Annotated in this window: 42 protein-coding genes and 1 pseudogene (1 of these 43 running past the window's edge); 34 read left to right on the forward strand and 9 right to left on the reverse strand. The window is 55.1% G+C overall.

The features are described 5' to 3' along the window. Positions 1-120 precede the first annotated feature (120 nt). From C173_RS07535 to C173_RS34895, 11 genes are all read left to right on the forward strand, one after another. Positions 121-1158: a LacI family DNA-binding transcriptional regulator gene (locus tag C173_RS07535; protein ID WP_036723765.1), complete on the forward strand. Its 1038-nt coding sequence runs from the start codon at positions 121-123 to the stop codon at positions 1156-1158. Positions 1159-2039: 881 nt separating this feature from the next. Further along, on the forward strand, positions 2040-3458 hold the full coding sequence (locus C173_RS07540; protein ID WP_036723766.1) for an extracellular solute-binding protein: 1419 nt from the start codon (positions 2040-2042) through the stop codon (positions 3456-3458). A 265-nt stretch (positions 3459-3723) separates the two neighbouring features. Next, entirely contained in the window at positions 3724-6582 is a 2859-nt protein-coding gene (locus tag C173_RS07545; protein WP_442792620.1) for an extracellular solute-binding protein, read from the forward strand. Between the two features lie 72 nt (positions 6583-6654). Further along, entirely contained in the window at positions 6655-7560 is a 906-nt protein-coding gene (locus C173_RS07550; protein ID WP_425355130.1) for a carbohydrate ABC transporter permease, read from the forward strand. Between the two features lie 5 nt (positions 7561-7565). Continuing rightward, the gene (locus C173_RS07555; RefSeq protein WP_036723770.1) at positions 7566-8429 is read left to right on the forward strand and encodes a carbohydrate ABC transporter permease; all 864 of its coding nucleotides are present in this window, start codon (positions 7566-7568) and stop codon (positions 8427-8429) included. Between the two features lie 19 nt (positions 8430-8448). Further along, a complete protein-coding gene (locus tag C173_RS07560; RefSeq protein WP_162174676.1) occupies positions 8449-9891 on the forward strand; it encodes a tetratricopeptide repeat protein in 1443 nt (480 codons plus the stop codon). Further along, positions 9878-10501 carry a Yip1 family protein gene (locus C173_RS07565; protein WP_036723772.1) on the forward strand — a complete coding sequence of 208 codons (624 nt, stop codon included), beginning with the start codon at positions 9878-9880 and terminating at the stop codon, positions 10499-10501. The genes C173_RS07560 and C173_RS07565 overlap by 14 nt, the downstream gene beginning before the upstream one ends. Positions 10502-10519: 18 nt before the next feature. Further along, positions 10520-13090 (forward strand): DUF5696 domain-containing protein, encoded by a 2571-nt coding sequence (locus tag C173_RS07570; protein WP_051477896.1) that lies wholly within the window; start codon positions 10520-10522, stop codon positions 13088-13090. Beyond that, complete coding sequence (locus C173_RS07575) at positions 13090-13989, forward strand: carbohydrate ABC transporter permease (protein ID WP_036723773.1); 900 nt, start codon at positions 13090-13092, stop codon at positions 13987-13989. Before C173_RS07570 ends, C173_RS07575 begins: the two co-directional genes overlap by 1 nt. 22 nt (positions 13990-14011) lie before the next feature. Beyond that, positions 14012-15025 carry a carbohydrate ABC transporter permease gene (locus C173_RS07580; RefSeq protein ID WP_081751074.1) on the forward strand — a complete coding sequence of 338 codons (1014 nt, stop codon included), beginning with the start codon at positions 14012-14014 and terminating at the stop codon, positions 15023-15025. A gap of 15 nt (positions 15026-15040) precedes the next feature. Further along, on the forward strand, positions 15041-17707 hold the full coding sequence (locus C173_RS34895) for a glycoside hydrolase (protein ID WP_235191813.1): 2667 nt from the start codon (positions 15041-15043) through the stop codon (positions 17705-17707). Positions 17708-17907: 200 nt separating this feature from the next. Here C173_RS34895 and C173_RS07595 read toward each other — a convergent pair whose 3' ends face one another. Continuing rightward, a complete protein-coding gene (locus C173_RS07595; RefSeq protein ID WP_036723775.1) occupies positions 17908-18516 on the reverse strand; it encodes a superoxide dismutase in 609 nt (202 codons plus the stop codon). Between the two features lie 417 nt (positions 18517-18933). Between C173_RS07595 and C173_RS07600 the strand changes: the two genes are divergently transcribed. From C173_RS07600 to folE, 5 genes and pseudogenes are all read left to right on the forward strand, one after another. Beyond that, positions 18934-19353, forward strand: a complete 420-nt coding sequence (locus C173_RS07600; protein WP_036723776.1) for a GNAT family N-acetyltransferase — start codon at positions 18934-18936, stop codon at positions 19351-19353. A gap of 204 nt (positions 19354-19557) precedes the next feature. After that, complete coding sequence (gene lepB / locus C173_RS07605; RefSeq protein WP_081751075.1) at positions 19558-20175, forward strand: signal peptidase I; 618 nt, start codon at positions 19558-19560, stop codon at positions 20173-20175. A gap of 35 nt (positions 20176-20210) precedes the next feature. Further along, positions 20211-21398 (forward strand): annotated as a pseudogene (gene queG / locus C173_RS07610) (tRNA epoxyqueuosine(34) reductase QueG); the annotation flags it as partial. Positions 21399-21520: 122 nt separating this feature from the next. Beyond that, complete coding sequence (locus C173_RS07615) at positions 21521-21766, forward strand: YneF family protein (RefSeq protein WP_036723780.1); 246 nt, start codon at positions 21521-21523, stop codon at positions 21764-21766. Between the two features lie 60 nt (positions 21767-21826). Further along, positions 21827-22420 (forward strand): GTP cyclohydrolase I FolE, encoded by a 594-nt coding sequence (gene folE, locus C173_RS07620; protein WP_036723782.1) that lies wholly within the window; start codon positions 21827-21829, stop codon positions 22418-22420. Positions 22421-23334: 914 nt separating this feature from the next. Here folE and C173_RS07625 read toward each other — a convergent pair. Continuing rightward, a complete protein-coding gene (locus tag C173_RS07625) occupies positions 23335-24522 on the reverse strand; it encodes a Fe-Mn family superoxide dismutase (RefSeq protein ID WP_036723783.1) in 1188 nt (395 codons plus the stop codon). Between the two features lie 184 nt (positions 24523-24706). Continuing rightward, positions 24707-25705 carry an alpha/beta hydrolase gene (locus C173_RS07630; RefSeq protein WP_051477903.1) on the reverse strand — a complete coding sequence of 333 codons (999 nt, stop codon included), beginning with the start codon at positions 25703-25705 and terminating at the stop codon, positions 24707-24709. Positions 25706-25990: 285 nt separating this feature from the next. Between C173_RS07630 and C173_RS07635 the strand changes: the two genes are divergently transcribed. The 3 genes from C173_RS07635 to C173_RS07650 all read left to right on the forward strand — a co-directional run bounded on the left by C173_RS07635 (position 25991) and on the right by C173_RS07650 (position 30927). Then, positions 25991-26743 carry an IclR family transcriptional regulator gene (locus tag C173_RS07635; protein WP_036723784.1) on the forward strand — a complete coding sequence of 251 codons (753 nt, stop codon included), beginning with the start codon at positions 25991-25993 and terminating at the stop codon, positions 26741-26743. A 192-nt stretch (positions 26744-26935) separates the two neighbouring features. Continuing rightward, positions 26936-29128 carry a response regulator transcription factor gene (locus C173_RS35625; RefSeq protein WP_442792619.1) on the forward strand — a complete coding sequence of 731 codons (2193 nt, stop codon included), beginning with the start codon at positions 26936-26938 and terminating at the stop codon, positions 29126-29128. A 779-nt stretch (positions 29129-29907) separates the two neighbouring features. Beyond that, the gene (locus C173_RS07650) at positions 29908-30927 is read left to right on the forward strand and encodes an ABC transporter substrate-binding protein (RefSeq protein ID WP_036723789.1); all 1020 of its coding nucleotides are present in this window, start codon (positions 29908-29910) and stop codon (positions 30925-30927) included. Positions 30928-31021: 94 nt separating this feature from the next. Here C173_RS07650 and acnA read toward each other — a convergent pair whose 3' ends face one another. Beyond that, positions 31022-33766 carry an aconitate hydratase AcnA gene (acnA, locus tag C173_RS07655; RefSeq protein WP_036723790.1) on the reverse strand — a complete coding sequence of 915 codons (2745 nt, stop codon included), beginning with the start codon at positions 33764-33766 and terminating at the stop codon, positions 31022-31024. A gap of 309 nt (positions 33767-34075) precedes the next feature. Between acnA and C173_RS07660 the strand changes: the two genes are divergently transcribed. From C173_RS07660 to def, 8 genes are all read left to right on the forward strand, one after another. Beyond that, positions 34076-35104: an amidase domain-containing protein gene (locus C173_RS07660; RefSeq protein WP_036723791.1), complete on the forward strand. Its 1029-nt coding sequence runs from the start codon at positions 34076-34078 to the stop codon at positions 35102-35104. 19 nt (positions 35105-35123) lie between these two features. Further along, entirely contained in the window at positions 35124-36215 is a 1092-nt protein-coding gene (locus C173_RS07665) for a D-alanine--D-alanine ligase (RefSeq protein WP_036723792.1), read from the forward strand. Positions 36216-36262: 47 nt separating this feature from the next. Further along, on the forward strand, positions 36263-36580 hold the full coding sequence (locus C173_RS07670; protein ID WP_036723794.1) for a hypothetical protein: 318 nt from the start codon (positions 36263-36265) through the stop codon (positions 36578-36580). After that, a complete protein-coding gene (gene uvsE, locus C173_RS07675; protein WP_036723795.1) occupies positions 36577-37584 on the forward strand; it encodes a UV DNA damage repair endonuclease UvsE in 1008 nt (335 codons plus the stop codon). The genes C173_RS07670 and uvsE overlap by 4 nt, the downstream gene beginning before the upstream one ends. A gap of 180 nt (positions 37585-37764) precedes the next feature. Beyond that, positions 37765-38652 carry an inositol monophosphatase family protein gene (locus C173_RS07680; RefSeq protein ID WP_036723796.1) on the forward strand — a complete coding sequence of 296 codons (888 nt, stop codon included), beginning with the start codon at positions 37765-37767 and terminating at the stop codon, positions 38650-38652. Positions 38653-38668: 16 nt separating this feature from the next. Beyond that, on the forward strand, positions 38669-38959 hold the full coding sequence (locus tag C173_RS07685; RefSeq protein ID WP_036723798.1) for a hypothetical protein: 291 nt from the start codon (positions 38669-38671) through the stop codon (positions 38957-38959). A 165-nt stretch (positions 38960-39124) separates the two neighbouring features. Further along, the gene (locus tag C173_RS07690) at positions 39125-40417 is read left to right on the forward strand and encodes a stalk domain-containing protein (protein WP_036723800.1); all 1293 of its coding nucleotides are present in this window, start codon (positions 39125-39127) and stop codon (positions 40415-40417) included. 104 nt (positions 40418-40521) lie between these two features. Further along, the gene (gene def / locus C173_RS07695) at positions 40522-41085 is read left to right on the forward strand and encodes a peptide deformylase (RefSeq protein WP_036723841.1); all 564 of its coding nucleotides are present in this window, start codon (positions 40522-40524) and stop codon (positions 41083-41085) included. A 171-nt stretch (positions 41086-41256) separates the two neighbouring features. On the opposite strand, the gene C173_RS07700 is transcribed toward def, so the two are convergent. Beyond that, a complete protein-coding gene (locus C173_RS07700) occupies positions 41257-42573 on the reverse strand; it encodes a glutamate-1-semialdehyde 2,1-aminomutase (protein ID WP_036723801.1) in 1317 nt (438 codons plus the stop codon). 105 nt (positions 42574-42678) lie between these two features. Then, positions 42679-43737, reverse strand: a complete 1059-nt coding sequence (locus tag C173_RS07705; protein ID WP_051477898.1) for an LCP family protein — start codon at positions 43735-43737, stop codon at positions 42679-42681. A gap of 102 nt (positions 43738-43839) precedes the next feature. Between C173_RS07705 and bcp the strand changes: the two genes are divergently transcribed. Further along, on the forward strand, positions 43840-44301 hold the full coding sequence (bcp, locus tag C173_RS07710) for a thioredoxin-dependent thiol peroxidase (protein WP_036723803.1): 462 nt from the start codon (positions 43840-43842) through the stop codon (positions 44299-44301). 120 nt (positions 44302-44421) lie between these two features. After that, positions 44422-48708 carry a 2-hydroxyacyl-CoA dehydratase gene (locus C173_RS07715; RefSeq protein WP_036723843.1) on the forward strand — a complete coding sequence of 1429 codons (4287 nt, stop codon included), beginning with the start codon at positions 44422-44424 and terminating at the stop codon, positions 48706-48708. A 324-nt stretch (positions 48709-49032) separates the two neighbouring features. Here the strand turns inward: C173_RS07715 and C173_RS07720 are convergent, their stop codons facing one another. Then, on the reverse strand, positions 49033-49719 hold the full coding sequence (locus C173_RS07720) for a hypothetical protein (RefSeq protein ID WP_036723805.1): 687 nt from the start codon (positions 49717-49719) through the stop codon (positions 49033-49035). A gap of 129 nt (positions 49720-49848) precedes the next feature. Here C173_RS07720 and C173_RS07725 point away from each other — a divergent pair, with 129 nt between their 5' ends. After that, positions 49849-50301: a MarR family winged helix-turn-helix transcriptional regulator gene (locus C173_RS07725; RefSeq protein ID WP_036723807.1), complete on the forward strand. Its 453-nt coding sequence runs from the start codon at positions 49849-49851 to the stop codon at positions 50299-50301. Next, entirely contained in the window at positions 50298-51830 is a 1533-nt protein-coding gene (locus C173_RS07730; protein ID WP_036723809.1) for a DHA2 family efflux MFS transporter permease subunit, read from the forward strand. The genes C173_RS07725 and C173_RS07730 overlap by 4 nt, the downstream gene beginning before the upstream one ends. A gap of 272 nt (positions 51831-52102) precedes the next feature. Here the strand turns inward: C173_RS07730 and C173_RS07735 are convergent, their stop codons facing one another. Beyond that, complete coding sequence (locus tag C173_RS07735) at positions 52103-53056, reverse strand: helix-turn-helix transcriptional regulator (protein ID WP_036723810.1); 954 nt, start codon at positions 53054-53056, stop codon at positions 52103-52105. A 37-nt stretch (positions 53057-53093) separates the two neighbouring features. After that, complete coding sequence (locus C173_RS07740; protein ID WP_036723812.1) at positions 53094-53774, reverse strand: DedA family protein; 681 nt, start codon at positions 53772-53774, stop codon at positions 53094-53096. Between the two features lie 108 nt (positions 53775-53882). Between C173_RS07740 and C173_RS07745 the strand changes: the two genes are divergently transcribed. From C173_RS07745 to C173_RS07755, 3 genes are all read left to right on the forward strand, one after another. Next, positions 53883-55310, forward strand: a complete 1428-nt coding sequence (locus tag C173_RS07745; RefSeq protein ID WP_036723813.1) for a polysaccharide deacetylase — start codon at positions 53883-53885, stop codon at positions 55308-55310. A gap of 245 nt (positions 55311-55555) precedes the next feature. After that, positions 55556-57031, forward strand: a complete 1476-nt coding sequence (locus C173_RS07750) for a DUF58 domain-containing protein (RefSeq protein WP_235191814.1) — start codon at positions 55556-55558, stop codon at positions 57029-57031. Continuing rightward, positions 57000-57671: the beginning of a transglutaminase-like domain-containing protein gene (locus C173_RS07755; RefSeq protein ID WP_036723815.1), read on the forward strand. Its footprint extends 1881 nt past the window's final position; only the first 672 of its 2553 coding nucleotides appear in the window; its start codon is at positions 57000-57002; its stop codon lies off the right edge, out of view. Before C173_RS07750 ends, C173_RS07755 begins: the two co-directional genes overlap by 32 nt.

Consider the following 57671-nt stretch of genomic DNA (forward strand, 5'->3'; position numbering starts at 1 on the left):
CCCACGCCCTGCCCCCCTGCCAACTCCCGCTCCACCCCAATCCCCACCCCAACCCCCGCACCCATCCGCCCCGGATGTAAGTTGCTATAAGCCAGGAACGCGAGACCAAGGAGGTAAAGGATGAAGACGATTACCATATATGATATCGCCAAGGAGGCCCAGGTGTCCGTAGCCACAGTCTCCCGTGTCCTCAACAATACAGCTCCGGTCAAGGAGAGCACCCGGGAGATCATCATGGCTGTGATTGAGAAGCATCAGTTTCAGCCGAACGCGCTGGCCCGCAGTCTGCTCAAGAAGGAGACTGGCACCATCGCCATGATTCTGCCTGACATCACCAACCCCTTTTTCCCGGAGGTCTTCTGGGGAGCCGAGAATGTAGCCAGAGAGAAGCATTATACCTTCTTCCTCTGCGATACGGCGGGGGAGCATAGCCGCGAGTCGGAGTACCTTAGCATCCTTCGGGAGAAAAGAGTGGACGGGATTATTTTCCTGGGCGGCAGAATTAACCTGAACCAGTGCCCGCCAGCGTTGTCGCAGGAGGTCGTGGAGCTGTCGAAGCATGTGCCGATCGTGCTGGTCAACGGCAATCTGCCCCGGAGCGGCCTGCACCGCATTTACACCGATGAAGAAGAAGGGGCGGCGCTGGCTACCCAGCATCTGCTGGACCTGGGGCACCGGAGAATCGGATTCCTTGGGGGAATGGAGGAGACCTCCACGACCCAGGTGAAGCTGAAGTCCGTGAGGATGAAGCTGAAGGAGCGGGGGCTTACGCTGCGCAAGGATTGGGTCATGTTCCATGACTTCTCGATCGAGGGCGGGCGGACGCTGATGGACCGGATGCTGGAGCAAGAGGAACGGCCGACAGCGGTGCTGTGTGTGAATGATTTTACGGCCATCGGGGCGTTGAAGTCGGCTACCCAGCATGGGCTGAAGATACCGGAGGATCTGTCGATCGTCGGATTCGACGATTCGCCCTTATCCAGAGCGGTTATTCCGGAGCTGACCACCGTGTCGCAGAACACCAACCAGCTGGGGGAACTGTCTGTAGAGATGCTTCATGAGCTGATTAGCGGCGGAAATCCCAGGAAACGTACGGTGCTCCAGCCAAAGCTGGTGGTACGGGACAGCACGGCACGCCCGAAGAGTTCCGCAGAATAATCTTAGAGTAGCCAGTAATATCACCCGCCGGAAGCTGCTTACCAGACAAGTCTGCTGTGCACGCATTCAAGTATGTTCATCCAGGGCCGGTCAAGAACTTTCCAGGCGTATGTGGAGTGCGTCAGCACGAGGGGGCCTGTATTCTGGAAAGTTTTTGGATTGAAGCATGAAATTTGTGTAAAGTAGGATTGACCAGGGGATAACCAGAAGTTATAATGAAATGGATTTCATGAAACCCATTTCATTATTTTTTAGAGTTTGAGTAAGCGGTTACTCTGGCGGTACATATGGGACAAGGAGATTTTGCGAATTTACTGATAATTTGAAAAGTATAAGAATTCGCAGCCGTAACCCACCAGTCATCTTGATATTTCCCACGAGAGAGGTGCCGACCTCAGAGGGACGGCAAGGGCCGTACACAGTTGCTCCTGATACTCCCTCTGAAGCAGTATCGCTCTTAATGGGACGGCAAGGGCCGTACAACAATCCTGATCCTTCCCTCTGAAGCAGTATCGCTCTTAATGGGACGGCAGGGGCCGTACAACAATCCTGATCCTTCCCTCTGGAGCAGCACCGCCCTTAAAGGGACGATTCGGCCATGCAATGCTCCTTATCTTTCTCGCTTATACGGCACCGCCCTTAGGGGGCGGCAATAACCGTATCCAAGTTGATTTATTTCCAAGTTTTCTTTTCATCATCTCAAGGGTAGTCTTAAGGGCTTATATGCTGGCATACGCCACTATATAAATATGACATCGGAAGGGAGCGGGGGACGGACGCAGACATGCTTGAATCAGTTTAATCTTGAATCAGTTTAATCTTGAATCAGTTCAATCTTGGATTAGCTTAACATCACTGAAATTAGGGGAGCGTGGCGAACAGTGAAAAAGTTGAAGAAGAAAAGCTCGGCGTGGTTCATGCTGCTGACAGCCGTAGTTACACTTGTAACCGGTTGCAGCGGAGGGAATAACGCGTCTGAACCGGCAACAACACCGGCGGCGGAGGCGACTCAGGCTCCGGCAGCCAGTGAAACGCCAGCAGCGGCAACGGAAGCGCCTTCGGCAACGCCGGCTGCTAATCTGAACGGGCGGGAGATCCGCATCTCCCACTGGTGGGATGCCACTCCTGTCGGGGATTCAGAGGCAGATGAGCTTGCCCGCGAACGGATCAAAGCGGTGGAAGAGAAATACAACGTCAAGATTAAATACCTGAATACAGAGTATTGGTCCACCGCCGAGAAGCTGTCCTCTTCCGTTATGGCGAGCGATCCGTTTGCCGAGATTGTCCGGCTGCCTGACGGCTTCATCTGGGGCCTGATGCATGGCGGCTTCCTGACACCGCTGGATGATTATCTGAAGGATTCACTCATCGATCAGAGTGTGATTGATTCCATGCGCTTCGGCGGCGACAAGGTCTATGGCCTGGAGAGCTGGTATAGCCCGAACGACAGCGGCGTGTTCTACAACAAGCGTATTTTCAAGGAAGCGGGCCTGAAGGACCCGCAGCAGCTGATGGATGAGGATAACTGGAACTGGAATACGATGCTTGATGCGGCGAAGAAGCTGACGATTGACAAGAACGGGGACGGGAAGATGGACCAGTACGGTCTGGCCGGAGCCCATTATGTGATCTCGGAGCTGCTGATCGCCAGCAACGGCGGCAAAATCTACGATGAAGCTACTCAGAAGGCGGTCTTTGATTCACCGGCATCAATGGAAGCGCTTAACTTCCTTCATAAGCTGTACACGCAGGATAAGGTATTCAAGCCTAACGAGGGCAATGACTGGGAAGACCCGGCTAAGTATTTTGGAGAAGGCACCGTGGCTATGTATCCGGGCGGTCTCTGGGAAATCGAGGGGCGTATTCTTGGCAAGATGAAGGATGAATGGGGATATGTCTATATTCCAAAAGGCCCGCAGGCCGATAAGTACTACGATCCGCTGGGCCAGACAGCAGCCTATGCCATTCCCAAAGGGGTTAAGGATGCGGATACCATCGTAAAGATCTGGGAGGATCTGCAGCCGTTCGACAGCTGGCAGGAGAACCGCAGATTGTCGATGGAGAATATTTTGCCGGATGAAGCCTCTATCGCCAATGCGATGAATGATGAAGGTAAGGTGGAGCGGGTCTTCGGCGGGCGTTACGGCGGTCTTGGCGTCAAGGATCAGCTGGATAAGGTGACTGAGAAATTCCTGAAGGGCGAGATTACACCGTCCACCGGGGTGGCCCAAGTGATTGGAACGGCGCAGGCCGCAGCCAAGAAAGTACTGAGCGGTGAGCAGGATAAAGAGAAGAAATAGGTAGCTGGACAGCTCATAACAAGGGTAATAACTGCTTGTCTTGCGCAATACCTGCTGTGTTTGTCTGCAAAATCGGCAGCCGCCCTTATAGGGCGGCGTAGCCGTGGGCGCTTGAATTATAAGGATTTATATGTTTCACACAATTATTTATCCTTCTATTCTGCACCACCTGTATCACTCTTAATATGCAAGTCTGCTAGAGGAGGGAACCCGAGTGAGAATATCATTATCCCGGCGGATGATGAACCGGACACTTGTAACCGTCATGCTGATCTCCATGATGGCGCTGCCAGCGGCAAGCGCAGAGCTGCCTGCTGCCCAGGCGCAAGGTGTAACGGGGAACGGGCAGGAGGTGCGGCAGCTGCCTGAGGGCAGCTATGAGCATTATCTGCAGCAATACGAGGGCGAGGAGCAGCCCCGCGAAGAAATTATGCTGAAGGGAGCCGATTATACAGGGGCCGAGGGGATGAGCCCGGAGGTGCTGACGGAGCTTGGCGGGGAGACGGGAAGATACGTCAGAACGGAGGAGAGCGGTTCGGTGGAGTGGCAGCTGGATGTGCCGAAGTCCGGGCTGTACCACATCTCTGTCCGGTATTATCCGGTGAAGGGCAAAAGCTCGGCGATTGAACGTGAGCTGCTGATCGACGGCAAGCTGCCGTTCACCAGCGCCCGCAATCTGTCCTTCGGGCGGATCTGGGTCAATGAGAACCCGGAGATCCAGCAGGATAACCGGGACAATGATCTCCGGCCGCGCCAGATTGAGGCCCCGGCCTGGCAGGAGACCCTGCTTAGAGATACAGAAGGTTACTATGAGGAGCCATACCAATTCTATCTGTCGGCCGGGCGGCACACCTTGACGATGGTGTCCAGCAGAGAGCCGATGGTCATCGACTATATTAAGCTGCACAGCTACGATGCACCCGCTGCCTACGCAGAGGTGAAGCAGAGCTACGAAGCTAAGGGGTATAAGGCCACCAGCGGCCACGCGGTTAAGGTGCAGGGGGAAGACGCTGCTTACAAATCCTCCCCGACCTTGTATCCGATTACAGACCGCTCAAGCCCTTCAACAGAGCCGTACGATGTGTCCAAGATCAGAATGAACACGATTGGCGGCAACAACTGGCGGGTACCGGGACAATGGATCGCCTGGGAGGTGGAAGCGCCGGAGGACGGTCTGTACAACATCACCATCAAAGGCCGGCAGGAGCTGCTAAGAGGGATCTATTCCACACGCTCTATGCGGATTGACGGAGAGATTCCGTTCCGGGAAATGCTGCAGATTCCGTTCTACTATGATTCGGATTGGCAGATGAACCGGCTGGGGAACGATGAGGAGCCCTATTTATTCTATTTAAGCAAAGGAAAACACGAATTACAGCTGGAGGTCAGCCTTGGAGCCATTGCGCCGCTCTTGCGCCAGGTGGAGTCCAGTGTGCTGGACATTAATGCAATGTACCGGAAAATTCTGATGATTACAGGCAATGTGCCAGATCCGTACCGCGATTACAGGCTAGAAGAACAAATCCCGGATATGACGGCGGTCTTCCGTGAGCAGAGCAAGATTCTATATGGCGTATCGGAAGAGCTGGTCCGGCTTACAGGGGAAAAGAGTGATAAAACCGCAACCTTGAATAAAACTGCCTATCAGCTGGCGGACATGGCCGACAAGCCGGAAACGGTGCAGAAGCGGCTGTCGCAGTTCAAAATCAATGTCGGCAGCGTAGGCTCCTGGATTCTGGAGGTACGGGAGCAGCCGCTGGAGATTGATTATCTGCTGCTGTCTTCGCCGGATGTGAAGCTGCCGAAGGCGAATGCTTCCGGGTTCAGCAAGCTTGTGCACGAGGTGTCGTCCTTCACCCATTCGTTCTTCGAGGATTACAACACGATTGGCAATACCACGGAGAACGGCGAGACCATTGATGTATGGATCGGAACCGGCCGCGACCAGGCGCAGGTGCTGAAGGCAATGATTGATGATACATTTACCCCGCTTACCGGCATCGGTGTCAATCTGAAGCTGGTGAGTCCGAATGTGCTGCTGCGCGCCTCGCTGGCCGGGGAAGGCCCGGATGTGGCTATGCAGGTCGGCAATGATATGCCGGTGAACTTCGGGATGCGCCAAGCGGCAGAGGATCTGTCGAAGTATCCCGGCTATGAGGAAGTGGTGAAGCAGTTCAGAGACAGTGCGCTTGTGCCGTACCGGTACGAGAATCAGGTCTTTGCCCTGCCGGAGCAGCAGATCTTCAACATGCTGTTCTACCGCAAGGATATTCTGCAGGAGCTGAATCTTGAGCCGCCTCAGACCTGGGATGAGGTCTACGCGATGATTCCGGTGCTGCAGAAGCACCGGATGGATATGGCGCTGCCGCTCGCACAGACGACAGGCGTGCCGGTGCTGGAGGTCAACCGCGCCTATGCCATGCTGCTCTATCAGATGGGCGGATCATTTTATCTGAATAACGGAGCCAAGAGCGGACTTGATACAGAGACCGGGCTGGCTGCCTTCAAGAACTGGACCAATTTCTATACCAGCTACAAGCTGCCGCTGATCTTCGACTTCCCGATGCGGTTCCGCACCGGAGAGATGCCGGTCGGCATTCAGGACTATACCTTCTATAACTATCTGAGCGTATCTGCGCCGGAGATTAAGGGACTGTGGGAATTCATTCCGGTTCCGGGCACGAAGCAGCCGGACGGCAGTATCCGCCGGGATGTTGCCAGCGGGGGCACCGCCGCCCTGATGCTCAAGCAGGCGGGGAACAAGGATGCTGCCTGGGAATTCATGAAGTGGTGGGTAGACAAGGATTCGCAGGTCCGCTTCGGCCGGGAGATGGAGGGCCTCATGGGCGCGGCTGCGCGGTATCCGACCGCCAACGTTGAAGCGCTTAAGGAGCTGCCGTGGCCGACAAGCGATTACCGCCATCTGGAGGAGCAGTGGCAATGGGTGCAGGGTGTGCCTGAGGTGCCGGGCGGTTACTTCACAGGCCGCCATCTGGACAATGCGCTGCGCGAGGTCATCAACAATGGAACGAACACCGCTGATGCCCTGTACGATTATGTGCAGGAGATCGACTATGAGATTGATCAGAAGAGAGCAGAGTTCGATTTGAAACGAAGGGAATAGGGAGGGACTCTTGTGCAGAAAGTGAAAAATACGGCCGAACCCTTGATTCAGCCCCGGCTGTCCCCTTCCGGGCTGCGTAATTACTGGGCATTGTTCGGCAAGGATGTGCGGCGGGATAAGCACCTGTACGTCCTGCTGGCTCCATATATGGTGCTGTTTCTGTTGTTTACCGTACTGCCGGTGGCGATTTCGATCATCTTCAGCTTCACGCACTTCAATATGCTGGAGATGCCGCGCTGGATCGGCTGGGAGAATTATTCAAAGCTGCTCTGGAACGATGATGTGTTCCTGATCGGGGTCAAGAATACACTGATTTTCTCGGTCGTTACCGGACCGGTCAGCTATATCGCCTGTTTTCTGTTTGCCTGGCTGATCAATGAGCTGAATCCCAAGCTGCGGGCGTTTATGACCCTGATCTTTTTTGCGCCGTCGATCTCGGGGAATGTATTCTTCATCTGGCAGATCATCTTCTCCAGTGACTCCTACGGGATCATCAACGGACTTCTCATGCAGCTTGGCGTAATTTATGAGCCGATCCAATGGCTGCAGGACCCCAAGTATATGCTGGGGATCATCATGCTGGTACAGCTCTGGCTAAGCCTCGGGACCAGCTTCCTGGCCTTCATCGCCGGACTGCAGACCGTTGACAAGACGCTGTATGAAGCAGGGGCTGTGGACGGTGTCAAAAACCGCTGGCAGGAGCTGTGGTTCATTACGCTCCCTTCCATGCGCCCGCAGCTGATGTTCGGCGCGGTTATTCAGATCACTGCGTCGCTGGCAGTTGCCGATGTAGCTATGGCGCTGGCAGGCTTCCCGAGTGTACAGTACGGGGCGCATACGATTGTAACCCATCTGGTGGACTACGGTACGATCCGCTTCGAGATGGGCTATGCCTCGGCGATTGCCACCGTGCTGTTCGTGATGATGCTGGGCAGCAATCTGATTGTTCAAAAGCTGCTGAAGAGGGTGGGTGAATAAGCGGGATGAAGCTGGCGATACGTCTGAACAAAAAAGTAAACCGTTCCTGGCAGGTCGACGCCCTGCTGTTCCTGGCCCTGGCCGGATTCGGATCATTCATGGCGATTCCGTTAATTTATGTCATTAACAATGCGTTCAAGCCGCTGGATGAGCTGTTTATTTTCCCGCCAACGCTGTTTGTACGCAATGCTACATTTGAGAACTTCGCCAATCTGTTTCAGGTGATGAAGAATTCCTGGGTGCCGTTCTCCAGATATATATTCAACACGGTATTCATTACCGCCGCCGGAACGGCCGGGCATATCCTGCTGGCCTCGGCCGCGGCTTACCCGCTGGCGAAGCATAAATTCCGCGGCTCTAAGCTGCTGTTCACCGTGGTTGTCCTGTCGCTGATGTTCTCGCCGCATGTCACCGCGATACCGAACTATATGATTATGTCCGCGCTGGGCTGGATGGACTCCTACCAGGCGGTTATCGTTCCTGCCTTTGCCTATCCGCTTGGACTCTATCTCATGAAGCAGTTCATGGAGCAGATCCCGGATGCGCTGCTGGAGGCGGCGAAGATAGACGGGGCAAGTGAATACCGCATCTTCTGGCAGGTTGTCATGCCGCTGGTGAAGCCGGCCTGGCTGACGCTGCTCATTCTGATGATGCAGATGCTATGGGGCACGGACGGGGGCAGCTTCATCTACAGCGAGCAGCTCAAGACGCTGCATTACGCGATGGGCCAGATTATTCAGGGCGGGATCGCCCGTGCAGGAGTCGGAGCCGCGGTAGCGGTGATTATGATGACCGTGCCGATTGTGACGTTCATTCTGTCACAGAGCAATGTGATTCAGACGATGGCTTCGTCCGGCATGAAGGACTGAAGCGATGGAGGCGTTAGGGTTGAGAATAAAGTCATCGATACTGGTGCTTGTATCCGTGCTGCTGCTTGTGAGCCTGTGTCCTAGGCCGGCCGGGGCTGCGCCGTATGAAGGATATACCTACTCCTACTGGGGAGACGCTGTTCAGTCGCCGATTGCTTATCTTCCTTCGAGGGCCATCAGCGGGCTGGAGGCAGGGACGGGAGCCTGGACCGCTCCGGGAGACCTGTTTGTCTCAGCGGAAGGGCTGCTCTATGTGCTCGATTCCGGGAACGGGCGGATTGTGGTGCTGGATAAGGATTGGAATACACTCCGTGTCATCGAAGGCTTCCGGAACGGGGAGAAGAAGGACAGCTTCAATAACCCGGAAGGTCTCTTCGTGACGGACGCCGGCCGGATCTACGTGGCGGATACGGAGAACAGACGGCTGGTCGAGCTGGACGGCACGGGGACCTTCGTGCGGGAGATCGGGGCGCCGAAGGCGGATGTGATCGGAGCGGGTTTTGAGTATTTTCCGCGGAAAGTGATTGTTGATAAGGCAGGCCGCATCTATGTGGTCGGCAGAGGGGTCTATGAAGGGCTGATCGAGTTCGACAGCGACGGGCAGTTCACAGGCTTCATGGGCACGAACAAGGTGCAGTTTGATCCTGTGGATCTGTTCTGGAAGTCGGTATCGACCAAGGAGCAGCGCGAGAAGATGGTGCAGTTCATTCCGCTGGAATTCAATAATGTCGATGTCGATGAGGATGGCTTCATCTATACCACTACGGTGGATAAGAAGACCTTCTCTCCGGTAAAAAGACTGAATCCCTCCGGCATCGATGTCCTGCGGGTTGGCGGGGAGATTCCACCGATCGGAGATCTGAGTAAGGACCGCTCCGCCTTCATTGACATTGATGTGACGGGAAACGGGGTCTACCGGGCACTGGACGCCACGCGCGGGCGGATCTTCACCTACAATGAGGACGGCAAGCTGCTATATGTAATCGGCCAATTGGGCAGCCAGCTCGGCACATTCAAGAACCCGGCGGCGGTGGAGAGCTATGAGAATGCGATTTATGTGCTGGACCGTGATCTGGGGAGAATTACCGAGTTCACGGTGACCCGGTTCGGCAGCATGGTGAATGAAGCCAACACCCTGTACAGCTCCGGCAAGCATGATGAAGCCGCGAAGCTGTGGCGGGAGGTGCTGAAGCTGGATGCCAACTATGAGATGGCGTATGTCGGCATCGGCAAATCTCTGCTCCGCCAAGGCGAATACAAGGAGGCTATGACCTATCTGAAGCTGGGCAATGACCGCGAATATTACTCTAAGGCACTGGGGAAATACCGCAGGGAGTATATGCGCGATCACTTCAGCCTCTATATGACCGGAATGATAGCCGTGCTGCTGGGCGGCTATGTGATCGTCCGCCTGGTGAAGCGGCCGAGAAAGGGAGGGAGGGTCCAGGATGCTATTTCTTAAGGACATTAAATATTCACTGCATTTAGCAGTACACCCCTTCGACGGATTCTGGGATCTGAAATACGAGAATAAGGGTAAGCTGCGAATGGCACTGGGCATTCTTATATTCCTTACCCTGACTATGATTGTGAAGCGCCAATATGTAGGCTATGTGGTCAATTATAATCACCCGCTTGAACTGAACAGTATCAATGAGCTCAAGTATATTATTTTCCCGTTCCTGCTCTGGTGCCTGGCGAACTGGTCGCTGACGACGCTGATGGACGGGGAGGGCAAGTTCGCGGAGATCGTCATTACGACCGGGTACGCCCTGCTTCCGCTGATTCTGATCAACATTCCCAATATCCTGCTCAGCAACGTGATTACGCTGCGGGAGGCTTCCTTCTATCATTTGCTGGATGCTCTGGCCACGCTGTGGTTCGTGTGGCTCTTGTTCATCGGGACCATGACGGTTCATCAGTACACGGTGCTCAAAACGATTACAACCATGCTGCTGACGCTGGCCGTGGTGGGCATTATCATCTTCCTGGGCCTGCTGTTCTTCAATCTGATCCAGCAAATTGTCAGTTTTGTCTACACCGTCTACCAGGAGCTTTCACTTCGCGGATAAGAAAGGAGGAGCCAGGCTTTGAAGAAGAAGCTAACCATCATTGCAATTGTGCTTATGCTCAGCGGCGCAGCCGTCCTGCCGTACGCGGACTTGGCCGAATCCGCACCTGAAGCTGAATCGGCGGTACAGTCTGAAGCAGCGAGACCATCCGAAGCAGCGATACAATCCTCAGCGCCGAGCGTGCAGGACACCCCGAAATCGCCGGAGCTATCCGCAGACATGAAGGAGGCACTGGACAACGAATATCTGACCCTGTATCTGAATCAGATGACCACGGAGATCGCCGTTAAGGATAAGAAGAGCGGAGCGCTCTGGTATTCTAACCCGCAGGACCGCGAACAGGATGCTGTCGCCACCGGATATAACAAATCCAAGCTGAATGTGCAGGTGGAGCTGACCTATTATGACAGCAAGGGCAATCTGATGAACTACGACAACTACACCCACAGTGTGCAGAGCAGCCAGTTCACCATCGAGGAATCGGGCGACAGCCTGAATATCGTGTATACGCTGGGGGAGGTCAAGAGCAATATCGACGGCATTCCCAAATACATCAGTGAAGAACGCTTCCGTACCCTGATCATCGGGCGCCTTGAGAAGGACAGTGACAAGAAGGAGATTGAGAAGCGGTTCAGGTACGATGAGCCGAACAAGCGGTATGAAAGAAGGGATACCTCCTTCAAGGGAGTGGGGCTGAAGAAGGTAACCTCCCTGTTCGGGCAGATCGGCTATGATGAGGCGCAAATCGCCATCGATAAGGCGGCCTACGGTGAAGAGGAGGACGGAGCCGCTCTGGTGACGCTTCCCCTGGAATACCGGCTGGACGGGAAGCTGCTGCGGGTAAGCATCCCGGGCGATAAGGTCCGTTATCCGGATAATATGCATATTCAGAGTTTGTCGCTGCTTCCGTTTTTTGGGGCGAGCGGGACGAAGGATGAAGGCTACAGCCTGGTGCCTGACGGCTCCGGGTCGCTGATACACTTCAATAATAACAAGCTCTATGCAACCCCTTACCGTACCGCGATGTACGGGCCGGATGCTGCGCTGACCCAACTGGGGCAAGTGCAGAAGGAGGAGACAGCACGGCTGCCTGTTTTCGGCATGAAGGTTCAGGACCGCGGCTTCCTGGCGGTGATCGAGAGCGGAGATGCGGTTGCAGCCGTGGAGGCAGACGTCAGCGGGCGGCTGAATCAGTATAACTATGTCTTCTCCAGCTATACGCTGGGCAGTCTGGAGGAAGTGACGCTGACCAACGGCTGGCGCTCCAGTACGGTGAAGCAATTTCAGGCAGGTATCTTCCCCGGAGATATCACTGTGGCGTACAGCTTCCTTGATCAGGAAGAAGCCAGCTATTCAGGCATGGCTGCGAAATACCGGGAGTACTTAATCGAACATACCGGGATGGCAAGGCTGGAAGGGGCAGAGGACGTTCCCTTCTACCTGGAATTGATCGGCGGCATTCCGAAGAAGAAATTCTTCCTGGGCATTCCTTACAGCGCTTATGAGCCGCTTACTTCCTTCAAGGAGGCCGAGGTCATTCTGGAGCAGATGCAGGAGATGGGGATCGGGGACATTCAACTGCGGTATACCGGATGGTTCAATGGCGGCATCAACCATAATTACCCGAAGGGCGTATCGGTGGACAGCAAGCTTGGCGGGGCAAAAGGGCTCAAGGAGCTGCAGTCTTACACACAGGATAAGGGAATTACACTGTATCCCGATGCTTCGTTCCTGCAGACCTTCCCGGAAGCCAAGGGCTTACGCAAATCACAGGCCTCCCGGCTGATTACGGGCAAGCTGGCGCATACGTATCCCTTCGACTTCTCCATGCTGAAGCTGGATGTGAAGCAGCCCTCCGGTTATGTCGTCAGTCCCCGGGTACTGCCGGGTGTGGTAGACGGCTTCCTCGGGGATTATGCAGCGCTTGGAGTGGACGGCTTGTCCCTGCGGGATCTCGGCAGCGGGTTGAATTCCGATTTCAATGCGGAGGATCTGGTGGACCGCCAGCGGGCCGAGGGAATCGTCAAGGAGCAGCTGGAGCGCATGAGCAGCTCGGTGCCCCGCTTGATGGTGGAAGGCGGCAATGCGTACGCGGCGCCCTTCGCCCGTCATATAGTGGCTACGCCCATGCAGAGCAGCGGGTTCAATATTACGGATGAGAGCATCCCCTTCTTCCAGATGGTGTACCACGGCTATCTGCAATATGCCGGAACCGCCTGGAATATGGCTGACGATCAGGATGCATCACTCAGCCTGCTGAAGGCGCTGGAGACCGGGAGCGCACCTTATTATACCTGGTTCTATGCAGATCCTTCCGCGATTAAAATGACGGGATTCGACCGGCTCTACTCGGCGGATTACCGCAGCTGGATTGATCAGGCAGCCGGGCAGTATCAGGCCTTGAGCAGTGTACTGAAGAGTGTCCAGTCCCAGACGATCAAGGAGCATAAGAAGCTTGCGGCCGGTGTCTATCAGACGACCTATGAAGCGGGTACCGCAATTATAGTGAATTATAACCGTGCACCGGTGACTGTGGGCGGAGTAACCGTAGACGGACGGAATTACCGGGTAGGAGGTGAGCAGCCATAATGAAGCTTAAGAAGCTGTCCCTGGAGCAAAAAAACAGATATTACGGCCTGTACTTTATTCTTCCCTGGTTCGCGGGCTTCTGCTTCCTGTTCCTGACGCCGCTGCTGTCTTCCCTGCGGTTCAGCCTCAGTAACCTGCAGGTCAATGATGAGGGCTTCACGCTAAAATATATCGGACTCGCGAACTTCCGGGAGGCGCTGTTCTCCCATGAAGCCTATGTCCGGACATTAACGGAATCCGTGATGAATATCGTGCTGAACACCCCGCTTATTCTGATTTTCAGCCTGTTTTTCGCCGTGCTGCTCAATCAGAAGTTCCATGGCAGGGTGCTGGCCCGGGCCATCTTCTTCCTGCCGGTCATTCTGGCCTCGGGTATTATTGCCAGCATTGAGAACGGGGATCTGATGCAGTCCGTTGTGCGCAGCGCCAGTGATTCCACGGGCGGAGGCCTGTCGGTGATCAAGAATCTGGAGCTGACAACGCTGCTGATCGAATCCGGTCTGAGCCCCACCGTGGTGCAGTATCTGACTGGAGCGGTGAGCCGGATCTATGAGATTGTCAGCCAATCGGGCGTGCAGATTCTGATCTTTTTGGCGGGACTGCAATCGATCTCCCCTTCCCTGTATGAGGCGGCGAAGATTGAAGGCTCCACAGGCTACGAGGCCTTCTGGAAAATTACGTTTCCGATGATCGGCCCGCTGATCCTGACGAATCTGGTCTATACCATCATCGACAGCTTCATCAGCGACCAGACCAGCCGGATGGTGGTGGATACAGCGTTCAAGAGCTTCAATTTTGGGCTGAGCGCAGCCATGTCCTGGATGTATTTTGCTATCATCGCGCTGCTGTTGTGGGTAACGACGGCGCTGATCTCACGTAAAGTCTTTTATCAAGACTAGCGGCTTGGAAGGAGGAGCATTCATGAAGACAGAGACCGCAGCAATGCCGCACCGCTCTAAGAAAGAGCAGCTGCACCGGCTGGCTTCGGCCGCCTATTGGGTGGAATTTTCAAAAAAATGGTTGTGGGTGATCGCCCGTTTTGTGCTGGTCTTCGGCATATCGTTCGTCATTCTGTACCCGATCCTGCTGAAGCTGTCGATTGCGTTCAAAAGTATGGACGATTTGTATGATTCCACCGTGATCTGGGTACCGCAGGCGTTCACCCTGGAGAACTTCAGGCTCGTATTCAAGGCGATGAACTATCCGGCAGTACTGCGGAATACCATGCTGTTGTCCTCAGCGGTCATGGTGCTTCAGACCATCATCTGTGTGCTGGCCGGTTACGGCTTTGCCCGGATTAAGTTCAAGGGGAGCGGGCTGCTGTTCGCGGCAGTGATCTTTACGATCCTTGTCCCCTCCCAGACAATCATGATCCCGCTGTACCTGCACTTCAAGAACTTTGACCTGTTCGGCCTGATTGAGCTGTTCACGGGGAAGCCGGCGAATCTCATTAACACGTATTGGCCGTTTATTATTTCTTCAATGCTCGGGATGGGCGTTAAGACAGGGCTGTATGTCTATATTTTCCGCCAGTTCTTCAAGGGCATTCCACGGGAGATTGAGGAAGCGGCCTATGTGGACGGAGCAGGCTATTTCACCACCTTCGCCCGGGTGATTCTGCCCAATGCCATTCCGTCTATGGTAACGGTGATGCTGTTCTCCTTCGTGTGGCAGTGGAATGACTCATTCTTCACCAACATGTATCTGAATGAACCGAAGGTCATGTCATCGATGATGTCATCGGCCGGCTACGGCATTGCTACCTACATGACCGGCGGCGGCCAGGCGGCGAATTCGCTCGTTCAGGACCCGTTCTTCATGTCCATGATGATGAATACCAGTGTGCTGATGGCGATTCTGCCGCTAATTATTCTCTATGTATTCGTTCAGCGGCATTTCGTAGAGAGTGTGGAGCGGTCCGGTCTGGTCGGTTAGGAGGAGGAAATGAGCATGAAGCGGCTGGCAGCTATGGCGGTTACCGGCGTTGTTCTAGCGTGTGTTGTTGTAATTCTGTTCAGTAATAGAAAAGAGGAGGAAATCCCTGTGCAGCACCAGAAACCGCCGGATGCGGCAGTGACGATAGACGGCAATGTCCGCTATCAGACTATCGATAACTTTGGCGCATCCGACGCCTGGTCCATGGACCCCCTGGGGAAGGAGTGGACCGAAGAGAATAAGAACAAGGTGGCTGATTTGCTGTTCTCACGTACCGAAGGAATCGGGCTGTCGGCCTGGCGCTTCAATATAGGCGCAGGCTCGGTAGAGACCGATCAGGCGATCATTCCAGATCCGTGGCGAAGAACGGAAGCCTTCAAAATAACGGAGGAAGCGCCGTACGACTGGAGCAGGCAGGCAGGCCAGCAGTGGTTCCTGCGGGCGGCTAAGGAGCGCGGAGTCGAATCCCTGATTGCCTTCGTCAACAGCCCGCCGGTCTGGATGACCCGCAACGGCCATGCCCAGCCTGATCCGGAGGTAGGGTCCAGTAATTTGAAGGAAGGCTCTGAAGCTGCCTTCGCCTCCTTCCTGATTGAGGTGCTGGAGCATTTCAAGCAGGAGGGCCTTGAATACGACTATATCAGTCCCGTTAACGAGCCGACCTGGGACTGGAATCATGCGCAGCAGGAAGCCAGCCGGTACAACAATGACGACCTGAAGCGGGTGATTCTGGAGCTGCATGCCCAGCTCCGTGCCAGCGGGCTGGAAGCGCAGATCAGTGCCCCGGACGGGGTGGAGATTACCTCTCTGCTGGATGATGAACACTACCGGGAATTCACGGGCAGCGGCGTCTATTCCAGCGGGGCTAACAGCCTGGGGCTGGGGAAATACCGTGAATACATTAAGGACCTGCTGGGTGATCCTGTGCTGAAGGAAGCGGTAGGCAACAAGATTGCCTCGCATTCCTACTGGTCCGATTACAGCCATTCCGGCGATGACCGCCTGGTAAAGCTAAGAAGGCTGCTGGAGCGCAATCTGAAGCAATATGATCCGCAGGCCAAATATTGGGTCACCGAATACTGCATTATGGGCGACTATGGCCCTGGACGGGATCTGGGGATGGAGCCCGCGCTGCAGGTGGCGCGCACCATTCACTTCGATCTGACCGAGGCAGATGCAGCCGCATGGCAATGGTGGACGGCAGTGTCCAAGGTGGATTACAAGGACGGTTTGCTGTACACCGATTATACTCAGCCAGGGGACGAGCAGAACATCCTGACCTCGAAGATCCTCTGGTCGCTCGGCAACTACAGCAAGTTCATCCGCCCCGGAGCGGTGCGGATTGCGCTCTCCGGTCTGAGCCAGGAAGCCGGAAGTGAGCTGCTCGGCTCGGCTTACGTGCATGAGGAGGAGCAGAGCATGACGGCGGTGCTGGTGAATGACAGCCTGGAGGAGAAGCGGGTGCAGCTCACCTTGAGCGGACTGGGACTGAAGGCATCTGACTTGCGTTCCTATGTAACCAACGCGCAGCTGGATCTGGCCCGCGGCGAGGATGTGGCCGCTGATGTAGCCGTTGATGGGACAGCAGATGGGGAGCAGGTATTCCAGGCCTTGATTCCGGCCAAGTCGGTGGTGACCCTGGTGGCAGGCGGGCCGGAGCTTGAGGAGGAGGCAAGCCAGCCGGGTGAGGTTGCCGGAACTCAGGCTACCGGGACTCAAGCTGCACAGGACATTCCGGCGGCGGTGGACTATGCGGGCTATCTGTTCACCTATTTCACAGGCGAAGGGATCGGGGACGGCGAGCAGGTATACTTCGCCCTCAGCGAAGGCAATGACCCGCTGCATTGGAAGGAGCTGAATAGCGGGAAGCCCGTGCTTAGGTCCAGCTTAGGCAACAAGGGGGTCAGAGATCCCTTCATCATCCGTTCACCTGAAGGTGGACAGTTCTATCTGATCGCCACCGATCTGAAGATCAACGGCAATTGGGATTGGGGCGCAGCCCAGACACAGGGCAGCCGGTCGATCATCGTGTGGGAATCGGATAATCTCGTGGACTGGTCGGAGCCTTGGGAAGCCAAGGTCTCGCCGGAGGAGGCGGGGAATACCTGGGCACCTGAGGTGATCTATGACCAGGAGAGCAGGGAATATATCGTATTCTGGGCCTCGCGGATGTACGCCGATTCCGCTCACACCGGGGATGCCTACCAGACAATCCTGTATAGCAAGACACGCGATTTCCGCGCGTTCACAGAGCCGCAGGTCTATATGGACTACGGGTATTCGATCATTGATACCACTATGGCGGCATATAACGGGAAGATTTACCGATTCACCAAGGATGAGCGCGAGCAAGGCACGGAATCCCCTTTTGGCAAAATGGTGTTTCAGGAATCTCTGGATTCGGTGTTTGCGCCTGAGGTGAAGCTGCTAAGCGGGAGTGTCGGCGGACTAAAGGGCATTGAAGGGCCAACCCTGTTCAAATCCAATACAGAGAAGAAGTGGTATCTGTTTGTGGATGAATTCGGAGGGAGAGGGTACATCCCGCTGGAGACGGAAGATCTTGATTCGGGTAAGTGGACGGTATCCACTGATTATGAGCTGCCGTCCAGCCCCCGCCATGGAACGGTAATTCCGGTCACCCGGCGTGAGTACGACGCTCTGAACGCCAAGTTCAGGCAGTGAATTCAGCCTGGCTTAGCGTGACAAGTGGAAACGGCATTGCCGTCCTTTCTAAAGGACGGTACCGTTTCAGCGAGAAATAGAAGGATAAGTTATCGTGTGGAACATATAAATTCTTATATTTTAAATAAAAACAGGTTCACCCTTGCCATTACGGCAGAGGTGAACCTGTTTGCTTAGAGCATCATGCTGAAGGCAGATGCTTATTTCGCGCTTTCGTAACGCTTGCCGACTTCTTCCCAGTTCACTACGTTCCAGAACGCCTTGATGTAGTCAGGACGTTTGTTCTGGTAGTTCAGGTAGTAGGCATGCTCCCATACATCGAGGCCGAGGATTGGAGTTGCGCCTTCGCTGATCGGGTTGTCCTGGTTCGGTGTGCTGGTTACGGCAAGCTTGCCGTCCTTCACAACGAGCCAAGCCCAGCCGCTGCCGAAGCGTGTAGTAGCTGCAGCCGCGAAGTCTTCCTTGAATTTATCGAAGCCGCCCAGCTCGCTGTCAATGGCAGCAGCCAGTGCGCCGGTTGGTGCGCCGCCGCCATTCGGTCCAATCACTTCCCAGAACAGGGTGTGGTTGGCATGTCCACCGCCATTGTTGCGGACTGCTGTGCGGATCGCTTCCGGTACAGCGTTCAGGTCGGTCAGAAGCTCATCGATGCTTTTGTTTTGCAGTTCGGGTGCCTTTTCCAGTGCGGCGTTCAGGTTCGTCACATAAGTGTTATGGTGCCTGTCATGATGAATCTCCATCGTCAATGCGTCGATGTGTGGTTCAAGTGCGTTGTTCGGATACGGAAGTGCCGGTAATTGAAAAGCCATGGAAAAATCCCTCCTGATTATATGTTGGTTTGGGTATATATCCGTTGAGATACTATTATTAAAACGCATCTGGAACAATAATGCAACATTAAATAAACAAAAATGTTTAAAAAGTATTTTCCCGCCCGCAGCTCACTGAAAGTGTTAAGGCTGTGTTAAACTAGTGAGGCTTCGTAACCGGGACGTTTTGACTACTGTAATCTCCTAATAGATGTTAAATATGAAACTATATTGAATGTAAACGCTTCATATCAAGCGCTTTCAAAAGAAAAATGATGATAACGCGAGAAAAGTGTGCTTTAATAGAGACAAAAGCAGGTATTCCTCGGTTTTTGATGCTTTTTTCCACTTTATGCTGTTATGGAAACTCCTTCTTTTTGTAAAATCATAAGCCATAGAAAAGGGAGACTTGAAAGTATGCACGTTCGTTCCTTTCAATTAAGCGATGTAACTCCAGTGACTGAATTGCTGCAGACCGCATTATCGGAAGAATGTTTCGAGAGCACGATCGAGCCTTTCTCCAGGCAATTGTCATGGGATTCTGATCTCATTGTAGTTGCTGAGGATGAAGGAGAAATCATCGGTGCGCTGATTGGTACGATTGAGAAGAATCACGGCTGTTATTTCCGCATTGCCGTCCATCCGGATTACCGCCGCAGAGGAGTCGGTAAGAGTCTTGTAACGGCTATGGAGAGCAGATTTCAGGCGCGGAAGGTCAGCGGCATTTATGTTGCCGTCGATGAACACAATTCTTTTGCAATGCCTCTATATGAAGCCATGGGTTATGACGAGAACCACATTTTCAAATCCGTGCGCAAGCTGAGCATTGTCGGGTAACTGTTGTTGAACCGCTGCTGTAAGCGGAATCAAAGGTCAGAGTAGAGAACTGTTGCAGGGCGGATACTTTGAATATGGGTATTCCTGCATAGTCTGTTTCATTATACTAAAGCATATCTTCCCTATGTCCATTGCAAATGGGCGGGAGATATGCTTTTCTATTGTTAAGGAACGGATAACCCAATCGAAGCAAGTAGGTGGCCTATGAACCGGGAGCTTGAAGAAGATTTCATGCGGAGCCGCAGACAAAGATACAGATCAGTGACGCATAACAAGTCCAGACAGAAGTCCCGAAGAACATGGATCAAGGATATGCGGGAGTGGATCATTACGGCGGGGATTGTGTTCGCTGTGATGTCGCTGCTTAATATCTATGTGTTCAACGTGTCAACTGTAATCGGCCAATCCATGGAGCCTACCCTCTATCAGGGGGAGAAGCTGATTATTAATAAAATCGCCCTCAGCTTCGGGAATCCGGGCCGCGGGGAGGTTGTCGTCCTTCATGATCCCAGTACGGGACCCAGCCGCAAGGAATATCTGGTCAAGCGGGTGATCGGCATTCCCGGCGATATTATTGAAGTACGGAACCAGCAGCTCTATCTCAACGGGAAGCTGCTGGATGAGCCATATATCGATACATCTATAGAAGATCCCGATTTCAGCAGTCTGACCGTGCAAGCGGGAACCTACTTCGTCATGGGGGACAACCGGCATGCCGGAGCCAGCAAGGACAGCCGTTATTTCGGCGCTGTCGCAGGGGAGAGTATTGTGGGTAAGGTCTCCCTGATCTGGTGGCCTCTCTCTAAGATGAAGGCCCTGTAGAGCAACCTTATTCAATCTATAAAGGAGAGGCGGATATGCATCTCAACATCCAGAAAGGCTACGCTCCGCCTCCTTCCAAATGGGAGGAACTTAAGGCTGAGATTAAGGCGGCTGCAGCTGCGCTCGGTATCGATGATATCGGGTTCACCACTGCGGAGCCGTTTTTATATTTGAAGAACATTCTTCAGGAGCATCGGGACAAGGGGTACGAATCCGGCTTCGAGGAGCCTGACCTGGACAAGCGGACGGTTCCCGCCCTCCAGTCCGGGGAGCAGCCGCTCTCCATCATTGCGATTGCCGTGGCCTATCCCTCCAAGATGGAGAATCCGCCCAAATCCGAGCCGGGTGCACGCAGAGGTATTCTGGCCCGCGCCTCCTGGGGCCAGGATTACCATCATGTCCTTCGTGAAGCGCTGGCGAAGCTGGAGAGCTTCATCCGTGAGCGTGTCCCGGATGCTGTGCTGGAGAGCATGGTGGATACGGGAGCGCTGGTAGACCGGGCAGTAGCGGAGCGGGCAGGGATCGGCTTCAGTGCCAAGAACTGTGCGATTATCTCTCCCAAGTGGGGATCATGGATCTATCTGGGGGAGATGGTGACGAATCTCCCGCTCCCTCCGGACCAGCCGGTGCAGGAGGGCTGCGGTGACTGCACGAAATGCATCGATGCCTGCCCTACCGGCGCGCTGGTCGGACCGGGACAGCTCAATGCCCAGGCCTGCATCTCCTTCCTGACCCAGACCAAGGGCTTCCTGAGCGAGAACTATATGACCAAGATCGGGAACCGGCTCTACGGCTGCGATACCTGCCAGATTGTCTGTCCGCAGAACCGCGGCAAGAACTGGGACCACCGCCCGCAGCTTCTGCCTGATCCTGAGGTGGTCAAGCCGCTGCTGATGCCGATTCTGGATCTCAGCAACCGGGGGTTCAAGGAGAAATTCGGCAGCAGCTCCGCCGCCTGGCGAGGCAAGAATCCGATCCAGCGCAATGCGGTCATCGCGCTGGGCAACTTCAAGGAGGCATCGGCCGTGCCGAAGCTGACTGAGATTGTGCTGAAGGAGACGCGGCCGGTGATGCGCGGGACGGCTGCCTGGGCGCTCAGCCGCATCGGCGGCGAAGAAGCGCTTGCGGCAGTCCAGCAGGCGCTGGAGAGCGAAGAGGACGCTACGGTGCGCGACATGCTGGAGCGGGCCGCAGGCAAGCTGCGCGAGCAGAGAGCAGCGGACGGGAAATGAACCGGCTGCCAGCGGGATTTGCCAATTGCTGTCCAGTTGTTGAAATGCTATGATAGATTCGCGTGCCTGAACAGGGTTATCGCCAGACAATAGAGTACAAAGGTGGATTACAGATGAATATTGCATTGCCTATTATTACGCTTGTGGTAGGTCTGATCGGCGGATTCTTCATCGGCGTATATTATCTGCGCAGACAGATGACAACGATGCAGAATGATCCTGAAATGCTGCAGAAGGTTGCCAAGCAAATGGGGTATAACCTGAACGGGAAGCAAATGCAGCGAGCCCAGCAGATGATGAAGAACGGCAATCCGCCGGGGCGTCCCGCTGCGGGCAAAGGACAGTCCCGCAAGAAGTAATAATGATGATCGTATGAAATAGATAAGAGTCAGCTGCAGGTGCGGAAGGGGGGAGTTTTCATGGGGGGCATCAAGGAGTACAAGAACGGGAAGGTTTCTGTAAACCGTGAGCAGATTGAGTATCATGTAGAGAAGATTCTGGAATTAATCGGTGAGGATACGAGCCGTGAAGGCCTGCTGGAAACACCGGCCAGAGTGACCCGGATGTATGAAGAGATCTTCGGCGGTTATTCCGTTGACCCGCGTGAAGCGCTGGGCGTCACCTTCGACGAGTCTCATGAAGAGCTGGTCATTGTGAAGGATATTGTCTACTATAGCCAATGCGAGCATCACATGGCTCCATTCTTTGGCAAGGTGCATATCGGTTATGTGCCCAGCGGCCGCATTGCTGGACTCAGCAAGCTGGCCCGGCTCGTGGAAGCGGTCAGCCGCCGGTTACAGGTGCAGGAGCGCATCACAGCCCAGATCGCCGACATCATGACCGAGGTGCTGAATCCGCACGGTGTCATGGTTGTAGTCGAAGGGGAGCATCTGTGCATGTGTGCCCGGGGTGTGAAGAAGCCGGGCAGCAAGACGGTTACGATGGCGACCCGCGGCACCTTCCGTGAGGACGCTGCGGCAAGGGCCGAATTCCTGGCCTTGATCAAGGAATAAAGCCGGAGCCGGGAAGGATAAGCTTGCCGGACCGGCCCTGCAAGCGCAAAAGCCCGCCTGCCACTTCAACAGTGGCGGCGGGCTTTTGCGCGCGAAGGTGCGTGGCTCAAATGTATGCGAAAAACAACATACATTTGCTGGCACGCAGGCATGTGGCCCCAATGTATGCGGAAAATAGCATACATTTGCTAGCGCGCAGGCATATGGCCCGAATGTATGCGGAAAACAGCATACATTGTGCTCGCAAGCAGGCACACGGACCGAATGTATGTGAAAAACAGTATACATTTGCTAGCGCGCAGGCATGTGGCCCGAATGTATGCGGAAAACAGCATACATTTGCTAGCGCGCAGGCATGTGGCCCGAATGTATATGAAAAACAGCATACATTTGCTAGCGCGCAGGCATGTGGCCCGAATGTATGCGGAAAACAGCATACATTGTGCTCGCAAGCAGGCACACGGACCGAATGTATGTGAAAAACAGTATACATTTGTTAGCGCGCGGGCATGTGGCCCGAATGTATGCGGAAAACAGCATACATTATGCTCGCTAGCAGGCACACGGACCGAATGTATGTGAAAAACAGTATACATTGTCTCGCAAGCAGGCACACGGCCGGTATGTGTGTGAAGAACAGCATACATTGTGCTCGCGCGAAGGTGTGTGGCCTAATACCTCCACAGCTTCTAATAAATTTAGAGAAACTCTGCAAGAAGTGCAACAATGCTACTCCATACAAGCAGCCGGTGAGAGTGAACAACCTCAGAATTGGCCAGAGATACGCAGAGATACGCAGAACGCCGCCATGAGAGGGAGAAGTTCATCAGAACGTATGCGAAAGACGAATACAATGTGCCGCGCTGAAGGTGCGCGGGCTTGTTGTATGCGGAAAACGAATACACCACAGAGCCTCAGAAAGGTTGCCAGACCAGCTTGCGGGCAGCCCCGTAGCGCTCGGCGACATAAGGCCAGTTCACGACTCTCCACCAGTCCTGGATGTAATCTGCACGGTTGTTCTGATGCTTGAGGTAATAGGCATGCTCCCACACATCGAGCACCAGCAGCGGAACGACATCCCATTGGGACAGATTCTGATGCTTCTCAGCCGTCAGAATCTCCAGTCTGCGGCTGCGCGGGCTCCAGACCAGAATAGCCCATCCGCTGCCCTCGACTTTACCCGCGGCTTCAGTGAACTGGGCCTTGAAGGCATCATAGCTTCCGAAGCTGCGTTCTATAGCGTCCAGCAGGGCGCCGGAGGGGCGGCCGCCTCCTTGCGGGGACATGACATTCCAGAAGATCGTATGCAGATAGTGTCCGGCCCCATTGAAGGCAAGCTCCCGCTCCCAATGCTTAACCAGATCATAGTCACCACTCAGGCGCGCTTCCGCCAGCTTGTTCTCGGCCTTGTTCAGCCCGTCTACATAGCTCTGGTGATGCTTGTCGTGATGAATGATCATCGTCTTCTCGTCAATATACGGCTCCAGAGCATTATAGGCATAAGGCAGAGGGGGAAGCGTATGCCCGCCGATGGGAACCGAGCCTGCCTCGCGGGATTCCCATAACGGAACTGCGAAGCTTCCTGTTCCCTGGAGACTGTCTCCGCCTGCAGCAGGAGCGGGTGAAGGAGCGGGTTCAGCCTGTTCCGGCGGATTCATCCGCAGCATCCCGGGTCCGTAGTCCGCAGGAGCCAGAGCGGCCAGTACAGCGAGGAAGTATTCGGACTCCCGGATGAAGTGTAGCAGCGTGGTTCCCGCCAGGGGGAAGGCATTGACGGCGGCGCTGGCCTCCTTCATGGCCTTCAGGTGCCGGATGAATTCGGCGGACTGGTCGCAGGCGGTGTGCAGCAGCAGCCCGGCTTCGGCAGATGGACTCCCCGGACCGCCTGCGTCCGGTGCCTGGGGACTAGCGAGCAGCTGTTGCGCCGTCTGTTCTGTAGCCAGGAAGACAATGGCCCAGTCCTCCAGCAGCTTTACATAAGGCTCCTCCAGGCGTGGGATGATCTGGATCAGGACCTCGGCATGCTCCTTCTCCTGGTTTTTCCAGAAGGCAATCTCCCCTAGAATCTGTACTGGCGGCGGTGCAACGAATACATATGGCATGACATGCAGTCCTCCCGTCCTAAAGTTTCATCGGTTCATTATATGCCGGAGAGGGACAGCTTATGAGACTGGCCTGCGAGGGGAATTGCGGCGAATTGGAGGTCCTGTACCCCGCACAGTAAAAAGGCATGCACAGAATGTATCACAGGATACATCTGCACATGCCTTAGGTAACGATAAGATGCTATTTACTTGCGGTGGGGTTGCCTTGGCTCCCGCTGATCTGGGCCAGCTGCACATTCCCGAGAAAAGCGGATACCCGCCGCAGATACTCACGCGGGTGCTCGCGGAACAGCAGCTCATGATGGCTGTCCTCCACGATCCATGAATCCGAATACGGATTGCTCTGGTTCGCCGCCAGCTCCTCGGCAATCGGATAAGGTGCCTTATCATCCTTGGTGCCGTGCATGAACAGTACCGGGAACGGATAATCCTCCGATTTGACCTTGGAGTAAGGAATCTGATTCAGTCCTGTGCCGTTCAGCGCAGGGAAGAGCATCTCCATAATCTCCAGCGAAGGCTGGCGGGGAAGATTGATGTTCTGCTTGATGTTATGGTACAGGGTGTCCGGCTCCAGCAGGAAGGTGCTGTCCAGAATCATCGCGTCCACATCTTTGGTTACAAGTCCAGCCTGCAGGGCGGTGCCTGCGCCCATCGAGAAGCCCCAGACCACAATCTGGTCTGCCCCCTGCTCCTTGGCGAACTCAATGGCTCCGAGCAGCTGCTGGGATTCTTTTTTGCCGCCGGTTGCGATATCCCTGTCGGTCTTGGAGGCGAAGCCGTAGTCGAACATGACGACATTGAATCTCAGGCTGTGCGCGTAGTGGGCCAGATCATACATGGGAACCCAGCTCTCCTCGCGGTTCGCACCATAGCCGTGACTGAAAACAATAGTTTTGGTGGCTCCTTTGGAAGGAATATACCATCCCTCCATCATCCGGCTGCCGTCCTTGGCAGGGAAGCTGATATCCTCGTAGGCGAGCCCCTTGGCCTGATAAGGATTAGAGTAGAGCGGGGCTACGGTAGGATTCGAGAGTACCCAGGCGATATAGGCATGCAGGGCGATGAAGCAGAATACAAAGAAGAAGAATACGGATAACAGCAGGGCCACAATGATGTGCTTGACGCGTATCATCCGAAGTGGAATTAGTGGTGACGAAGCGGGCTTACCCTCGTTAGGCATACGGGAGACCGGCGCGCCGGGATGACTAGTTGCCAGATTCATAAGGTCCCCTCCTGGAAAGTTTCAAGATTCAGAGCATGAATAGTTCATATATTTAATCGTAAATTTATGCCCTTACAAAGTCAATGGAAATGGTTCTTTTGTAATGTAACTGTAAACTGCGGACGGCTGATTATGGATACGGAATCTGCTGGACTTTATTTAGGCTTTTGCACTAAGATAGGGATATCTTAATAATTATGTAACCGGGTTTCAATAGGTGAAACATGTGAAGGGGAGATCGGGGTGGAAGACCGGAAGCTGACTGTACGCGCCGTAGAACGTGCGCTGGATATATTACTGTGCTTCACTCAGGATAATGATGATTACGACCTTAGTCTGACGGAGATCTCTGCGAAAATCGGCCTGCATAAAAGCACAGTGCACCGCCTGCTGACCACACTGGAGGAGAAGGGCTTCCTGCAGCGGGATGAGGGGACGGACAAATACCGCCTGGGCATCCGCATCTGGGAGCTGTCCACACATCTCCCGACGCTGAACGAGCCGGCGGTGCTTCTGCTGCCCGCCATGGAGCGGCTGCGCGACCGCCTGGGAGAGACGGTCAGCCTGTATCTGCGCGACAATCTGGAGCGTGTGCGCATTCAGGCGGTGCAGAGCCGGCAGGCTATCCGCCGGGTAGCCCAGATCGGGGCAAGGCTGCCGCTCTCGGTAGGCGCATCAAGCAAGGTTCTGGCTGCTTACGCGCCGCCGGAAGTGCAGGTCCGGCTGCTGGCCGACCCCGCATGGCCGGACAGTGTAGACCGCAGCCAGTACCTGGAGCAGCTGAAGGAGATCACCCGCTGCGGCTATGCAACTAGCTTCGAGGAACGGGAGCCGGGAGCGGCAGCCGTGGCTGTGCCCATCGCCGGACGGGCCGGGGGCGTGGTAGCAGCGCTCTCGATGTCCGGCCCGGTCAGCCGTTTGTCGCGGGAGACTCTGGAGGAATATGCTGTCATTTTGGCTGAGGCTGCTGCTGAAATGGGCCTAATGATGGGCTGATCTGAGGCCTCCGGCAGCAGATTTATGAAGGAAAACTTTAGGACATACAGGCTATTCAGTCTTCGTCATTCATTGTATATCTAGTTAAAATGAACTATCATTAGTAATGATTAGCTAAATTAAGAGTGAAGAAATAATAGGAATCCAGGGGCACGAGGTGATGGGATGAAAGTGGCTATACCCGATTCACTGATGGGAGAAATTCAAGAGCTCCAGGATACGTTCGGCTCTGTTACGGGCCAGGCGCTTGTGCTTACGGATCAGGCTGGGAATGTGGTTACCCGCCCTACGCTTTCCGGAATATTCTATCAGAAGATGTTTAAATCTTTACAGGTCATAGAGCGTCCCTTCGAGCCTGCATTGCTCAGAATGGGCCCCTTATCATATCCTGCCGTACTTGAAGAGTGGGTCCCCGGACTGAAGTATGTGGTCAGTCCGCTGGTTCCAGACTATGGGCAGACGTACTATTTATGGTCCGGCTTATATATGGAAGAAGGTACCCGCGGGCTTGTGCTGCAGGCGTTCGAGGCCAAGATGCGGAAACACCCCGACTATGAGATGTTGAAGGATGTACTGGCCGTCATGCCTGAGCTTAGCCGGGAAGGCATCGTCAGCATCAGGGGGAAATTGAGTGTGCTCGGGAATGTGCTCTCCAAATTGCTGGCGGGGTGCGCAGTGAAGCCGCTGGAACAGAGACGCAGCCTGGTGATTACCCAGCTGTTATCCAATCTGGAGAGTGAGTTCCTGAAGATAGAGGTTGTGCTGCAACAGATGGCCGGTATGTTCTCTGATGCGGAGCTGTATGCCTTTGCCCAAGAGGAGGAGGCCGGACAGTTCAAGGTCAAATATTCTGCCGGCAAAGAAGCAGGACTTCTCATGAATGCCGGGTTCCAGCAGGGAGACGGCTTCCTGGGACAGGCAGTTCTGGGCAGGGAGCCCCGGCACTGGCAGGATATTGCCCAAGATCCGAGATCGTTATTCTTCACTCAGCGCGCAATGACGCAGCCGGAATATTTGTCATGCTATCCGCTGAGAATTCACAGCGGGAAGAGGGCATTGCTGCTTGCTGTAGGCTTTGGGAAGAGCCGTCCAATCCAGGATTATGCCCAGTATGAGCAGAATGTTGCTGCGCTCCTGGGCTTATCCGGACGGGGAGAGCAACTGGTGCAGCGCGAAGCCCTGCGCAGGGAAGCCACCCAGCGCTTGAAGGAGGCTGCCCGCCTGCTGCCGCAGGCCGCATCGACTCAGGAACTGGGCACTGTGCTGCTGGATATGGTAATGGGCATGCCGTTCTTCCCGTCATCGGTGCTCGTATTCTTCGAGGAGCAGCCGGGGGATACCCATTACGCCAAGGGGTGGAGGCCGGAGGAGATTGCGCCGTATGTCCAGGACCTCCAGTCCCGTTACTCCTCGCAGGCCTTTCTCTCTTCTGCGATCATTAACGGGGAGGCCGAGGGGCAGGTCTTGCTCGAATGTCCGTTGATTGCCGAGAAGGTATTCAAGGGCATTCTGTCTGTGGGCTTCAGACGCCGCAACGAAGCCGAGGAGTGGCTGTCCTTAACCGGCTGTCTCGCCAGTCTGGCGAGTACTTCGATCCGTCTGATCGAGAAGGAAGCCAGACATATGAAGCAGGCAGGGGTCTTCACCGGACAGACACTTCATTATCTCCGGCTCAGTAATCCCGAGCTGCACCGCTTATCGGCAGAGGCTTCTGCCATGGCGTATGAGCTTGCCCGTTATACAGGACTGCCGGAGCGGGAGTCAGAGCAGATGAGAACGGCTGCTCTGCTGGCTCCGTTCAGGCTGGATTTCCTGCAGGGCTACGGGTTCTACCCGGAGGAGCTTTCTTTGCTGAAGCAGGTGGACCAGTTTGCTTCGTTCTATTTTCAGATCAATAAGCCTTCGGTCTCTGTCACTGCCCAACTGCTCGCGCTGGTGCTTCATCATGCAGGCAAGGGCGCGGATAAGGAGCTGCTGGCGGACTCGGATCTGGAGTGGCTGGACCCCTCGCGCTTCAACCTGGATGATCATGTAGTCGGGGAGCTGTACAGTGAGCCGCGCACTACCTTCCAATCCTTCTTGCGCAGCCGCTCAGAAGCGATGTCCGCCAAAAGAGGCGTGTCGGCAGGGAAGCTGCTGAACAGTACGGCACTGAAGACGCCCAAGGAGGAATGGGGAATCTCGCCGCGCGAGGAGGAAGTGCTGGAGCTGATTATTCTGGGCAAGACGAACAAGGATATTGCCAGCGCCTTGTTTATCAGCGAGCATACCGTCAAGAATCATCTGAGCCGTATTTTTAATAAAATGGACGTAACAGACCGCTCACAGATCATAGCACTGGTCTACAAAAGAATATTCGATTCCGAGCGTATCGAGATGTCCTGAAAGCCCTCCTGGAGTCACGATTATTCATTTGCTTATGCCCATAACCTATCTTGCTACTTCTCGCTGAAACGAAGCCGTCCTTACTAAGGACGGTTTTTTTGGATATTACATTTTTATACTTTTATTTATTTACCATATTTCTACAGAAAACCAAACGCAATTGGACTGGACGCGCTGCGTAGGCCAGATGTATTCGAAAAACCGAACACAATTGGACTGGGAGTGCCGTGTAGGCCAGATGTAATCGAAAAACCGAACACAATTGGACTGGACGCGCCGCGTAGGCCGTGTGTTTATCGCAGTGCCAGACGTATTTTCACAGAAAAACCGAATACAATGGGTGCCGCTGCGCGGAGGGAATGGCCCCATGCATCACAGGCAGTAACATTTTAAGAGGAATCCTGCAAAAAGTGCAACAATACTGCCCCAAAGAAGCGTTCTATGCTGAAATCCTGCACGAAATGCAACAAATCCAGCGCTAACTAACTCTAAATACCGAAAATTCTGCAAAAGATGCAACAATGTATCACAGCCAGTAACATTTTTAGAGAAATCCTGCAAGATGTGCAACAATGCGGATCCAAGCAAGTGGTCGGTGAGAGAGAAAGCCCGGAATTGGCAAGGGATAGGCGGAGCACCGCCCGGATGGAAGAAACACTTCAAAACGTATGCGAAAACCGGCTACAAAAAAGTTCCCGGAGAGTTGTCAGCCTGCCTACTCTGTGATATATTACTAATGATAATGATTATCAATATCATATATACATAGGGGGATTATCTTGCGATACTCTAAACAAAGTCTTGTCCTGATTGTCTTTACTCTCGTCATGGCTGTCCTGCTGGCAGCCTGCGGTTCATCGGGTAATTCCGGCTCTGGCTCCGGGGCAGCAGCGAATGCTCCTGCACCTGCAGCTTCTGAAGCACCCTCTGCTGCTCCGGCTACTGATAAACCCTCCGCTGAAGCAGAGATGGTTACTTTCCAGGATAGCGCCGGTGAGGTTCAAGTGCCTAAGAATCCGCAGAGAATCGTGGATACTACAGCCTTTTATACAGGATATCTTCTGGCGCTGGGTGTGAAGCCGGTAGGAGTCATGCAAGGAGCCAAGGATAGTCCCTATCTTGCAGAAATGCTTGAAGGTGCAGAAGGGCTTGGTGATGATGTCACCCCGGAGAATATCCTGTCCCTGGACCCTGACCTGATTATTGTGTATACCGGCACAGAAGGCATCGATAAGCTGAAGGAAATTGCGCCTGTGGTACAGATTCAGTATGGCGCCAAGAATTATAAGGATCAGATGCTCGACTACGGCAAGCTGGTGAACAAGAATGATGAAGCTAAGGCCTGGATCGCCCAGTGGGAGGCCCGCATTGCTGAGCTGAAGCCGCAGGTACAGGCTGCTGTTGGCAATAAGACGGTATCTATCCTGAATCCATATGCCAAGGGGTTGTATGTCTTTGGGCATAACTATGGCCGGGGCGGTGAGATTCTGTATGGGGAGTTCGGGCTGAAGGCTCCCGCAGAAGCGCAGAAGGAGGCCATCGACAGCGGAACTGGCTGGGCTTCCATCTCCCTGGAGAAGCTGCCGGACTTTGCCGGAGACATTATCTTTACCTGCCCGTGGTCAGGGGATACTACAGACCCGAAGATTGTCTATGACAATCCGCTGTGGAAGGGGCTTCCGGCGGTCAAGGCAGGGAATGTATTCCAGTTGAACCCTGCTGCCGATACGTACAATGACCCGGTCTCTCTGGAGAAACAGCTGGATTTCATTACGACCAGCCTGCTGTCAGTCAAATAGGGCATTCCTGAAAAAGACAAAAAGCTGCGCCGGTATCAGACTGAAATCTGATACCGGCGCAGCTTGTATAATGATCTATCCTTATGAAGCCGAATTATTCTACCGGCTGAGCCGCTTCCGAAGCTGTAGCATCTGCCAGCATCTGGCGGAGGACTGTCTGCAGAATACCGCCATTGCGGTAGTAGTCGATGTCTACGGTACTATCGAGACGGGCAATGACCGGGAAGTCGAACTGGGTGCCATCTTCACGGGTAGCAGTGACTGTCAGCTCCTGTCCGGGAAGGACATGGTTGTCAAGACCGGTAATGTCGAAGGTCTCGCGTCCGGTCAGCCCCATGCTGCTCCAGCCATGGCCTTCCTGGAACTGCAGCGGCAACACGCCCATGCCGACGAGATTGCTGCGGTGAATCCGCTCGAAGCTCTCAGCGATGACGGCTTTGACTCCGAGGAGGAGTGTTCCCTTAGCAGCCCAGTCGCGGGAGCTGCCTGTGCCGTATTCTTTACCGGCGATAACGATCAGGTTCTGTCCGGCCGACTGGTACAGCATGGAGGCGTCATAGATCGACATGACCTCATCGCTCGGGAGGAAGGTGGTTACGCCGCCTTCTGTTCCAGGAGCCACTGCGTTGCGGATACGGATGTTAGCGAAGGTACCGCGCATCATCACCTCATGATTCCCGCGGCGCGAGCCGTAGGAGTTGAAGTCAGCGCGTTCCACGCCATGGCCGCGCAGATATTCTCCGGCTGGACCGGAAGTGGAGATATTCCCGGCTGGCGAGATATGGTCGGTAGTGACGGAATCGCCAAGCAGGGCAAGCACACGGGAGCTCTTGATGTCCTTAATGTCAGAGACACCGTCTGCCAGATGCTCGAAGAATGGCGGATTCTGAATGTAGGTAGAGTTGTTATCCCACTCATACAGCTCGCCTTCCGGTACCGGAATGTTATTCCAGCGTTCATTGGCTGTGAATACATTCTCGTATTTGCTACGGAACATTTCCGGACTGAGTGAGAGCGCTACGGCTTCGCGGATCTCGGCTGTAGTCGGCCAGATATCGGCCAGGAAGACAGGCTCACCCTGCGGGTCATAGCCCAGCGGCTCGGTCTTCAGGTCAATATTCACCGTGCCGGCCAGTGCGTAGGCGACAACCAGCGGCGGTGAAGCCAGATAGTTGGCTTTGACCTGGGCATGCACGCGGCCCTCGAAGTTACGGTTCCCGGATATTACGGCGGCAACCGTCATATCATGCTCTGTAATGGCTTCGCTGACTTCATCCGGCAACGGACCGGAGTTGCCGATACAGGTAGCGCAGCCGTAGCCGGCCAGGTAGAAGCCGAGCGCTTCTAGCGGCTTCAGCAGATCTGCCTTCTGCAGGTATTCCGTAACGACCAGCGATCCGGGAGTCAGGCTGCTTTTGACATAGCCCGGTTTGGTCAGCCCGCGTTCTACAGCCTTCTTGGCAAGCAGTCCTGCGCCCAGCATTACGCTCGGGTTAGAGGTGTTCGTACAGCTCGTGATGGCTGCAATGACTACCGCTCCTGTAGAGAGCTTGCTAGTGCTTCCGTTCTTGTGCTGAATCTCAACTTCTTCCGCAATCTTCTCGTCGCTGAGGCCATAGCCGCCCTTGTCGACAGGTGTACGGATAATGCCTTCGAAATTCTCCTTCATATGGGTAAGCTCTACCCGGTCCTGCGGACGCTTCGGTCCGGCCAGGCTGGGAACCACAGAAGCCAGATCCAGCTCAATGACATCGCTGAATGTCGGGTCCGGTGTCTCTGCGGTGCGGAACATACCCTGCGCCTTATAATAATCCCCTACCAGCTCTACCAGCTCATCCGGGCGTCCGGTGCTGCGCAGATAGGCCAGTGTCTCCTCATCTACTGGGAAGAAGCCGACGGTTGCGCCGTATTCAGGAGCCATGTTGGCTACTGTCGCCCGGTCTGCCAGACTGATGTTCGCCAGACCCGGACCGTAGAATTCGACGAACTTGCCGACCACGCCTTTCTTGCGCAGCATTTGGGTAACGGTAAGGGCCAGATCGGTAGCTGTAGCGCCTTCCATCAGACTGCCGGTCAGCTTGAAGCCAACGACATCCGGGGTAACGAAATACAGCGGCTGTCCAAGCATTCCTGCTTCAGCCTCAATTCCGCCGACGCCCCAGCCTACTACGCCAAGGCCGTTAATCATTGTAGTATGGGAGTCCGTGCCGACCAGGGAATCCGGGTAGACAACCGTCTCTCCGTCAATGGTCTTGGTGGCCGCAACAGAAGCCAGATACTCCAGGTTCACCTGATGCACAATTCCGGTTGCCGGAGGAACCGCACGGAAATTATTGAAGGCGGTCTGTGCCCAGCGCAGGAAGCGGTAGCGCTCCTCATTACGCTCAAATTCTACGTTCATATTATATTCAAGGGCATCGGCCGTTCCGAACGCATCCACCATAACCGAATGGTCAATAACAAGGTCAACCGGTACAAGCGGGTTGATCTTCTTCGGGTCTCCGCCCGCCTTCTTAACGGTATCGCGCATAGCGGCGAGATCCACAACTACAGGTACGCCGGTGAAATCCTGCAGGACAATCCGGGCAGGAATGAACGGGATTTCCTTATTGCGGTCAATGCCGCCGGACCAGTTGGCCAGCTGCTTGACATGTTCTTCAGTAATTGCCCGTCCGTCATATTGGCGGACAGCCGCTTCGAGTAAGACCTTAATGGAGAATGGCAGGGAGGAAATGTCGCCTGCACCTTGCTCCTCCAGAGCATTCAAATGATAGTAGCGATAAGTTTTGCCACCTGATTTCAGGTTCTTGGCCAATGAAAAATGGTCCTTGCTTGGCATATATGCGCCTCCTCGTTTCATCTGGTGAAACTACATTTCATAATTCCTATACTTTAAGTATAACGTTTACAATGGGGGGAGTAAAGTTTTTTTTGCTCCTTGATGTAAGGTATATTCAGGGTTTCCACGGATGCATAGAACCTCAGACTCCCTGACTTCCTTGCAGTTAAATCGCTCCCGCTTCCGTATAGGTGCGAGCAATCCTTCATATACATAGGACAGCAGCCATTGTGGCGGTGAAACCGTGAAGGAATATTCTTAGCTTACATCATATACATTCTTATCTGTGAACGAAAGGGCGGAGGATGAATGGAGCAGCAGTGGAAGAAAAGTCTCTATGTCTATGTGGACCAGCTGAACAAGGGGCGGGTTGCACCTGGCGCCGAACCGCGCCATACCACAATTAGGGACCCCCGGTTCCTGGACGAACAGCGCACGCGTTCCCGCCGGATCGCCCAGTGGTACACCCGCCGGGGCATTACTCCGCTGCGCGGGGAGACAGGGGTGCGGACGCTGCGGACCGTGCGGCAGAATCCTGCCGAGGTGGTCGCCGATGTGGCGCTGCACAGCGCCTTCTATTATGAGAAGGGCGGGATGACACATCGTGAGGATGTGGTGGAGTCGGAGCGACTGACCTTTGTACGTGAAAAAGACGGCTGGGAGATTGTGAACGTGGAGCGCCGTGTGCCTGAGCGGAATGGAGTGCGCAAGGTGGTGGAGAAAGATCCGGCTCTGCGGCTCTCGGAATGGGGGGAGGCTCTGCCCGATCCGCGTCCGTCCCAGCCGCTGCTGAACCGCCGTGTCCTGAAGGGCGCAAGCGGCGTAAGGGAGGTGCGGTACCGCAGGGAGGAGGCTGCAGCCTATGCCGACCTCTGGTGGAAGGAGGGGAATCCGGAGTTCGAGATTTTTGAGGTGGACTGCACGAATTATGTCTCCCAATGTCTCTTTGCAGGGGGAGCGCCTATCAACTATACTGGTAAAAGAGAAACGGGCTGGTGGTACAAGGGCTATAATGGAGCCCAGGAATGGTGGAGCTTCAGCTGGGCGGTCTCCGACAGCCTGCAGCGTTATCTGAGCGGGAGCCGTAGCAGCGGGCTGCGGGCGGAGATTGTCGAGCGGCCGGAGCAGCTTCAGCTGGGCGACATTATTCAGTATGACTGGGACGGCAACGGGCATTATCAGCACAGCACGATCGTTACCGCTTTTGATGCTGGCGGGCAGCCGCTGGTGAATGCGCGGACGGTTAGCAGCCGTCACCGCTTCTGGGATTACAAGGATTCCTACGCCTGGACGGACCGGACGGCATATCGTTTTTTTCATATCAATGACTATTTATAGATCAGAAAGAGGTTAGGGCATGGGGAACGCTAAAACTACCGTAGGATTGGTGTACGGCGGCAAATCCGGAGAGCATGAGGTATCGCTGCAGACGGCTTATGCGGTTATGAACGCTTTTGACTACGATAAATATGAGATTATTCCGTTCTATATCTCCAAGCAGGGGGTATGGAAGGTAGGTGCAGTGCTGGAGGCTCCCTTCCCCGCGATTGAGCAGCTTAAGCTCTCCGGGGTGGCTGGTGACATGGGTACAGCCCTGAATGCCTTGTTCAGCGGGCTCAGCGGAGGCGAGCAGGTAATAGACGTCATGTTCCCGCTGCTGCATGGTACGAACGGCGAGGATGGCACCATTCAGGGACTGTTCGAGATGGCGAATATCCCGTATATCGGCGCAGGGGTGCTGGCTTCATCGGCGGGTATGGATAAGGTCGTTATGAAAAAGCTGTTCGGCGAGGCGGGGCTGGAGCAATGTGATTACTGCTACTTCAATGCTGCGAACTGGAGACAGCGCAAGCACGAGCTGATTGTAGGTCTGGAGGATAAGCTGGGATATCCGGTATTCGTCAAGCCTGCCAACCTGGGCTCCAGCGTAGGAATCTCCAAGGCCACGGACAAGGAAAGTCTGATCAAGGCTGTGGATTATGCCTTCCGTTATGACACGAAGGTGATTATTGAGGAGTTCGTGGATGCGCGGGAAGTGGAGGTGGCGGTACTCGGCAATGAGGAGCCGGAGGCCTCGGTTCCGGGTGAAATCGTCTCTTCCGGTGAATATTATGATTATGCGGCCAAATACACGGACGGCAAATCACAGATGCTGATCCCGGCACCTGTCGATCCCGAGGTAGCGGACCACTTGCGCGAGTCGGCGATCTTGGCCTTCAAGGCTATTGAGGGCAGCGGAATTACCCGGGCTGACTTTTTCCTGCGGAAGTCTGACGGCAAGATTCTTATTAATGAAGTGAATACCATGCCAGGCTTCACCCCGTTCAGCATGTATCCTCTGCTGTGGCGTGAGACCGGTGTGTCCTATAAAGCGCTGCTGGACCGTATGATCGGGCTGGCACTGGAGCGTTACCGGTTCAGACAGGGCCTGAAGTACGATAATGAATAAACCACGTTGATCGGCGGGAGCATTCCGGCCGGGAAGGAGAGAGAAGCATGGGGTTTCAATCAGAATTCAATTCGGTGTGCAAGTTCAAGAATGAGCAGGAGCTGTACGAGCTGCTGGAGTACGGACGTACCAAGATGGTGAAGCAGGGCTTCCGTGTCTATCCGACCGGCCAGAAGGTGATCGCCTATACCCCGGAGAATGTAGCGGTGGCCATTGTCAAAATTTCTGCGTCGATTGCTGAAATCAATTTTCAGGGCAATGAGGTTACGGCGGTGGAAATGGATCTGGTCCGGAAGCTGAATGAGGAAGAGTCGCGCGTTCAGACGGCTCTTGCCTACGAGATGTTCTTCGGGGAAGAGGGATGATTGTCCGCTTCGGCTATGTTGCCATGTCTACGGTGATCCCTGACTGTTCTCCCTCCAAAACGATGACGATGGCAAGCTTCAACAAGCTGGGCGACCGGGAGGCGGGCCTTCGTAAGCTGGAATCCATCGCCCGGATGAATCTGCATAATACGCTCCGTCTGCTGAAGCATAATGTCGGATCGGATATTAAGGTCTACAGGCTCACCTCCAAGCTGGTTCCGCTGGCCACCCACCCTGATCTGGCGGACTGGAATCCGCTGGCTGCTCTTGCGGAGGAATTCGCTGAGGTGGGCAGCTATGTGAAGAAGCACGGGCTGCGCGTCAGCTTCCACCCGGATCACTTCACGGTGCTGAGTACGCCGCGGCCGGAGGTGCTTGCAAGCTCGATCCGTGATCTGCAGCATCATACCGACATGCTGGACGCGATGGGGCTGCCGGCGACGGCTAAGAGCAATATCCACATCGGCGGCGCTTACGGGGACAAGCCTCTGTCTGCGGAACGCTTCTGCGTACAATGCTCCGCGTTGCCGCTTGCGCTTAGAGAGCGGATGACGCTGGAGAACGACGACAAGACGTTCAACGCGGTAGAGACGCTGGAGGTTTGCCGCAGAATGGAGCTGCCGATGGTGCTGGATATCCATCACCAATGGGTCAACAATGAAGGTGAGCTTCCCTGGGAGCTGTGGCCGGAGATCCTGAAGACATGGACAAGCCCTCTGGCACTGAAGGATGTACCGCCCGGAGGGCAGCTGCCGCCGAAGATCCATGTGTCCAGCCCGCGCAGCCCGTCTGATCCGCGCAGCCATGCCGATGGGGTGGAGCCGGCACCGCTGGTTGCTTTTCTGAAGCGGATTGCTGCGGATACTCCCGCCGTAGATGTGATGATTGAGGCGAAGCTCAAGGATGGGGCTCTGTTCGGTCTGATGGAGGAGATGAAGGGACTGTCAGAAGGCGGGAATGGAATTATGGTACTAAACGGAGCGAGTGTGAATATAGAACCATAACTGGCAAAAAACTTGCCGGCCAGGCCCGTGAGCGGCACCAGTCATGACTTGATAAACCGGCCGAAATGAGGTACGTTGAAAGAAAGTTGAGCAGTCATGTTCTAAGGCAGAGAAAGGGTATCCTGCGGAAACAGCGGTCCCCGGGAGAACAATCATGCGCAAAGAAAGCGGAGTGAAGAGATGAGTCCTGTAAGTCCTGATAACCGAAATGAACGGCAGCCCTATGTAGTTACAAGCAAGGGACATACGGCGGCAGCCATCAATGCTGCGGCCAAAGCGGGGGAATGGATCAAGAGCAGACAAGGCCAGGTGAAGGAGCTGGGCAGTAAGACATCGGCCCAGGATCTGGTCACGGAGGTCGATAAGGGTGTGGAGCAGATGATCCGCCGGCTGATCCTGACCCATTATCCCGACCATGCCATCCTTGGCGAGGAGGGTGTTGAGCCTGGTGCGGAGGCACTGACGGCCGCGCTGGATGAAGCACGGGAGCATGAGTATCTGTGGATCGTCGATCCGATAGACGGCACGACTAATTTCGTGCACGGCTTCCCGTTCTATTGTGTATCGATTGCTCTGGTTGTTAAGGGAGAGCTTACGGTAGGCGTGATCTATGATCCGATCCGGGACGAGATGTTCGTGGCCGAGAAGGGGAAGGGCGCATACATGCACGGGATTCCCACGAAGGTATCGGCTGAGACTCTGCCGGGTAACAGCCTGATAGCCATGGGCTTCCCGCCGGACCGCGTGGTGGCCCAGCCGGCGAATATGGCCGGGCTGCAGCAGATTATGCCGCAGGTCCGCGGCATTCGTGCCGGAGGATCGGCGGCACTGCATCTGGCTTATGTTGCTGCCGGACGAGTGGACGGGTATTGGGAGGTTGGACTGAGCCCTTGGGACTGCGCAGCGGGGGTGCTGCTGGTGCTGGAATCCGGCGGCAAGGTCACGAATACGCTGGGTGATCCCTACGATATCGGCACACGCCATGTAGTCGCAAGCAATGGACGAATTCATGATTATCTGGTTACGTCCCTGCAGGCCGCAGATGCTACAGGCTTCAAGAAGCAGTAGGAGGGCTTACACCGTTATGAATGAGAATGAAGATCTGGAGCGGAGGCTAAGCGAGCTTCTGGAGGACGGCGAGATGGAGCAGGCGGACCGGCAGGCCAAGGAGATCCGTCAGATTTCGCCCAAGTATGAGATCCGCATACAGACTACACTTGACCCCATAGTCGAAGAGACGCTTCGTTACCGCAAAATCGCCTATGAGCTGGATGACCGGTATGATAAATATGTGAAGCGCTCAGACCAGGCAAGCGGTCCGCCCAGCACTAGCGAACCGAAGAAATCTTCAGAATCCGGCAGCGGAGAGCGATAAGCTGCTGTTATCCACAGGAGCGGTTTTCCGAATTATCGGGAGACCGCTCTTTTGTGCAAAGATCAGCTGTTGAAACGTTATCTGCTATAAAAAGACGGCAAAGCTGTTTCCACAGGAGCTGGGCGGGATGTTAGAATAGAATTATACTAATTTAGGAGGAATACGATGCTGAAGACATGGAGAAGGTTAATATCAGCTTCTGCTAGCGGACTGCTGTTGTTCACCGTATTAATCAATGTGCATGCAGGTCCGGCGGTTGCCGCTGCAGCAGCCGTGGCGCAAGGAACGGAGCAGGATGTCTTTCGCATCGTGGCACTTGGAGATTCTATTACTGCCGGGTATGAGCCGGGGATGACTGATCCCTCCGTGAAGCCGTACGGATACGCTGAGCGATTACTGGAGCAGGGCTGGTACCACGGCAGAAGTGAGCTTAAGAATTATGGCATTTTGGGCCTTAAGACAGCGGGACTCCTTCAATATACCGGAGCGATTAAGGACAGCGCGGTAATTACGCCGGAGGCCATTCAGCCGGGGCTGTCTGATCCGCGTACCTTGCAATTTGCTGCGCTGGCCCCGCAGATTAGAACGGAGCTCGCTGCGGCGGATCTGATTACCATTACCATCGGCGGTAATGATGTCAGCAGTCTGTTCTTGAATTACAAGACGCTGACCGATGCCGATTTCGCTTCCCAGCTTGCGGAGCGTCTGACGGAATACAGCAGTAATGTAACAGCGCTGCTGAAGAATATCCGGGAAGTGAATCCGCAGGCAACCATTCTGCTGGCCGACCAGTATCAGCCTGCTCCAAAAATCGCCCTGGGGGCTTCGTATGACAAGCTGATGAATGCGGCTGCACAGTTCACCATCGCGGCTGAGAATATCGCGGCTACCCTGAACCAGGCAGGCGCTCCGCTTAAGGTAGCTCATGTAGCCGCAAAGTTCGCCGGGGTAGAGGGATCGCTAACTCATATCATCGGAGCCGGGGCGGCAGACTTCCATCCTACGCAGCTTGGATATGAACGGATTGCCACTGTATTCGCTGAAATGCAATGGGGGGAATACCGTACGCCGGCAGTAACGGCGATGGCTTCGGAGACAGCGCCGATGTCCATCGTGGTGAAGGGGAAGGAACTGAATACGCCCAATAAGCCCATTTTGAAGAACGGGCAGAACTTTCTGGCGCTGAAGGATATTCTGAATGCAGTGGGTGCGGATGGCAAATGGGATAACAAAACCTCCAGTGCGACTGTAATTTACGGAGGAAGAACGGTGGTTATTACGATCGGCTCGAAGACCATTAAGGTGAACGGTGCGGATGTAGCGATTGATACTCCAGCTTTTCTGCATAAGGTTGGCAAAGAGGATAAAACCTATCTTCCGCTCGCCGCACTCGCTACCGGACTGGGCTTCGATGTGAATTACAGCAGCAAGCTGCGGACAGCTTTCATTAATCCTTAATCGCGCATAATCTAACCATAGCATCATCAAATCAGTCCCGTAGTGGAAAAGGTGGATGAACCCAGTTGTCTAGTACAAAGTATAATGCTGATTACATCATCACGATGGAGGATATCATACGGGAAGGCGACCCTGTCCTGCGTACGGTAGCGGAACCCGTACAGCTGCCGCTGCAGGCAGAAGACCGTGGTGTACTGCAGAGCATGATGCAGTTCCTGAAGAACAGTCAGGATGCCGAAATGTCTGCCAAGTATAAGCTGCGTTCAGGGGTAGGCTTATCCGCTAACCAGATCGGAATATCGAAGCGGATGTTTGTCATGTTTTTGAAGGACGATAATGGCAAGAATGTGGAATATACCTGGGTGAATCCCAAGATTATCAGCCATTCATTGGCGATGGTCTATCTGCCGGAGAGCGAGGGCTGTCTGTCTGTGGACCGGCCGGTGCACGGCTTCGTACCGCGTTATGAGTCTGTGAAGGTTAGGGGCTTCGATCTGAACGGCGAGGTGGTAACCCAGAAATTCAAAGGCTATCAGGCGATCATCATCCAGCATGAGATGGATCACCTGGACGGAACGATGTTCTATGACCGGATCAATCCGCAAAACCCGTTCAAGCTTCCGCAGGATGTGGAGATCCGCAGCCTGTATGAGCAGAAGGGCAAGTAGCGGCGGATATGAATTTGATGGACGTACGGCTGGTGACCCCGCTCGCGGTGGCAGCGTTGTTCATGTATGGACGGTACTCACATTGATCTTAATCTTACGTAAACAAAACAAAGGCTGTCCCAGGAAGTCATTATCTGACTCTTGGGACAGCCTATTCTTATAGTTGGGCGATTACTTCTCCGCCGCCATAGCTGCGAATGAAGCCTCTGCCGCCTCCAGGGTGAGGTCGATGTCGGCATCCGTGTGGGCTGTGGTCAGGAACCACGCCTCATATTTGGACGGGGCCAGGTTGATGCCCCGGCTCAGCATATGCCGGAAGAAGCTGGCGAACAGTTCACCATCGGTATCCTGCGCTTCTTCATAATTCGTAATGGGATGGCTGCAAAAATGTGTGGAGAATGCACCACGAATTCGGTTGATGGTTAGTGGAATACCGTGACGGTCAGCGGACGCCTGAAGTCCTTCGGTCAGGCGGATGGCCAGCCGCTCCATCTCGTCATAGACGCCTTCCGCGCTAAGCACCTCCAGGCAGGCGATCCCTGCCGAGATCGAGGCGGGGTTACCGGCCATCGTGCCGGCCTGATAAGCAGGACCGAGCGGAGCGACCTGCTCCATGACATGCTTGCGGCCGCCGTAAGCGCCAATAGGCAGCCCGCCGCCGATGATTTTGCCAAGGGCAGTCAGATCGGGAATGATCTCCTCATGATTCGCCAGACCGGCATAGGTCTGTGTGGAGCCGTAGTGGAAACGGAAGGCGGTAATGACTTCATCATAGATAACCAGGGAGCCGTTCTCGTGCGTCAGCTTGCATAAGCCTTCCAGGAAGCCTGGCTCCGGCATAACCATACCGAAGTTGCCGACAATCGGCTCGACCATAACAGCAGCCACATCCTGGCCCCATTTCTCTAATGCTTCACGCAGGGCATCCAGATCATTGAAGGGAACGGTGATGACCTCTTGGGCGATACTGGCCGGAACGCCTGCGCTGTCAGGGATGCCCAGCGTCGATGGACCTGAACCTGCGGCTACAAGCACAAGGTCAGAGTGGCCGTGATAACAGCCGGCGAATTTGATGATTTTGCTGCGCTTCGTGTAGGCGCGGGCGACGCGGATGGTCGTCATGACGGCTTCTGTACCGGAGTTGACGAAGCGTACCTTGTCCATCGAGGGAATAGCTTCCTTCAGCATCTTAGCCAGCTTGATCTCAAGCCGGGTTGGCGTTCCGTAGAGCAGTCCGTTCTGTGCGGCCTCAGTAAGAGCGGCGGTGATATGCGGGTGGGCATGTCCGGTAATGATCGGGCCATAGGCGGCCAGATAATCAATATATTCATTGCCGTCCTCATCCCAAAAGCGTGAGCCTCCGGCGCGTTTCATGAAGACAGGGGCGCCTCCGCCCACGGCCTTGAAGGAGCGGGAGGGGCTGTTCACGCCTCCGACAATATGCTGGAGAGCTTCCTCGTATAACTGTTCTGATGTGCTGCGGTTCATAGCTAATGTTCCTTTCTTCTTGGCTTGCGCTCATGGGAAAGGGCGAACCGCGTCTGATTCCCGCTGTCCGCCCGCCCCGTGTGCCAAGCATGGTTATATTGGATGTTACTTTGTTCCCGGTGATGTGGAAGGGCTGCTGCCCGGTGAAGCCTCTGCTCCAGGAGTTGGCGATGGTTCGGGTGCAGTGAGCGTATCCTCTACGAACTGCTTCAGCGCCCGCTCGCTGCTGAACCCGATCACCTGGGAGCCGTCCTTGAGGGTCTTCTCCCGGATCAGATTCATCGGCGGAATCTGCGCGCTGCCGCCCATAGAGCTGTCATAGCCTACAGCGCCGAGCTTCCACATGTCGCTAATATCAAGATTCGTGTCAATATAAGGTGTAACCTCACCAAGAATGGTCGGCAGCTTGATAATGGAGGTGGTGCTGATCACCTTATCTGCTACAGCCTTAAGGAAGCCGCGCTGGCGCTCTGTCCGGGTGAAATCGGAGGTCGCGTCATGACGGAAGCGCACATACTGCAGAGCCATTTTGCCATCCAGGTGCTGGAAGCCCTTCTTGAGATCGATATCGAACTCAGGCCCGTCCGCCTTGGTGGTATAACGCATATCCTTCTCGACCTCATAATCCACACCGCCTACAGCATCCACCAGCTTCATGAAGCCCTGGAAATCGGTATAGACATAATATTGAATCGGGATACCGAGCAGGTCGCTGACCGTCTGCATCGCCGTGTTGGGTCCATAGGTAATGGCGGCATTGATCCGCTGTGAACCGTGGTCAGGGATGTCAACATAAGTGTCACGAAGAATGGAAAAGACATAGAACTTCTTCTTCACCGGATCAAGTGAGGCGACCAGCATAGTGTCGGAACGCGGCACCTCGCCCTTCTTCACCCCGCGCGCATCCACGCCCATGAGCAGGATATTGACCGGCTCTGTGCCTTCCCATACAGGGGGCTTAACCGCCTCCGCCGAGGCTGTGGGAACATTGGCGAACGGAGAATCTTCACCTGTCTTGTGGAGGTTATCGAGCTGATTGTAAATTGCAGTGAAATAGTAAACCAGACCTCCGATGATTAAAAGGAGTATGATTGCCAGAGTCCAGAGCAGCGTTTTCTTCTTTGACTTGCCGGCTTTGGCGTGCCGGTTCTTTCTTGGTGGCATTTCGTTCGTCCTTTCCAGTTCACATTCTCTACATTATAATTTCTTTTGGGAAGACACGCAATTTCAGAAATCAACAACCACATTAAGAGGAGTGAATAATAAATGAATATCACAGTAGGTGACAAGGTTCCGGACTTCACACTCCCTGCCTCAACAGGGGGCAATATCAGCTTAAATGATTACCGCGGCAGGAAGGTGCTGCTCTATTTCTATCCTAAGGACAGTACCCCGGCCTGCACCCAGGAGGCCTGCGATTTCCGTGATGCCCACGATACGATTGCCGCGAATGGGGCGGTTGTTCTTGGAATCAGTGCCGATCCGCTGGCCTCACACAGCAAATTTATTGCGAAGAATAGCCTGCCCTTTCCGTTATTATCCGATGAGGAGCATAAGGTGAGCGAATTGTTCGGGGTATGGCAGCTTAAGAAGCTCTACGGCAAGGAATTCATGGGGATTGTGCGCTCTACTTTTCTGATTGATGAGGAAGGAATTCTGAGAGCGGAGTGGCGAAAAGTCAGAGTGAAGGGCCATGTGGAGGCCGCATTAGAACAAATCGTGAAATAATTAAGTATGCTGGTAATTAATTGTATTTGTCTGTTACTTTTCTAACAGCTATAGTCAGGCTCACTCGTGATATAGTTGCCTCATATTACTTCAAATTTGGAGCAAGGTATGGGGGATGGCATGAAGAGACTGCGTATTGGGCTTGACGTCGGATCAACTACAGCCAAATTGGTGGTTATGGAACGGGATATCATTATATATCAGGATTATGTGCGTCATTTCAGTGATATAAAAAAGGCGGCAGTTACCCTGCTGTCAGAGGTGCAGCAGAGGTTCACAGGTAGTGAAGCGGCGCTCACCGTAAGCGGCTCCTCCGGGTTGTCCCTGTCCAAGCTCGGGGAGATTCCGTTTGTCCAGGAGGTCATTGCCTGCACGAGGGCGATCAGCGGACGGATTCCAGAATGTGATACCGCGATTGAGCTGGGCGGAGAGGATGCCAAAATCATCTACCTCAGCGGCGGCATTGAGCAGCGGATGAACACAGCCTGCGCAGGCGGTACAGGGGCATTCATCGATCAGATGGCCTCTCTGCTGCAGACGGACCCTGCGGGTCTGAATGCGCTTGCGGTGAAGCATGAGCGGATCTATCCCATCGCTTCGCGCTGCGGGGTATTTGCCAAGAGCGATGTGCAGCCGCTGCTGAATGAAGGGGCGCGGCGTGAGGATGTGGCGGCCTCGATCTTCCAGAGCATCGTGAACCAGACGATCAGCGGCTTGGCCTGCGGACGTCCGATCCGTGGGCGTGTTGCTTTTCTCGGGGGACCGTTGACCTTCCTGTCCGCTCTGCGGGACCGGTTCACGGAGACGCTTGGACTGAAGGAGGAGGAGGTGCTGTTCCCGGAGCACTCGCAATACTTCGTCGCCATCGGTTCGGCGCTTGCCGGGTCAGATCCCGTATTCCTGCCGCTCAGCGGCTGGATCGCCCGGATCATGGCTGTAGACTTCTCGCAGGACCGCGCGGAGGATGCAGAGCTGGCGCCGCTGTTCAGAGCGCCGGATGATCTGGCACAGTTCAGACTTCGTCACAGTCAGGCTACGGCACCGCGTTCCGCGCTGGCTGCCTACCGGGGGCCGGTCTTTCTGGGCATTGATGCCGGCTCTACCACGACCAAGCTGGTGGTTACCGGAGCGGCGGATGAGATTCTGCATACCTTTTACGGGAGCAATGGAGGCAATCCTCTGCAGTCGGTTACGGACGCGCTGAAGGAGCTCTACCGGATTCTGCCCTCAGGCTGCTACATTGCGGGAGCTTACGCAACCGGTTATGGAGAGGGTCTGGTTAAGGCGGCGCTGCGGATGGATGGCGGAGAAGTAGAGACGGTGGCCCATTACAAGGCAGCCTCCCGGTTCATGCCGGAGGTCGACTTCATCCTCGATATCGGCGGACAGGACATGAAGTGCATCAAGATCCGCGGGGGAGCGATCGACAGCCTGATGCTTAATGAGGCCTGCTCGGCGGGCTGCGGCTCCTTCCTGGAGAGCTTCGCTTCCGCACTGGAGCTTGGCATAGAGGAGTTCGCCGCTGCGGCACTCGAATCGAAGGGACCGGTGAATCTCGGCTCACGCTGTACTGTATTCATGAATTCCAAGGTGAAGCAGGTCCAGAAGGAAGGGGCTTCCCTTGCTGATCTCTCGGCCGGGCTGGCCTATTCCGTGGTGAAGAATGCGCTGCAAAAGGTGATCAAGATCCGTAATCCCGAGGATTTGGGCCGGAATATTATCGTCCAGGGCGGCACCTTCTACAATGAAGCCGTCCTGCGGGCTTTTGAGCTGCTGACCGGAAGAACGGTAGTCAGACCTGATATCGCCGGCGTGATGGGCGCTTACGGCTGTGCGCTGATGGCCAGAGAACAGGCTGCGCCGGAAGGAATCAGCACGATTCTCGGACCGGAGGAGCTGGAGGGCTTCCAGTATTCAGTCGCTCCAGGCCGCTGCAGCCGCTGTGCCAACAACTGTGCGCTGACCATCAGCCGGTTCCCGGACAAGAGCTTCCATGTGACGGGGAACCGCTGTGAACGCGGCGCAGGCGGCAAGAAAGAGAAGAACACGCTGCCGAACCTGATGCAATATAAATATGAGCGGTTCTTCGCGTATGAGGGCCTGCCTGAAGTGGCAGCGCTCCGGGGAACGGTTGGACTTCCTCGCACAATGAATATGTTCGAGAATTACCCGTTCTGGCATACCTTTTTCACCTCGCTGCGCTACCGGACCGTGCTGTCTCCGAAGTCTAGTAAGAAGCTGTATGAGAGCGGAATGGATACCATTCCTTCGGAATCCATCTGCTATCCGGCCAAAATGGCCCACGGGCATGTACAGCAGCTGATCGGCCAAGGCGTGGACTTCATCTTTTACCCGGCGGTGGTGTATGAGAAGAAGGAGGATGATGCGGCGCAGAATCACTTCAACTGCCCGGTGGTTGCCTCCTACCCCGAGGTGATCCGCAATAATATGGACGGCCTGAAGGAGCAGGGGGTTCCGCTGGTCAGCCCGTTCCTGACCTTCGACGATATTCCGGCGCTGACCCGGGTGCTGGCGCGAACCTTCGCCGAGGTGCCTAAGGAGGAGATTGCGTCTGCTGTCCAGGCAGGACTGGCGGAAGCGGAGCAGGCGAAGAACGATGTGCGTACCAAGGGCGAGGAGACGTTGGTCTTCCTCTCAGAGACAGGCACGAAGGGAATTCTGCTCTGCGGGCATCCGTATCATGCCGACCCTGAGATCAACCACGGGATTGCCGATATGATTACCGGTATGGGGCTTGCGGTGCTGACCGAGGATTCGATCTGCCATCTGGACCGCAGCGAAGGGGATGTTGGCGTAGTGAACCAGTGGACCTACCATGCGCGGATGTACCGTGCGGCCCGGCTGGCAGCGGGAAGAAGTGATCTGGAGCTGGTCCAGCTCACCTCCTTCGGCTGCGGGATCGATGCGATTACCTGCGATGCGGTTCAGGAGATTATGGAGCGTCACAACAAGGTCTATACGCTCATCAAAATCGATGAAATCAGCAATCTCGGAGCCGCGCGGATTCGCCTGCGTTCGCTCCAGGCCGCAATGCGTGAGCGCGAGAGAGGTGAGGTTAAGCCGCAGCTGCTCTACAAGCCGCAAGCCAATGTGCCGTTCACCAAAGAAATGAAGGATACCTATACCATCCTTGCCCCGCAGATGTCGCCGATTCATTTCGAACTGTTCGAACGGGTCTTCCAGGATGCGGGCTACCGGCTGAAAATTCTGGAATCGACCGGTCCGCAGGAGACGGAGGAAGGCCTCCGGTACGTCAACAATGATGCCTGTTATCCGGCGATTGTAACGATCGGGCAGATGCTGTCGGCACTGAAGAGCGGCGATTATGACCCGGACCGGACGGCTGTAATCATGTCGCAGACCGGCGGCGGCTGCCGGGCGACGAACTACATCTCTCTGCTGCGCAAGGCGCTGAAGGATGCCGATCTGGGGCAGATCCCGGTGATCTCCCTGAATGCCTCCGGGATGGAGAACCAGCCGGGCTTCCGCATCAGCCTGAAGCTGGCGAACCGCCTGATCGCCGCAGCCTGCTACGGAGATCTGATGATGCGCCTGCTGCACCGCTTCAGACCGTATGAAGCGGTGCCGGGAAGCACAGAGGCCTTATTCCGCCAAGGAATGGGACGCTGCAAGGGCAGCCTGTCGAACTTCTCGTTCCGTGAATACAAGCGTCTGACCCGTGAGATTGTTGCCGGGTTCTCGCGGCTGCCAGTTATCTCAGCGGATAAGCCCAAGGTGGGCATTGTCGGGGAGATTCTGATCAAGTTCCATCCGGATGCCAACAATCATATCATCGACATGATAGAGGCGGAGGGCGGAGAGGCCGTGATGCCTGATTTCCTGGACTTTATTTTCTATTGTGTCTACAATCCGATCTACAAGGCCGAGCAATTCGGCAAAAGCAAGCGGCTGGGCTATATCAATCCCATGCTGATCTCCTATCTCGAAATCTACCGCAAGCCGGTCAAGGTAGCGCTGGAGCAGGCTGGACTATCCAAAGGCCGGGAGAATATCTACGGTCTGGCCGAGAAGGCAAGCCGCCTCGTGTCGGTAGGCAACCAGATGGGCGAAGGCTGGTTCCTGACGGCGGAGATGATGGATCTGCTGGATAACGGCGTGAACAATATTGCCTGCATTCAGCCGTTTGCCTGCCTGCCGAACCATATTACCGGGCGCGGGATGATTAAAGGGCTTAAGGATCTATATCCTGGTGCGAACATCGTCGCCATTGATTATGATGCCGGAGTCAGCGTGGTCAATCAGGCCAACCGGATCAAGCTGATGATGTCGATTGCCAGCGGCCTCGCCGCCGGTACCCAGCCGTCAGCGGACGATCTGGCACAGCTGGTGCCAGTCATGGCCGGTAGTGTGGGATGTCAGGGGTAGAGCAAGCTGCCTGCGGATAAGCAGCGGTTGAATAGATGAAGAGCGGACCGGAGGAAACTCCGGTCCGCTTGTTTGCCTTCCAGGGCTCAACCCCCATGTGTGTGGAGAACCGAACACATGAGGGTTGAGCCCTGGAAGGCAAGTGGAGAGAATGTAGTCGAAAAACCGACTACATGGAGCAGGAGCGGAGCATGTGGGCCAAATGTAGTCGAAAAACCGACTACATGGAGCAGGCGCGGAGCACGTGGGCCAAATGTAGTCGGAAAACCGACTACATGAAGCAGGCGCGGAGCACGTGGGTCAAATCCTCCGGATACCCCGGAGTCACTTCTGCAGCTTCTGCTTCACCCGCATCGCTTTGTTCAGATGGACGAAGTTATGCCGGGTGGCCGGCATCAGTACCTGACCGGCAAAGGTCTTGCCGCCCCAATAATCCATTAGCCACTGCTCGCTGTCGAGTACCGCTTTCTCCTCCCGGACTCTCTCGAACTGCGCCGGAGTTGCCTTCATCCCGAGCTGTCCCGGCTCCAGAGCGGATAGGATGGAACGTGTTCTGCGGGCGACATCGCGCCGGTACTCGGATAGCGCTCCGAGGTTCACCTCTCTACTGAGTGTAGCAACATCCTGTTCACTCATTCCGTTGCCGGAATGAACGTAAGGAACCCCCAGCCTCCGGGCATACTGACCGGAGTATAGCACCTGCTCACGGTCTGCCCCCAGGATGTTCATGGTGATATCCTCTATTCGTGCACTGTGCCACAGATGCCAGACTATAGAATTACGGCTGCCGGGTGTCTGCACCGGGTAGCTGCGCGCGGTGGACTCCAGCAGCTGGTCCCATAAGGCATCCTCATAGGTTGCCTGTTCCCCGTTGCCTTCTTCAGAGGCGTAGAGGGAGGTATGCAGCTCCAGAATGATAGCGACTGCTTCAGTATGCGCCTCCGGCTTGGTGATGATCCTGGACAACATTTTATGCTGCCTGTTCCAGTGATTTCGTTGTTCTGTATTCATGTTTAATCCTCGCTTTCCGTAATTTTCAGAAAATTTCTGCAAGAAAACCATTGACGGATAAATAGGTAAATAGTAAAATAGTTCGCATGCGAAGTATTATTGTGCATTATGCTTGTGGAGGGATAAGGCTTGGAAGAAAAGGAAAAGCAACTGGACGATATTCTGTCCTCTTTCCGCTGCATCACCCATAATTTCCAGCAGCTTCTGTGGAAGGATGCAGAGGAGCTTAACATCACATCTACCCAACTGATGGTATTGCGTAAGTTATCCTTGCATCCCGATATCGGGATCACGGAGCTGGCCGATCTTCTGCATCTGGGCAACAGCGCAGCCAGCGGTGTAGTGGACCGGATGGTGAAGGCCGGACTGATTACCAGAGAACGCTCGCAGAGCGACAGACGAATATTTAAGCTGGCGATGACCGAGAAAGGCAAGGAGATCCGTCTGCTCAGCAGACAGTCACTCCGAAGACATTTGCAGCCCTTGGCAGATATTCCTGCGGAGGATGTACAGGAGCTGCTGCGGCTGCATGGTGAAATTATCCGAATTCTAGAACAAGGGAGAGACAACAAGAAGCTATGAGTACAATTACAGCCGGTAATGCACCGTCCAAGACGGTCCGCAGAGGCCCGATTATCGCAGCGCTCCTGATCGGCGCCTTCGTGGCGCTACTCAATCAGACGCTGATGAATGTGGCGCTGCCCAAAATGATGGAGGATCTGAATATCCTCGCCAATACGGCCCAATGGCTGACGACAGGGTTCATGCTGGTTAATGGTGTGCTCGTGCCGATCAGCGCCTATCTGGTGGAGAAATTTACGACCCGCCAGCTCTTTACGACGGCAATGATGTTATTTTCGATAGGTACACTGGTCTGTGCAATAGGAACAGGCTTTGAGATGATTATGGTCGGCAGAGTCATTCAGGCTGTAGGTGCCGGAATTCTGATGCCGCTGATGAACATTGTGTTCCTGCGTATCTTCCCGATTGAAGAACGGGGCAAGGCGATGGGACTGATGGCGGTTGCGATGATTTTTGCTCCGGCTGTCGGCCCTACCTTGTCCGGCTGGGTCGTGCAGAACTATTCCTGGCGCGTGCTGTTCTACATCGTGCTTCCGCTGGCCATTTTCTCAATGCTGCTCGGCATGAAGACTATGCAGAATGTCGGTAAGCTGACTTCTCCGAAGCTGGATAAACCGGGTGTGATTCTGTCTACACTGGGCTTCGGCGGGCTGCTCTACGGCTTCAGTGATGCCGGAACAGACGGCTGGGGAAGCACGACCGTTATTCTCTGCCTGATCCTGGGTATCGTGTCCCTGGGGCTGTTCGTATGGCGTGAGCTGACCACGGATAAGCCGCTGCTTGAGTTCCGCATTTTCCGCTACAACATGTTCTCCCTGACTACCGTGATCAACATTATCGTCACTATGGCTATGTATGCAGGGATGATCCTGCTGCCGATCTATCTGCAGACCATCCGCGGCTTTACACCGATGGAATCCGGACTGATGCTGCTCCCGGGTGCGGTTCTGATGGGCGTGATGTCACCGATCACCGGAATTATATTTGATAAAATCGGAGCCAGATGGCTGGCGGTTATCGGCCTTGCCATCACCACTGTAACGACCTGGGAATTCAGCCAGATCAGCACCACTACCACTTATACTCATCTGATCCTGACGTATACGGCCCGCATGTTCGGGATGTCGATGCTGATGATGCCTATCGTCACCGCCGGTCTGAACCAGCTGCCGCAGCGTCTGGCTTCTCATGGTACAGCCATGTCCAACACCCTGCGTACCGTGGGCGGTGCACTGGGGATGGCCCTGTTCGTCAGCCTGATGACCAACCGTACGAAGAGCAACATTACCGATGCACTGGTAAGCGGTGCGGTGTCGAAGACCGATAAGGCTGCGATGCTGAAGCTTACACAGGAAGCAACGATTAACGGGATTACCCATGCTTTCGCTGTAGCAACCTGGGTGACTGTTGTTGCCCTGGTGCTGGCGCTGTTCATCCGCAAGACCTCTCCGCAGCCCGACTTCCTCAAGACGGAAGAAGCGGAAGGCGGACAGCCGCAGCCGAACCTGACGAAATCACAGAGAGCATAATCCTGAATAAAAAAAGACGATCCGCTATAACCGTTAACGGTTGCCGGGTCGTCTTTTTGCGTCTGGGAACTAGGGTGAAATTGCCCCACTGTCCTTCATCCTCCCCAGTCTCCCAGTCAAAAACCGGCTTCTCCCTTAGAGTATAAACCGGCAAACCTGACAACATGGATTCAGGTTCGGATGCGGATGGAAAAAGATTGTACATGCTTGAATGCGGGTGGGGTGGAAAGGAGGTCATGCGATGGCGAATTGAAAATGCTTAGGTTCGGGTTTTATTGCCGCTCCGGCAAGTCTGATGAATATACCGCCGCGACGCCGCGGGCCACCTCGCCTAATCTGCGGCGGATGTGCTCCGGTCCCAGCACCTCCAGGACGGTTCCGAAGCTTAGCAGGAAGCCGTATAGCCAGTCATTCTCAGGGTACTGGAGCGTTAGGGTGTATCCGCCGGTATCATCCCGCTGGAGCGTCTCACAGTCGAAGTATTCCTCGGCGAGATGCTTGCCTTCCGGCGTGAAACGCAGCTTGACCGGTGTGAGATTCTGCGGTTCCTTCCAGCTACTACTCCACGGCAGCTCTGTAAGCGGAATATCCTGGCGGATATAGTGCCTGTTCTCCTTCACTAGCGCTTTCATCCGCAGCAGCTTGAAGAGGCGGAAATCCTGACGCTCCTCGCAGAACCCGTATAAGTACCAGAATTGTCCCTTGAGGACCAGCGTATAGGGCTCGACCGTACGCTGGCTTACCCTGCCTTCGGCAGTTATGTATTCAAAAGTGACCATGACCTCCTCCTCTAAGGCTTCTTTAAGGAGGTCCAGCCGCTCCTCCAGCGGAGCTGTCAGCTCCCAGGGGGAGAAATCGACGATCATTTGCGTGGTTTTGCTGCGGAAGGCGGAGATCTGGGAGGGAGGGACGACGCTGCTGATCTTCTCCATCAATAGCTGATGGCCCTCTCCTCCGATGGAGGAGGCGCTTTGCAGCGCACTGAAAATATCGGCCAGCTCGCGTTGCGATAATACGTTGCGGTCCAGCCGGTAGCCCTGCATGAGGCCGATGCCACCGCCTGCGCCCTGATAGGTAACCACAGGGATGCCTGCGCTGTTAATGCTGTCTATATCGCGGTAAATCGTACGCACGGAGACCTCAAACATATCGGCCAGCTCCTTGGCCTGAATCAGCGGCCGGTTAAGCAGCAATATGACAATGGAGAGCAGACGGTCTATTTTCACAGGGATACCTTCTTTCAGACGTTAGGTGAGGCTATAGTCAGCGGGTCTTGGAGGTCTCTTTGACCTTCACTTGGACCTTGGCATCAAGCGTAGCCACTGGCTTGCGCCGGCGCAGCCGGAGAGAAATGGCAGCCCGGTAACGGTAAATGACAATCAGCGCGGCAATAACCAGCACGCTTACCGCGATCCAGAGGGCATAGGATTCGATCAGGTGGAAGATGCCCATCCACTGCGGGCCGAAGATTTTGCCGATTCCGAGGAATAACACTACCCAGAATATTGCTCCCCCATAGGCATACATAGCGAATTTACGGAAGGGCAGGGCAATAATCCCGGCAAAATAGCCGGTGAAGTGGCGGACGCCGGGGATGAAATAGCCGATGGAGATCAGCACGCTGCCGTATTTCTCGAACCAGCGCTGCGTCTTTTCCAGCTTGGCCGGAGAGAACATGAACCATTTGCCGTACCGCTGGATAAAGGGCAGACCGGCCTTGAGCCCGATGAAATATGTAATGGTCATCCCGATTGTAGTCCCTAAGAAGGCTACGATCACCAGGGTGAAGAAATCCAGCCTCCCCGTGAAAGAGAGAAATCCTGCGAAGGCCATCGTGGTCTCCCCGGGAAAAGGCAGGGCGATAAATTCGAGCAAAAGCCCGAAAAACAATACGCTATAACCATAGCTCGCAAACAATTCTTGTATCCATTTGAGCATATCCATAGATTCTTCACTCTCCAAAGGCTGCGCGCCTATTCTATTCTGAAGCTTGTCTTCATACAATCTACCAAATGGTGCGGGTGCGCCAATAGAATGCTGGAGGTAGAGAAGATGAAGAACAACCTGGAAAATCCTATCCGCCGCATCATGATCTGCGGGTTGCTTGTTATTGCTGTTGTGCTGAGTCTGGGTGTGTCAGCCTATGGAGGGCAGGGGAATTCTTCCGGTTCGCGGATTACGTACTCCCTGCAGGCTGAAGCAGGCAGTGCGTTACCTCTACTCTCTAAGAATAATGCTCCGGCTGTCCCGGTGCAAGATTTGCCTCCGGCAGCGGCCAGAATGACAACCGCAGAATCACGGCAGCCGCATATTTCGGGCGGTTCAACCCCTAAGGCAGATGCAGAGCGTCCTGCTCCCGCTATAAAACAAGTAGCTGCTGCTGCTGCGGGGAAAGCTGCTCCAGCAGCCGGTCACCGTAAGGAGAAGGTGGTCTATCTGACTTTTGACGACGGGCCAAGCGCAGTTACTCCCAAGGTGCTTAGCATATTGCAGGAGCAGGGGGTTAAGGCGACCTTCTTCGTGCTGGGGGATCAGGCCGCAGGGCGTCCCGAGCTGATCCATGCCATCTGGGAGCAGGGGCATGCTATCGGCAACCATACCTATAATCATAACTATCATGATTTATATAGCGGCTTCACGGAATTCTGGCGCCAAATCAAGCAGACGGAGGAAACGGTACGTGAGATCACAGGCGTCCGTCCGCAACTGGTCCGTGCGCCGGGCGGCACGTTCGGCCATTTCGACAGTACATACTTCAATCTGCTGAAGCAGGCAGGCTACCGGGTGATGGACTGGACTGTGGACAGCGGAGATTCCCGCCGCCGGGGAGTGCCCGCTGCGGAGATTGTGCAGGCATCTGTGGCTGACTTGTACTCCGCCAGTGTGGTGCTGCTGCTGCATGACGGATCAGGCCATGAACAGAGTGCCAAGGCGCTGCCTGCCATTATTGAACGCTACAGAGCGGCCGGTTATGAGTTCGGCGTTCTGGATACGCAGAGTGATCCCGTACAGTTCAGGGTGTCCTCCAAGGCAGCCTCGCTTCAGCGGAGCAAGCCGTCACAGGATTGGATATCGGCCAATATTGCTCCGAATGCGGAGCTGTTTGCACCAGGCAAGGCGCTTGCGCTTGAGATTGGGCGGATGGAGATCAAGCTGAAGCCCGGAGAGTACCGTCTCCAGGACGGGCAGTACTATGTTCCGCTACGCGCCACCGTGGAACGGCTGGGCGGGCGGGTCGGCTGGGATGCGGATACCCGCAGCGCAGCTGTAAGCTGGAACGGCCGCAGCATGACGTTAGACTCACAGAAGCAGGAGGTTGGCATTTACTGGCCGGACGGTACAGCAGAGTACAGGGCGGCACAGGTGCAGCTCCAAGGCTCCTCCCTCTGGGTACCCCTGCGTATGCTGCTTGAGGCGGCAGGTCATCCGGGTGCGGAAGCCTTTGTTAATGCAGAGGAGCGCAGGGTTACTGCAGCTTAAGGCGGATATCCGTTTTGGAGGAGGGCTGGACGGAGGGGACGGCAGGATACGACAGGGACGGCAGGGGGGCTGGCGGGAAAAGCGACTACTGGCGGGAAAAGCGGCTGCTGAATGTCTGGGCATCCTTTTTCGTGGAAAGAATAGATAGCAACAGGCCTCAGCAGGTAGTATAGCCAGAGAAAGTACAGGCTGTCAGGGGGCTAGTCTATGACCATGGAAGGGTGTCCTCCTTGTCCTCATCATCATTGACAGATCCAAAATCACAGGTGTATTCACAGCAGAACAGGTACGGGAATGCAGAGATAGCCGGGTTCCCCCGGAAGCGCGTCCGCCGCGCAGCGAAGGAGTGGGGGCGAATGCTGGTCCTGATGGCGGTTACCGGAGGACTGTATATGTGGCGCGGCGGAGAATCGCTCCTGCTGCTGCTGACAGCGGGCGGAGTGGTTATGTCCGGCGGCCTGCTGATGCAGCTCAGCGGTCCCCGGAGAGTTAGTGTCCAGCGCACGATTGCTCCTGCGCGACTGTCTGCGGGGGATGACGCTGTTGTGGAGGTTCAGATTTCTTTTGCCGCCAGAATCCCGTTGCCCTGGATGATTGTGACCGATTACTGGAGCGGGGGCAGCCATCAGGAGCTGCTGTTTCCCGGCTTCCGGCGTTCCTTCAAATATTCTTATGAGCTGCTGTCCGTTCCAAGGGGTGTACATAAGCTTCATGGGTGCAGTGTAACCTGGGGAGATCTGCCGGGGCTGTTCACCGGCGGCTGCCAGCCGGGCGGCAAGGCGGACTTCAAAGTGCTGCCAAGGGCGATATATATGGGTACAGTTGTGCCGGATACCGGCTTGCTGCCGGGAGACCGTGTCTCCGGGCGGGGGAACCACAGCAGCCCGCAAGCAGCGGATATCCGTGATTATGCGCCAGGTGATCCGTTCAGCCGGATTCACTGGAAGAGCAGCGCCCGTAAAGGCAACCTGCAGAGCAGAGTGCCGGAACGTGAAGCGGGGCAGATGACCTGCATCGTGCTTGCGAGCAGTCCGGCGGATTACGAGATTCCCGGCGGTGCGCACCCTCCCCGCAGCCAGCGGAGGTCGGTGATCCCGGCCTTTGAACAGGCGGTATCGGCTACGATGGGGCTGCTGCTCTCTGCCGAGCGTACCGGCAGCTACATCCAGCTCTTCAGCGGCGGCTGGCCGGAAGGAATGGCCAGACATGAGGGACTGGGCCAGATCCCCGGGAGGGTCCGGGATCTGCTTACAGAGATTGCCCCATCCGGTTCACAGAGTCTCAGCAGACTGCTGGAGGATGCGTCACAGAGCTGGATTCCCGGGATGACGGTATCGGTCGTTACCGGCAGGCTGGAGGAGGAGTCAGCGAGAACGCTGGCCCGCTTCCTGGTTCAAGGAATCAGGGTGGAGCTGTATTATGTCTGGGACCAGCCTTCTCCGAGCCGGACTCCGGGTAGTCCTGTGCGGAGCCCGGCCGGAGCAGCGGGGACGCTGCCGGAGCTATCCCGCAGCAGCAGGCTGGCACCGGAGGGGTGGGAAACAACCGGGCAGCATGATCCCGCAGCTTACGGGAACAGCAGACCGCCTGCCTCGGATACGATTGCGGGAAGTCTGATGCGGCTTGGCGCGAGGATTCACTGTCTGGGCTATGCTGCTCCTGCACAAGGGTACAAGGGGGCGGAGCCTGATGGATTCCCGGATAACTCCACCTCCTGCTAGTGCGGGTACGGATAGCGCCAGTCCGAAGGGCTCAACCCACAGCGGGCATCGCCGCTACGGAAGCATCATGTTTACAGCGGCAGGGATGGAGGAATCAGACCTTGCAGAGAACAGCTCCGCAGGTAAAAGAGAGAACAGTCCTCTGTATTATCGCGGTCTGTTCTCTTTGGCGATTATGGGCGTCTTTGGGCTGTGGCTGCTGCCGCTCTACAGATTGCCTGCGGCAGCGGACCATACACAGCTCCTGAGGCTCCTGATGCTCTCGGCAGCAGCACTTCTCGCATGGGGCTGTCTGCTGTTGCCCCGTCTTGTCCAGGCAAGCGGGCAGCTTCTGCTAATCTTCTTGACCTGGTATGGCCTCTGTGCTGCTGCGGAAGGTGGGGGCGGGTGGCTGAAGGTCTATGCCATGGAGAAAAGTGGACAGGATGCCCTGCTGCTGCTCTCTGGCCGGATCTCCGCATTAAGCGAGGACAGCAGGCTGCTGATTCTGGTGCTGGGCTGGGGGCTGCTGGTGTCCTCCGTCCAGCAGCTCGCGCTGTACAGGGGAAGTATTGCGCTGTTCACCGGTGTAACGCTGGTGTATCTGCTGGTGCTGGATATGGGTTATGCCGTTAATACTTCCGGGGATGTCCTGGTCACT

Source organism: Paenibacillus sp. FSL R7-277 (assembly GCF_000517965.1).
In the GTDB taxonomy this organism is placed as follows: Bacteria; Bacillota; Bacilli; order Paenibacillales; family Paenibacillaceae; genus Paenibacillus_AQ; species Paenibacillus_AQ silagei.

Bases quoted from the DNA above. Each gene is read 5' to 3' on its own strand.
- C173_RS07535 (WP_036723765.1), top strand. From the start codon at position 121: ATGAAGACGATTACCATATATGATATCGCCAAGGAGGCCCAGGTGTCC.
- C173_RS07545 (WP_442792620.1), top strand. From the start codon at position 3,724: ATGCTGATCTCCATGATGGCGCTGCCAGCGGCAAGCGCAGAGCTGCCT.
- C173_RS07555 (WP_036723770.1), top strand. From the start codon at position 7,566: ATGAAGCTGGCGATACGTCTGAACAAAAAAGTAAACCGTTCCTGGCAG.
- C173_RS07565 (WP_036723772.1), top strand. From the start codon at position 9,878: ATGCTATTTCTTAAGGACATTAAATATTCACTGCATTTAGCAGTACAC.
- C173_RS07575 (WP_036723773.1), top strand. From the start codon at position 13,090: ATGAAGCTTAAGAAGCTGTCCCTGGAGCAAAAAAACAGATATTACGGC.
- C173_RS07580 (WP_081751074.1), top strand. From the start codon at position 14,012: ATGAAGACAGAGACCGCAGCAATGCCGCACCGCTCTAAGAAAGAGCAG.
- C173_RS34895 (WP_235191813.1), top strand. From the start codon at position 15,041: ATGAAGCGGCTGGCAGCTATGGCGGTTACCGGCGTTGTTCTAGCGTGT.
- C173_RS07595 (WP_036723775.1), bottom strand. From the start codon at position 18,516: ATGGCTTTTCAATTACCGGCACTTCCGTATCCGAACAACGCACTTGAA.
- C173_RS07600 (WP_036723776.1), top strand. From the start codon at position 18,934: ATGCACGTTCGTTCCTTTCAATTAAGCGATGTAACTCCAGTGACTGAA.
- lepB (WP_081751075.1), top strand. From the start codon at position 19,558: ATGAACCGGGAGCTTGAAGAAGATTTCATGCGGAGCCGCAGACAAAGA.
- C173_RS07615 (WP_036723780.1), top strand. From the start codon at position 21,521: ATGAATATTGCATTGCCTATTATTACGCTTGTGGTAGGTCTGATCGGC.
- folE (WP_036723782.1), top strand. From the start codon at position 21,827: ATGGGGGGCATCAAGGAGTACAAGAACGGGAAGGTTTCTGTAAACCGT.
- C173_RS07625 (WP_036723783.1), bottom strand. From the start codon at position 24,522: ATGCCATATGTATTCGTTGCACCGCCGCCAGTACAGATTCTAGGGGAG.
- C173_RS07630 (WP_051477903.1), bottom strand. From the start codon at position 25,705: ATGCCTAACGAGGGTAAGCCCGCTTCGTCACCACTAATTCCACTTCGG.
- C173_RS35625 (WP_442792619.1), top strand. From the start codon at position 26,936: ATGGGAGAAATTCAAGAGCTCCAGGATACGTTCGGCTCTGTTACGGGC.
- acnA (WP_036723790.1), bottom strand. From the start codon at position 33,766: ATGCCAAGCAAGGACCATTTTTCATTGGCCAAGAACCTGAAATCAGGT.
- C173_RS07660 (WP_036723791.1), top strand. From the start codon at position 34,076: ATGGAGCAGCAGTGGAAGAAAAGTCTCTATGTCTATGTGGACCAGCTG.
- C173_RS07665 (WP_036723792.1), top strand. From the start codon at position 35,124: ATGGGGAACGCTAAAACTACCGTAGGATTGGTGTACGGCGGCAAATCC.
- C173_RS07670 (WP_036723794.1), top strand. From the start codon at position 36,263: ATGGGGTTTCAATCAGAATTCAATTCGGTGTGCAAGTTCAAGAATGAG.
- uvsE (WP_036723795.1), top strand. From the start codon at position 36,577: ATGATTGTCCGCTTCGGCTATGTTGCCATGTCTACGGTGATCCCTGAC.
- C173_RS07680 (WP_036723796.1), top strand. From the start codon at position 37,765: ATGAGTCCTGTAAGTCCTGATAACCGAAATGAACGGCAGCCCTATGTA.
- C173_RS07685 (WP_036723798.1), top strand. From the start codon at position 38,669: ATGAATGAGAATGAAGATCTGGAGCGGAGGCTAAGCGAGCTTCTGGAG.
- C173_RS07690 (WP_036723800.1), top strand. From the start codon at position 39,125: ATGCTGAAGACATGGAGAAGGTTAATATCAGCTTCTGCTAGCGGACTG.
- def (WP_036723841.1), top strand. From the start codon at position 40,522: ATGGAGGATATCATACGGGAAGGCGACCCTGTCCTGCGTACGGTAGCG.
- C173_RS07700 (WP_036723801.1), bottom strand. From the start codon at position 42,573: ATGAACCGCAGCACATCAGAACAGTTATACGAGGAAGCTCTCCAGCAT.
- C173_RS07705 (WP_051477898.1), bottom strand. From the start codon at position 43,737: ATGCCACCAAGAAAGAACCGGCACGCCAAAGCCGGCAAGTCAAAGAAG.
- bcp (WP_036723803.1), top strand. From the start codon at position 43,840: ATGAATATCACAGTAGGTGACAAGGTTCCGGACTTCACACTCCCTGCC.
- C173_RS07715 (WP_036723843.1), top strand. From the start codon at position 44,422: ATGAAGAGACTGCGTATTGGGCTTGACGTCGGATCAACTACAGCCAAA.
- C173_RS07720 (WP_036723805.1), bottom strand. From the start codon at position 49,719: ATGAATACAGAACAACGAAATCACTGGAACAGGCAGCATAAAATGTTG.
- C173_RS07730 (WP_036723809.1), top strand. From the start codon at position 50,298: ATGAGTACAATTACAGCCGGTAATGCACCGTCCAAGACGGTCCGCAGA.
- C173_RS07740 (WP_036723812.1), bottom strand. From the start codon at position 53,774: ATGGATATGCTCAAATGGATACAAGAATTGTTTGCGAGCTATGGTTAT.
- C173_RS07745 (WP_036723813.1), top strand. From the start codon at position 53,883: ATGAAGAACAACCTGGAAAATCCTATCCGCCGCATCATGATCTGCGGG.